The sequence below is a fragment of the Kitasatospora sp. NPDC059812 genome, assembly GCF_042732075.1.
In the GTDB taxonomy this organism is placed as follows: domain Bacteria; phylum Actinomycetota; class Actinomycetes; order Streptomycetales; family Streptomycetaceae; genus Kitasatospora.
The window spans coordinates 19065-76077 of sequence record NZ_JBHWIO010000028.1 but is presented as its reverse complement, the minus strand read 5'-3'; the positions used below and the strand labels follow the sequence as shown (position 1 = coordinate 76077).

Genomic DNA, 57013 nt, shown 5'->3' with positions numbered 1-57013 from the left:
CGCGAACGTGCTCGGCGGCGCGGCCGTGGGGCAGGTGCAGGAGCATCACGTAGCGAGTGGCGCGCTCGACCAGGGTCCCGATGGCGGAGGCGCCGTCCTTTCCGATGATCAGGTCGCCCTCCCAGTGGCCGGGCACTGCCCGGTCTTCGGCCTCGGCCGGGCGTTCGCTGATCATGACCATCGGGGTGGCGAACCTGGGCCTGCGTGCGGCGGCCTGGCGGTGGGGGACGCGGCGCGCGCGGCCGGTGCGCAGGGCGCCGGCCAGCTCGCGGCGGAGCTCCCCGCGGCCTTGGACGTAGAGGGCCTGGTAGACAGTCTCGTGGACCACGTGCATCTCCGGCCGCTCGGGAAAGGTGTCCCGCAGAGCCTGGCAGATCTGCTCCGGACTCCACTTCCTGTCCAGACGGTCCTGGATGAAGTCCCGCAGCTCGGGGTTGCGGCCGATCCTGCCAGGCTTGGGGCGGGGCTTTCGGGCATCGGCGCGGGCCTGTGCGGCGTGCGGGCGATAGGCCCCGCTGTCCGGGTGCCGGTTGCGGCGGATCTCCCGGCTGACCGTGGACGGGCTGCGGCCCAGCTCGGCGGCGATCGCGCGGACGGTGGCCTTCTCCCGCAGCCGGTCGGCGATGTGGAGCCGGTCGGCCTCGCTCAGGTAGCGGGACGGAGCGGAAGGCGGCACCACCGCGTTGGCCGGTGGTGCCGCCTTGTTCCTGCCCGACGGGTTGCGGCCGTTGCGCCACCGCTTGCCCGTCCGGTGGTTGATCCCCACACGCCGACACGCTTCGGCGCTACTCAGGCCCTGGTCCATGAGCCGGAAGTATTCCTCCCGCTCACGGACCAGAGGCCTCGTGGTGTGGTTCGCCCGGACCCTGCGGATCTCGAAGTCCATCGCACCCCTTGAACTGGGGTGTTGCAACGACTCCTAGAACCCAAGGAGAAGGCGGGGCCCGACCCATTTTCCTTGGGATCCACGATCCGGATCACCGCCGACGTCTGCGGCCGCCTGTCCCCTGATGCGGGTGAGAGGCTGAGGGCTGTGATGGACGGGGCTCTGTCGGTGGGTCCTGTGATACTCGGTACTGACCAGGCGCCGGCCGCGTGACCGGTGCTGACTCGGTGCTGACTCGGAGGACATGGAAGTGGCAAACATGCAGGTAGGGGCGCTGTAGTGCGACTGCTGCATACCTCCGACTGGCATCTGGGCCGTTCCTTCCACCGGGAGAGCCTGCACGACGCCCAGCGCGCCTTCCTGGACCACCTGGTGGACGTGGTCCGGGCCGAGCGCGTGGACGCCGTGCTCGTCGCCGGGGACGTGTACGACCGGGCGCTGCCGGGCCTGGACGCGGTCGCCCTGTTCGACGACGTGCTGCACCGGCTGGCCGGGCTGGGCGTGCCGACGGTGTTCATCAGCGGCAACCACGACTCGGCCCGCCGCCTCGGCGTCGGCGCCGGGCTGATCGGCCGGGCCGGCATCCACCTGCGCACCGACCCGGGCGAGTGCGCCGCCCCGGTGCTGCTGGCGGACGAGCACGGGCCGGTGGCGGTGTACGGGCTGCCGTACCTGGAGCCGACGCTGGTGCGCGAGCGGTTCGGGCTGGAGCGCGGCGGGCACGCGGCGGTGCTCGGCGCGGCGATGGACCTGGTCCGGGCCGATCTCGCGGCCCGCCCGGCCGGCACCCGCGCGGTGGTGCTGGCGCACGCCTTCGTCACCGGCGGCACGGCGAGCGACAGCGAGCGGGACATCGCGGTAGGCGGCGTCGCCTCGGTGCCCGCCTCCGTCTTCGACGGCGTGCACTACGCCGCGCTCGGCCACCTGCACGGCTGCCAGACCCTGGCCCCGCACCTGCGCTACAGCGGCTCGCCGCTCGCCTACTCCTTCTCCGAGGTGGACCAGCGCAAGACCATGTGGTTGGTCGACCTCGCGGCCGACGGCTCGGTCGCCGCCGAGCGCGTCGACTGCCCGCGCCCGCGCCCGCTCGCCACCCTGCGCGACAGCCTCGACGCGCTGCTCACCAAGGACGAGTACGCGCCGTACGAGCAGGCCTGGGTGCAGGCGACGCTCACCGACGCGGCCCGCCCGAGCGAGCCGATGGAGAAGCTGCGCCGCCGCTTCCCGCACACCCTCCAACTGCTCTTCGACCCCGAGGAGAGCGAGGCCGAACCCTCCCGGTCGTACGCGGCCCGGGTCAGCGGCCGGGCCGACCTGGAGATCGCGGAGGGCTTCCTGCGGCACGTGCGCCCGGGTGCCGAGCCGGAGCCGGACGAGCTGGGCTGGCTGCGCGCCGGGTTCGAGAGCGTCCGGGAGACCACCGACCGGAAGGCGGACCTGCCCCGATGAGGCTGCACCGGCTCACCGTCAGCGCGTTCGGCCCGTTCGCGGGCAGCGAGAGCGTCGACTTCGACGCGCTCGCCGCCGGCGGCCTGTTCCTGCTGCGCGGCGCCACCGGCGCGGGCAAGAGCAGCGTGCTGGACGCGGTCTGCTTCGCCCTCTACGGCGACGTCCCCGGCACCCGGCGGGCCAACCGGCTGCGCAGCGACCACGCCGAGGCGCGCAGGCTGACCGAGGTCCGGCTGGAGCTGACGCTCGGCGGGCGGCGGCTGCAGATCACCCGGCTGCCGGAGCAGCGGCGGCCGAAGAAGGTCGGCACCGGCACCACCGTCGAGCGGCCGCAGACCCTGCTGCGCGAGTGGGCCGCCGACGCGGGGGACGGCACGCCCGGCTGGCGGGCGGTGAGCAAGTCGCACCAGGAGGCCGGGGAGGAGATCCACCGGCTGATCGGCATGAACCGGGAGCAGTTCTGCCAGGTGGTGCTGCTGCCGCAGGGCGACTTCGCCCGCTTCCTCAAGGGCGACTCGGAGGAGCGCGGCAAGCTGCTGCGGCGGCTGTTCGACACCGAGCGGTTCCAGCACGTCGAGGGGTGGCTCGCGGAGCAGCGGCGCGTCCAGGAGGCCGCCGTCCAGGCCGGCCGTCGCCGTCTGCGGGATCTCGCCAGCAAGGCCGAGCAGGCGGCCGGCCCGGGCGCCGAGCCCGCCGAGGGCTGGGTGCCGGCCGAGGAGGACGCCGCCGACCTGACCGCCGGGGTGCTCGGCTGGGCGGCGATCCTGCGCAGCGGCGCAGCCGAACAGCGCACCGTCGCCGGGGCCGCGCTGGCAGGCGCCGAGGAGGCGCAACGCACCGCCCAGGGCGAGCGCGCGGCCGCCGAGGAGCTGGCCGGGCGGCAGCGCCGCCACCGGCAGGCGCTGCTCCAGGCCGACCGGCTGGCCGCGTTCGAGCCCGAGGCGGCCCGGGACGGCCGGCGGCTGGCGGCGGCGCAGGCGGCCGTCGGGGTGGAGTCCGCGCTGCGGCTGCACGAGGGCGCGACCGAGGCGCACCGGCGGGCCCGGGAGGCCGAGCGACGGCACCGCGAGGTGCTGGCCGGCGACGGCGGCGCGGGCAGCGCTGCCGCCGGGGGCCCGGCACTCGCCGAAGCGGGGGCCGCCGAGCTGGCCGAGGCCGAACGCGAACTGCGGGCCGGGCTGGTCCGGCTGGAGGCCGCCGGGGCGGAGGAGCGGCGCTGCGCCGAACTCGCCCGCGAGCAGCGGAGCCTGGACGAGGAGCGCCGGCGGGCCGACGAGCTCGCCGAGGAGGCCGAGGACTGGCTGGCCGAGTACGACGCGCGGCTCGGCGGCCTCCAGGAGCAGCAGGACCGGACCCGGGCGGCGGGCGCGCTGGTCGAGCAACTAGACGGCCGACGTGCCGAGTTGAGCACCCGCCTGGACGCCGCCCGGGAGCGCGACGGCCTGCGGGCCGAGATCGCCGCCGCCGAGCCGCGCGCTGCCGCCCTGCGCACCGCCGCGCTGGACGCCCGCGAGTACGGCCTCGGCCTGCGCGAGCGGCGGCTGGCTGGCATGGCCGCCGAGCTGGCCGAGCAACTGCGCACGGGCGAAGCGTGCCGGGTCTGCGGCTCACCCGAACACCCGGCACCCGCCGAGACCGCCGACGGCCGGGTCGGCGCCGACGACGAGGAGCGTGCCCGCCGGGCCCAGGCCGCCGCCGAACAGGCCTGGACGGCAGCGGACCAGGCCCTCACCGCGCTGCGGGTCCGCGAGGCCACCGCCACCGGCGCAGCCGGGCCGGAGAGCACCGACGCGCTCGCGCAGGCCCTCGCCGAGCTGGACCGCGAGCACCGCGAGGCACTGCACTCGGCGGAGGTGCTCGGCCGGGTCGAGCAGGAGATCGCCCGCTTGTCGGTCGACCGGGACCGCCGGCTCGCCGAGCTGCGCGAGGCCCGGGAGCGCGCCGCCGTCCGCACCGACCGACTCCAGGCGCTCCGGCACGAACAGCGCGAGCTCGCCGCACGGGTGACCGCGGCCCGGGGCGAGGCGGCCTCCGTCGCCGCGCGGGCGGCCGCGCTGGAGCGGCTGGTCGAGCGGGTCGCCGCCGTGGCCGAGGCCTCGCGGGCCTGCGCGCAGGCGCTGGCCCGGCTCGGGGACGCCGAGGGCGAGCTCGCCGAGGCCGCCGCCGCAGCGGGCTTCCCGAGCCCCGAGGAGGCCCTGGCCGTGCTGCTCCCCCGCGCGGAGCGCGAGCGGCTGGCAGCCCGACTGGAGCGGCACCGGACGGAGTCCGCCGCCGTCCGGCACGAACTCGCGCTGCCCGATCTGGCCGAGGCCGCGGCCCGTCCGCCGGTCGACCTGCCCGCCGCCGCGGCCGCGCTCGGCGCCGCCACCGACCGGCTGGGCCGGGCCCACGCCGACCGCTCGGCGGCCGACGAACGGTGCGCGGCACTGGCCTCGATCGGTCGGCAACTGGCCGACCTCGCGGACGAGCTGGCCCCGGCGCTGGCCCGGTACGGGCGGATCAACCGGCTCGCGGCGCTGGCCGCCGGCACCTCCACCGAGAACCGGCTCCGGATGCGCCTGGAGTCCTACGTCCTGGCGGCCCGGCTGGAGCAGGTCGCGGCGGCGGCCAGCGACCGGCTGGTCCGGATGTCCGGCGGCCGCTACACCCTGGTGCACAGCGACGACCGGGGCACCGGCAACAAGCGCTCGGGCCTGGCCCTGCGGGTGGTCGACGCCTGGACGGGCACCGAGCGGGACACCGCGACGCTCTCCGGGGGCGAGAGCTTCTTCGCCTCCCTCGCCCTGGCCCTGGGCCTGGCCGACGTGGTCACCGACGAGGCTGGCGGCATGCCGCTGGACACCCTGTTCATCGACGAGGGCTTCGGCACGCTCGACGAGCAGTCCCTGGAGGAGGTGATGGACGTCCTCGACGGCCTGCGTGAACGCGACCGGGCGGTCGGCATCGTCAGTCACGTCGCCGACCTGCGCACCCGCATCCCCGCCCAGCTCCTGGTCCGCAAGGGGCGACGCGGCTCGACCCTGGCCCTGGCCGGGAGGGAGGACGCCTAGGGGCCGCTCAGGGACACTGCCAGCGGCTTTGAGGCGGCCTTCCCGGGCCTTCTCGCCCCATCATCACCGCAGGTCAGCGACTTGCGGGCGCTGTCAAGCCGGTGGCATCGCGGCTAGGGGCTCTCTTTCGGATCAGCCCGAACAGGCCACCCGCTGGGCCTGCTGCCAGGCGCAGACCGGGCACAGCGTGCTGCCCGGGTGGTCGGCGGGCAGTTCGGTCGGCTCCCCGCACAGGACGCAGTCGGCCCGCGGCCCGGTCGACGCCGGATCGCGCACCAGCGCCGCCTGCGCCCCGCCGTCGGGGGCGAACTCGCAGACCGCCGTGTCCTCGTTCCTCGCGCTGTCGCTCATGCCGCCTTCCTACTCCGCCCCCGGCCCCCGCCGCAAGGCGCCGCCGACCCGAGCCCGAACCGAGCGCCGGCCCGCCCTGACCCAGCCTGACCCGGTCCCCGCACTCCTCGATCAGGGCGGCGGCGCCGTCCAGGAGCGGGCGCAGCCCGAACCGGCCCGCCCCCGCCCGACCCGACCCAGCTCCCCCCGGACGACCCGCCGACGGCGGGCCCACGACGCCCGGCTACGGTGACCGCATGGCCACCGACCTCCAGCGGCGCCTGCTCGCCGCCCGCGCCAGCGCGCCCTCCTACCCCGAGGTCGGCGCCACCCGCGGAGGCCCGCTGCCGGACGGCTACGCACACCTGCGGCGGCGCGTGCACCTGGGCCGCGGGCCTCAGGTGCTGGCCCGGGCCGGGCGGTACGTACTCGGCTGGGGCAGCCAGCTGGGCACCGGTTTCGCCGTGTACCCGCACGCGCCGGCCGAGCCGGGGTCGACGGTGCTGCTGCGGCTGAGCCTGCCGGGCAGCCGGTGGCCCCGGCTGGTGATCCCGTGCCGGGTGGTGTGGACGGTCGAGGAGCCGGACCGGATCGGCTTCGCGTACGGCACGCTCCCCGGGCACCCGGAGTGCGGCGAGGAGGCGTTCCTGGTGTCCATGGACGCCGCCGGCGAGGTGTGGTTCGAGGTGTCGGCGTTCTCCCGGCTGACCGCCTGGTACGCGCGGCTGGGCCGGCCGGTCGCGCTGCTCTGCCAGTACCTGGCGATCGAGCGCTACCTGGCCGCGGTGGCCGCCGCCATGGCCGTGGCCGAGCCGGCCGGGCCCGCGGGCCCGGCCGATCCCGCCGTCGAGTAGCGCGTCGAGTCGGCCTAAGGAATGTCGGCCGAAGGAGTCCCGCCCGAGCGAGTCCCGGCCGCAGAAGTCGGGTCAGCCGAAGAAGGAGAGCCGCACCGTCCGGCGCGGATTGTCGCCGTTGGTGTCGATCAGCACCACGGACTGCCAGATGCCGAGCGCCAGCTGGCCGCCGATCACCGGCAGGGTGGCGTGCGGGGCGACCAGGCCGGGCACCACGTGGTCCCGCCCGTGGCCGGGGCTGCCGTGCCGGTGGCGCCAGCGGTCGTCGGCGGGGAGCAGTTCGCGCAGGGTGGCGAGGAAGTCGTCGTCGCTGCCGGAGCCGGTCTCCAGCACCGCGATTCCGGCGGTGGCGTGCGGGACGAAGACGTTGAGCAGGCCGTCGCGGCCGGCGGCCCGCTCGGTGAGGAACGCGGCACAGCGGTCGGTGATGTCGAGCGCGACCTCTCGGCTGCCGGTGGTGATCTCGATGGTGGTGGTCTGGAAGAGGCCCTGGTGGGTGGAGTGGATGTTGTCCGCCATGGCGCCATCCTGACCCACCTCGACGGGCCTCGCGCAGCACCTCGCCGACTCCGCCTGTGGGGGCGGCGAGGTGCACTAGGCTGAAAGGTTTAGACCACATCGGCCCGGCCGGGGCATGCCCGGATCCGAGCACGCCGAAGACCCGACGGTCCGTGTGGTCCGCCGGGTCGGGGTCCCGATCCGCACCGGGTGGCCCGGGAGGCCCGGGCCGCGGAGCCGTAGGCCCCGGGCCGACGGGCGCTAGCCGCGCCCGCCGAAGAGGCTTCGCCGCAGCCGGCGCAGTGGCGTCAGCAGCGAGATCCGCGCGTGACGACGCTTGGCCGTCGGGGCGTCCGCGCCGCGCGGCGTCAGCTCCCTTATCAACCCGAGCGCCTCGGCGGTGTCCACCGCCGGGAGCGCGGGCGCGCCGAGCACGGCCAGGTGTCGGTCGATCCGACGGCCGGTCGTGCCGACACCGCACTGGATCGCCGGCACGCGGGGCCGAGTCCGCACTTGCATGTGTTCCATCAGTTTTCCCACCCCTACGAGGCGCCAGGGCCGTGAGGCGAAGACTATCCGCGATGGACGGCCTTCGCGCAACCGTCCTTGGTGTTGTGCCACCGTACCGTGCGGCGTCAACTGACGATGCACCAGGGGCCACCAGGGCGATCACGACTAGGCATCAATGATGGTGCACGACCGGCCATCTGTCAGCAGTACCCGGGGCACAGGTCCGGCGCCCGGCCGCACGGCGCACGCCGGGCGCACGCGACCCCGCACGCGTCCCTGCGGGCGGCCCGGCGGCCATGAGGGATGCCGCGGCGGATGCGGCGGTGGACACGACGCGGATACCGCAGTGGATATAGGGGACAGCCGGGGCCGTCGACAAAGCGACCGGTCGACACCTCCAGGCTTCATGAAGTGAACACATTCGAGGGATTGACTCCGGGGAATCCTCCAAGCAATATCTGTGAGAACGCGTCCGCGCCCGCATCGCACCCGGGTGCGTGTTCGAGTGATGAAGAACTCCGGCTCCCGCGAGCCACTGCCCGGCCGCCTCGACGCTGCGGTGGCCAGGCTCGCGAGGTGCCCGGAAAGGCGGTCGGCCGTAGAGGGTCGGCCGGGCCGCCGCCAGGCTGCCGGTGCCGCCCCGTTCAGGGCCCGGCACCGGCGGTTCCGGGCCCAGCGGCGATCGTGGCCACGGTTCCACCGCGGCCGGTCAGCCCGGCCGGTCACCTCGGCCGATCACCCCGGTCGGACGTCCCCGCAGGTCGCACCCGGTCGATCGGTAGACTCGGCCAGCGTGCCCCTCCTCCTCAGCATCGTGCTCCCGGTCCACGGCGTGGAGCGGTTCCTGCCGCGCTGCCTCGACTCGATCCTCGGCGACACCCCCGCCACGGAGTCCCGTTTCGAGGTGATCGCGGTCGACGACCTCTCCCCCGACGGCTCCGGCGCGATCCTGGACGCCTACGCGGCCCGCGACCCCCGACTGCGGGTCCTGCACCTCACCGAGAACCAGGGCCTCGGCGGCGCCCGCACCGCCGCCCTGGCGCAGGTGCGCGGCGAGTACGTCTGGTTCGTGGACAGCGACGACTGGCTGCCCGAGCGAACGGTGGGCGCGATCCTGGACGAACTGGAGCTGGAGCAGGAGCGGGAGCGCGGGCCCGGGACGCCCGCCGACGTCCTGCTCACCGGCTTCACCCACGTCTACCCGGACGGCGAGACCGAGCCGAACCCCTGGCGCCACGTACTGGCCGACTCCCCGCTGGTCGAGGGGTGCACGCTGGCCGAACACCCGGCGCTGTTCCAGACCGTGATGTCGGTCTGGAACAAGGTGTTCCGCCGCGCCTTCCTGGAGGGCCTCGGCGTCTCCTTCGGCCGCGGCTACTACGAGGACATCTCGGTCACCTACCCCGCGCTGCTGGCCGCCGGGCGGCTGCGCTACCTCGACCGCCCCTGCTACTTCTACCGGCGCGGCCGGGACGGCGCGATCACCGCCACCGCCTCCCCCAAGCACGCCGACGTGTTCGCCCAGTACGACGCGATCTTCGCCTTCCTGGACCGCCCGGACCGCCCCGGCCGACCCGTCCCCGACGCACTGCGCACCCTGGTCTTCGACCGGACCGTCCGGCAGGCGCTGAACGTCTACGACACCCCCGGGCTGGTCCCCGCCGACCGGCGCAAGGACTTCTTCCGCCAGATCGCCCGGCACTTCGCCCGGCACCGCCCGACCGGCTACCGCTACCCCGGCGGCGTGCGCGGCGTGCAGTACCGGCTGGCCGCGCGCGGCGCCCGGATCGCGTACGCGGAGCTGCGCCGCACCGGGCAGCTGCCGCGCGAACTCAAGCGCGGGGCAAGGGCGGTGGCCCCGGCCGTGAAGAAGGGCGTGCGCAGCGGCGCGCGGTTCACCGCGTACAACGCCTTCCGCCGGCTGCCGCTGGACGAGCACCTGGCGGTCTACGCGGCGTACTGGCACCGGGGTTACGCGTGCAGCCCGGCGGCGATCTACGAGAAGGCCAGGGAACTGGCGCCGCAGATCCGGGGCGTGTGGGTGGTGGAGAACCGCAGGCAGGCCGCGGCCATGCCGCCCGGCGTGCCGTACGTGATCGTCAACACCCCCGCCTACCTCAAGGCGATGGCGACCGCCAAGTACTTCGTCAACAACGTCAACTTCCCGCGCACGATGGCGAAGCGGGCGGGCACCGTGCATGTGCAGACCCAACACGGCACCCCGCTCAAGGCGATGGGCATGGACCTGCGCGAACGCCCCGAGGCCGCGGAGGGGATGGACTTCGAGCGGCTCCAGGAGGCCGTCGACCGCTGGGACTTCCTGGTCTCCTCCAACCCGCACACCAGCGAGCACTTCACCCGCGCCTTCCCCGGCCGGTACGAGATGCTGGACACCGGCTACCCGCGCAACGACCGGCTGGCCAACACCACACCGGACGAAGTGCGGGCCATGCGCGAGCGGTTCGGGCTGCGGCCGGACACCACGGCCGTGCTGTACGCCCCGACCCACCGCGGCGACCAGGGCGGCTACGTGCCGCTGCTGGACGTCCGGGAGCTGGCCCGGCGGCTGGGCCCTGACTTCACCCTGCTGGTGCGCACGCACTACTTCCACACTGGCGGCCCGGGCGACTTGGCGGCGGGCGAGGGTTCGGCCGCGATCGTCGACGTCTCGGCCCACCCGACCGTGGAGGACCTCTACCTCGCGGCGGACGCGCTGGTGACGGACTACTCGTCGATGATGTTCGACTACGCGGTGCTGGACCGGCCGGTCGTGATCTTCGCGCCGGACTGGGAGGAGTACCAGCGGGTGCGCGGCGTCTACTTCGACCTGTTCGAGCAGCCGCCGGGGGCCGTCACGGTGGACCCGGACGGGCTGGCGAAGGCGCTGCTGGCGGGCGATCCGGAGCCGGCCGCGCGGGCCCGCTTCCGGGCGCGGTTCTGCCCGTGGGACGACGGCGGTGCGGCGGAGCGGGTGGTGCGCCGGGTGTTCCCGGTGGAGTCCTGAGGCGCCCCGCGGCGCTCCCGGAGCCTTGAGGATCCGTGAGGAGCCCTGAGGAGCCTTAAGGAGCCGTGAGTAGCCGTGCGGCACCGGGCCCGGCGCCGCCGGTACGGCGACCGGACCCGTCGGCACGATCAGCGCTGGCGGGCGGCCAGGAACTCGTCGAAGGTCAGGAAGCCCTGGTGACGGGTGTCCATGGCGTGGATCAGGGCCTCGGCCATCGACAGCGTCACGGCGTGGTCGCCCATCTCGTTCGCGACCAGCGCGTATTCGGCCGGAGTGATCTTGCCATCGCCGTTCTTGTCGAAACGGTCGAACATGGCCTTGATCGCCTCGGTGGTCTCCATCGTGCCCTCCTGGTACTGCGGGGTTGCGCTCTGTTCGGACGGGCGTACCCTACCCGGCCGTGGTGCGCGCCACGGTCGCCGGGAGTGGACGGCCGCGGGGGTGGTTGTCGTAGTCTGCGGATCTGATTGCAGGCCCGGGCTCCTCCCGGGCGATCGTTCGTCCAGGGAGGGACCATGCTCGATCTCGCCACCAGGCTGGTGCTGAAACCCGTCTCACGCGGCATCTGGCGGCCGACCATCGAGGGCATCGAGAACGTGCCGCGCAAGGGCGGGGTCATCCTGGCCAGCAACCACCTGTCCTTCATCGACAGCGTGGTGATCCCGCTCACCGCCCCGCGCCGGGTCCACTTCCTCGCCAAGGCCGAGTACTTCACCGGGACGGGGCTCAAGGGCCGGCTCTCCAAGGACTTCTTCGAGGCGATCGGCGCGGTGCCGGTCGAGCGCGGCACCTACCGTTCCGCTCAGGCCTCGCTGGAGTCGGCGCTGGAGATCCTGGAGGACGGCAAGGCCTTCGGCATCTACCCCGAGGGCACCCGGTCGCTGGACGGCCGGCTCTACCGGGGCAAGACGGGCGTCGCCTGGCTGGCGCTGACCGCGGGCGTGCCGGTGGTGCCGGTGGCGCTGGAGGGACCGGAGCAGATCCTGCCGGTGGGCAAGCGGGTGCCGCGGATCAAGAAGGTGACCGTCCGGTTCGGCGAGCCGCTGCACTTCGACGAGCTGCACGGGCAGGCCCGCTCGCTGAAGGCCCGTCGGCAGGTGACCGACGAGGTGATGGCGGCGATCCAGCGGCTCTCCGGCCAGGAGGTCGCGGAGCGCTACAACGAGGCGCCGAAGGCCGCGTAGGCCCCGGCCGCGCACCGCGCCACACCTCGCCGCGCCACATCACACCCGCCGCATCACGCCTCGCCGCGCCGCACCGGGGCGAGCCGTTCACACGTGTCCGAGCGCGGCCGCCTCCGGTACGACGGCGGCCGGCTCCGGCGCCTCCTGGCGCAGCAGTGCCGCGTAGCGGCCGTCCAGCTCCACCAGTTCCTCGTGGGTGCCGAGTTCGACCACCTCGCCGTGGTCGAGGACGGCGATCTGGTCGGCGGCCCGGACGGTGGAGAGCCGGTGCGCGATGGTGATGGTGGTGCGGCCGGCGGCCAGGGTGTCCACGGCCTGCTGGACGGCCTGTTCGGTGCGGTTGTCGAGCGCGCTGGTGGCCTCGTCGAGGATCAGCACCGGCGGGTTGCGCAGGATCGTCCGGGCGAGCGCGAGGCGCTGTTTCTCGCCGCCGGAGAAGCGGTAGCCGCGCTCGCCGACCAGGGTGTCGTAGCCGTCCGGCAGGGCGGCGATGGTCTCGTGGACCTGCGCGGCCCGGGCGGCTTCGACCAGTTCGGCGTCGGTGGCCTCCGGCTTGGCGAAGCGCAGGTTCTCGGCGACCGAGGCGTGGAAGAGGTAGGTCTCCTGGGAGACCACGCCGACCGCGCGGGCCAGCGTGTCGAAGGACAGCTCGCGCACGTCCACGCCGTCGATGGTGACCCGGCCGCCGGTGACGTCGTACAGCCGCGGGACGAGGTAGCTGAGCGTGGTCTTGCCGGAGCCCGTCTCACCGACCACGGCCAGTGAGCTCCCGGCCGGGACCTTGAGTTCGATCCCGGAGAGCGTCGGCCGTTCCTGCGCGGAGTCGTAGCGGAAGTCGACGTCCTCGAAGCGGACCTCGCCGCGGATGTCGGTCAGGTTCCGCGGCTTCGGCGGCTCGGCGATCTCCACCGGCAGGTCGAGGTACTCGAAGATGCGCTGGAAGAGCGCGAGCGAGGTCTGCACGTCCACGCCGGTGGAGAGCAGGCTGACAGTCGGGCGGAACAGGCCCTGCTGGAGGGTGACGAAGGCGACCAGGGTGCCGACCGAGACGATCGGTGCGCCGCCCGCCGCGGACAGCCCCGCCGCCCAGTAGATGACCGCGGGCATCGCGGCCATGACGATCTGGATGGTGTTCATCCGCCAGCGCCCGGCCATGCTGGCCCGCACTTCGAGGTCGGCCAGCTGGTCGGACTGCCCGGTGAACTCACGGGCGAGCGAGTCGGAGCGGCCCATCGTGCGGCCGAGCAGGATGCCGCTGACCGACAGCGACTCCTGGACCGCCGAACTCATCGCGGCCAGCTGCTTCTGCCGCTCGGTGGTGATCTTCTTGCGCTCGTTGCCGACCCGCCGGCTGATCCAGACGAACAGCGGGAGCAGCAGCAGCGAGACGACGGTGAGCCGCCAGTCGAGCGCGACCATGGCGACCACGGAGGCGATCACCGCGGTGAAGTTGGAGACCAGGCTGGTCGCGGTGGACGTCACGGTGGACTGCATGCCGCCGATGTCGTTGGCGATCCGGGACTGCACCTCGCCGGTGCGGGTGCGGGTGAAGAAGGCCAGCGACTGCCGTTGCAGGTGGCTGTAGACGGCGGTGCGCAGGTCGTGCATGACGCGCTGGCCGACGGTGGTGGAGATCAGCGTCTGCAGGACGTTGAAGATGCTGTTCACCACGGCCGCGAGAACCATGCCGAGCGCGAGCAGGCTGAGCAGCCCGGTGCGGCCTTGCGGGATCGCGGTGTCCAGGACGGCCTTGAGCAGGAACGGCGAGGCCACCGACACCACGGCGGAGGCGGCCACCAGCAGCCCGACGACCGTGAGGCGGCCCGTGTACGGGCGGAAGAGGGCGAGGATGCGCCGCCACTGGGCCGGCGGGCGGGGCTCGCCCTGGGCGCGTTCGGGCGGGGTCCAGTTGATGGTGGTGGGTCTCAAGGGCAAACCTCCGTGGGTGGGGCGGTCGGACGGCCGCCAGCATAGCGAGAATAGCTCATAGTTAGACTAGCTAATAGTGAGGCTGGATCTATTCCCATGGCGACCGCCCCTCCGGCCGCCCGACCGCTCGGCCACTCCGGCCGCCCCGACCGCCCCGACCGCGTCAGTTCGTCCGGTAGCTGCGCGCCGCCTTCGAGGACAGGCCGCCCAGCCGACCGGAGGGCAACAGGCGGGCGAGGGCCACCACCGCCTTGTAGCGCTTGCCCGGCACGGACACCGACCGACCCCGGGCCAGGTCGCGCATCGCCTCCGCCACCACCCGCTCGGCCGAGAGCCAGGACCAGGCCGGGATGTTGCCGGTGCCCATGCCCGCCCGCTGGTGGAACTCGGTACGGGTGAAGCCCGGGCAGAGCGCCATCATCCGCACCCCGGTGCCGCCGAGGTCGCGCAGCACGCCCTGGGTGAAACTCACCACCCACGCCTTGCTCGCCCCGTACGTGCCGCGCGGCAGGAACGCCGCCACCGAGGCCACGTTCACGACCGCGCCGCGACCGCGCTCGCGCATCCCCGGCAGGGCCGCCGTGGTCAGCCGCAGGATCGCCTCGATGTGCACCTTCAGCATGTCCAGCTCGTCCTGGAGCGGGACGGTCCCGAACGCGCCCTTGTTGCCGAAACCGGCGTTGTTGACGAGCAGGTCCACCGGGCGGGCGGAGTCGGCGAGCCGGGCCTCGACGGCCGCGATCCCCTCGTCGGTGGCGAGGTCGGCGGTCAGCACCTCCACCTCGACTCCGTACTCGGCGTGCAGGTCGGCGCTCGCGCGCTCCAGGCGCTCGGTGTCCCGGGCCACCAGGACGAGCCGGTAGCCGCTGCGGGCGAGCCGGCGGGCGAACGCGGCTCCGATGCCGGCGGTCGCGCCGGTGATCAAGGCTGTGGTCATGCCCCCGACGGTACCGACTCACCGCGGCCGCGCCCACTCCGAACGGACTATCCCGGCCCGGCCGTCTGCGGATGCAGGTACCGGACCGCGCCCTTACCGTTCGGACGGGGGCATCGCCCGACCGGGTGGTGACGCTCGACTGAGGAGGCACTTCTGATGCTTACTCACTGCCGGACCCACCAGACCACGACCACGCCGACCGCGACGCGCGTCGAGACGGACACACTCGCGAGCCTGATGGTGGAGGACGAGGCCGTCGTGTCCGACGCGCCCACGTACTCGCCCGAAGCCCTCGGACTCCTGCTGCTGGCGCTGTTGCTGTCGCCGAAGCCGCCGAAGGAGAAGTCGACCCGCTAGCAGCCGGGCGACCCGATCACCGACCCGGTAGCCGGGCGGCCCGATCGCGGGGCCGGTGCCGGGCGGCCCGATCGCGGGGCCGGTGCCGGGCGGCCCGATCGCGGGGCCGGTGCCGGGCGGCCCGATCGCGGGGCCGGTCCGCCGACGTGGACCGGCCCACCCCTTCCCCGGCGCCTCGGCGGGCCTGACGAGGGCTCGTGAGCCCGTTCTCGTGAACCCGCGCCCGCGAGCCCACTCCCGCGAGGCCGCCCGCCGGGGGCTCCCCGACCAGGAGGAACACCACCGATGCCCTTCGCCGAGACGCCACTGCGCGACGAGTACGCCGCAGCCGTCGACGGGTGGCGCGCCGGACCCTTGACGCCCTCCGGGGTGACGGGGGCGCAGCCGCGCTCGCGGACCCGGACGGCGCCGTACCGCGCCCGACCCTGGCCGCACTGCGGGTGCTCGGCGCAGACCTCTTCGCCCCGCAACTACTCACCGGGGCCGCGCCCGACGGGCCCACCGCCGTACTGCTGGCCGAGGCCCGGCAGGCCTTTCCGGCACCGGACCCGGCACCGGACTCGGCACTGGACTCGGCAGCGGTCTCGGCCGACGCCGCGCCGGTGATCGCATGGCAGGACTGGGCGGCCGGGCAGGTGCTCGCCCGCACGCCGTACGGAACCGGTGCCCCACCGCCCGTGCCGCCTCCGGGCCCGGAGGCCGTCGGCTGGCAAACCTGGTCGGTACGAATGGCGCAGCTGTCCGTCCTGGCACTGCCCGGGCTCGACGGCCCGGTGCACGACACCGCCCGCGCGCACACCCTGGCCCTTGCCCGCGGCACCGTCCGCTCCATGCTGCGTCGCGACCTCCCCACCGCCGCCCGGCTCGCCCGCTGGCTCGCCTGGGCCGGTGCCGAAGGCCGGCCGCTGCGGCTGGGGGTCGAGCCCGTCCTGGAACGCATCCGGCTGGCCGGTAACGGCAGCGCCCGCACCGGACTTGAGCTGGCCGTCGCCCGTCGGATGCTCGACCGTTCCTCCCGTCCGCCGACCGACCGACGGAGCCGGGTCCGATGACCGACACCCACGTCCTCGCCACCGCGCAGCGGCTCGCCTCCCGCGCGCTGGCCTGGCTGCACGCCTCCCACGCCGACGGCCTCGGCCGGATCCCGGACAACACCGTGGTCGACCTCTCCGACCCCGACGACGCCTACAAGCCGCTCGGCGAGATCGCGCTGGCCGCTTCGCTGATCCTGCGCGACGGCGTCACCGGGCCCACCGAGGCCCGCACCGCACGCGCGCTGCTCGACCACGCCTGGGGGCAACTGCGCGAGGGCGACCTGCTGTACGAGCGGCAGCTGCGCCACTTCACCATGACCGACCCGCTGGAGACCTACGCCCACTTCGCCCGGGCCGGCTACCGCCACCCCGCGCTGGAGGAACTGCTCGATTCGCTCAGCCGGCTGCGGGCCGCGCACGCCGAGGAGATCCACCCCAACCGACGCCTGGGGGTCGCCAACGCCCGACGGGTCGTCGGGCTCGCCCACCAACCGGACTGGGCCGCACTCGCCGCCGGCACCTGGCTGGGCGCCACGCCCGAACCGTGGGCCGTCAACTGGATGACCGGCTACGACATCACCCACACCGTCTTCCACCTCACGGACTGGGGCGCCCGCCCGGACGGCCTGCCGGAGCCGATGCGCGACCACGTGCGCGACTGGCTGCCGGCCTGGCTCGACATCTGGCTGGAGATCGGCCAGTGGGACCTCGCCGCCGAACTCCTCGTGGTCGACGCCTGCATCGGCGAACCGGCCACCGGACGGCAGGGCTGGGACGCGCTGGCCGCCGCCCAGCACGAGGACGGCCTGCTGCCGCGCGACACCGACCCGGTCGACGAGGACCGCGAGCGGGCGTTCCAGGACCACCAGCACACCGCCGTCGTCGCGGTGGTGGCCGGTGGCATCACGCTCGCCCGGGCACTCGGGGCCACCGCGGCGGTCGCGTGAACGGGCTGGGTCCGGCGGTCGCGGAGGCGGTGCGCGCGGCCGGACCGTACGCCACCGCCGTCACCGTGGCCGTCACGCGCGGGGACGCGGAGGAGGTGCGCTGCCACGGGCGGCTCGGGCACGGGCGGACGGCCGCGTGCTCGCCGGACACCGTCTTCGAACTCGGTTCGGTCAGCAAGACCTTCACCGCGCTGCTGCTGGCACAGATGGCCGCGCGCGGAGACGTCTCCCTGCACGACACGGTCGAACACCGCCTGCCGGACTGCTGGCGCCCGGTGACCGTCCGCTCCCCCGAGCCGATCCGGCTGCTGCACCTGGCCACCCACACCTCGGGCCTGCCCCGGCTGCCGCCCGGACTGGCCGCGCGCGCCGTGCCGACCTGGTTCAGCAATCCTTACGCCGCGTTCGGGGACGAGCAGTTGAGGGCCGGAGTGGCCCGAACCACCGTACGGTGCAGGCCCGGCAGCCGGTACCGGTACTCCAACTACGGTGTCGCGCTGCTCGGGCGGGCACTCGCCGAGACGGGCGGGTTGCCCTACGGGGAACTGCTCTCCGAACGAGTCCTCCGACCGCTGGGCCTCGGTGCCACCACCTGTACGGCGGACTCGCCGGGGCGGGCGGTCGGGTACCGGCGCGGACAGGAACTTCCGCCCTGGCGCATCCCCGGACTGCCGGGGGCCGGCGCGCTCCGGGCGAGCGGGGCCGACCTGCTGCGCTACCTGAGGGCGCATCTCGACGGCGGCCACGGCGAGTTGGCGGCCGCGCTGCGCGAGGTCCAGCGGCCGCGGCTGCGGCTGCCGCGCTCGACGGACGAGCTGTGCCTGGTGTGGAACCATCGCCGCCCGGGCGGGCGCGACCTGTACTTCCACGCCGGGGCGACCCGGGGGTTCACCGCCTTCGTCGGCTTCTCGCCCCAGGCGTCGGCCGCGGTGGCGGCCCTGGCCAACACCGGGCCGTCGTTGGACGGGCGGTTCCTACAGGCGGCGTACGAGGTGCTGCGGACGGCTTAGGAGCCGACCTGGGGGGTGCGGCGCTGCGGCCCAGGCGGCGGGCGGCGGGCGGCGGGCGGCCCTAGGCTGCCACGGCTTTGGCGCGGTCGGCGGCGATGTGGACGGCGAGGCCGCCGAGGACCGTCCCCATCGCATAGCGCTGGAACCGCAGCCAGGCGGGACGGCGGTTGAGGAAGGACGCGATGCCGCCCGCGCTCACCGCGATCAGCCCGTTGACGGTGACCGCCACCACGATCTGGGTCAGCCCCAGCACCAGGCTCTGCACCGCGACGTGACCGCGCTCGGGCGCCACGAACTGGGGCAGCAGCGAGATGTACATGATGGCGATCTTGGGGTTGAGCAGGCAGGTCAGGAAGCCCATGGCGAACAGCCGGCGCGGCGGGTCCGGCGGCAGCTGCTGCGGGGCGAACACCGCCGTACCACCCGGCCGGACGGCCTTCCAGGCCAGCCACAGCAGGTAGCCGGCGCCGGCCAGCTTGATCGCGGTGTAGAGGGCGGGCACCACCGAGAACACGGCGGCCACGCCCGCCGTCACCGCGGCCAGGTAGACCAGGAAGCCGGCCGCGACCCCGATCAGCGACAGCAGCCCGGCGCGGCGGCCCTGGGCGATCGACCGGGAGACCAGGTAGATCATGTTGGGCCCCGGTGTCAGCACCATCCCGAGCGCCACGGCGGCGATCCCGAGCACGGCATGCCCGCCCACGGCGGACAGGGCGGATGCGGCGGGCAGGTCGAACGAGGCGGATGCGACGGGAGCGGCGGGGGTCAGTGCTTCCATGCGAGGAGGCTAGGCCCGGCGTCGATCTCAATGCAATGATGACTTTGCACTCGGTGCAATGCCGATGCGATGCCGTGCAATGCCATCACCTTGCGTGGAGGGGTCCCGCCGATGGACGACTACCGCCTGATCGCCGACGAGATCGCCGACGCCATCACCGGCGGGCGGCTGCGACCCGGCCAGCAACTGCCCACCCAGCGCGCCTTCGCCCGCAGCCGGGGCATCGCCAACTCCACGGCGGGGCGCGTCTACCGGGAACTGACCCGGCGCGGACTGACCACCGGGGAGGTCGGGCGCGGCACCTTCGTCCGGGCCGGACAGGGGGCCGGCGGCGGGGCAACCGGCGGGCAGGTGGCACTCGCCGAACCGGCCGGCGCGCCGGTGGACCTGGAACTCAACTATCCCGCCGTCCCCGAGCAGGCCGGACTGCTGGCCGCCGGACTGGCGCCGCTGCTCCGGGCGGACGCGCTGGGTGCCGCACTCGCGCCGGTGGGCGCGGCCGGGACGGGCGCGGCCCGGCAGGCGTTCGCGGCACTGCTGTCCGACGAACGCCGGACGGGCGGGGACCGGACGGGCGGGGACCCGTCGGCTGGGGATCGGACGGCCGGGGGTCGGACGGGCGGGTCCCGGGAGGTCACCCCGGAGATCGCCGGGGAGGAGCTGCTGTTCGCGGGCAACGGACGGCAGGCCATCGCCGCGGCACTGTCCGCGCTGGTGCCGCCCGGCCACCGGCTGGGGGTGGAGGCGCTGACCTATCCGGTGGTCAAGGCCGTCGCCCAGCGACTGGGCATCACGCTCGTGCCACTGGCCGTCGACGAGCACGGACTGCTGCCCGACGCCGTGGCCGCCGCCCACCGGGCCGCGCCGCTGCGCGCCGTCTACGTCCAGCCGAGGCTGCAGAACCCGCTCGGCGGGAGCCTGCCGTACAAGCGGACGGCCGCCCTCGCCGAGGAGCTGCGCCGCCTCGACCTGCCGGCCGTCGAGGACGCGATCTGGTCCTTCCTCCGCCCGGAGCGGACCGCCCTCGCCAGCCTCGCACCGGAACGCACCGTCCTCGTCGACAGCCTCTCCAAGCGGCTCGCGCCCGGGCTGACCACCGGGTTCGCGGTCGTCCCCGCCGCGCTGCGCGAACGGATCGCGGGCGCACTGCGCTCGGGCGGCTGGACGCCCAGCGGGTTCGCCCTGGAGGCGGCCGTGCGCTGGATCGGGGACGGCACCGTGGCCGAGGTCGCGGCGGCCAAGCGCGCCGACGCCGTCGCGCGTCAGCTGCTGGCGCGCGAGGCGCTGGCGGGGCAGCGCGTCCGGGCCGACCCCTGCTCGTACTACCTGTGGTGGGAGCTGCCGGCGGCCTGGCGGGCGGAGACCTTCGTCGCGGTGGCGGCGCGGGCGAGCATCGCCGTCACACCCGCGGCGGCGTTCGCCGCCGACCCCCGGCGTTCCCCGTCCGCCGTCCGGGTCGCCCTGGCCTCGCCGCCGCTGCCCGTGCTGGCGCAAGCACTGGAGACGCTGGCGCGGATCGCGCGGGGGACGGCGGAGGAGTGGATGGAGTGACGGGCGGGCGGACGGACGGCCAGGCGGACGAACAACTGACAGATAACAGCTGTTGAAATCTGCTATCTGTTATCTGTCAGTTGAAATCTGTCAGCTGTCAGTCGACGGCCGTCAGTCGACGGCGCCGCTCCGACCGCCTCGCACCGCCGTGTCCGCAGCCCCGCCGGCACCGACTGCGCGCAACCGGGAGGCGGCGGTGGCGGCGAGCTGGGGCGCGATCCGGGCGACGTCGCGCGAACCAACAGCCGCGATCAGGCTCGGCAGCAGCCAGCGGACCGGCTGCATGCCGCGCAGCCAGGCCTGCGCGTAGACGTGGGCGGACCGCCGGGCAATGCCGGCGGTGATCCGCTCCACCGCGGGCTCCAGCGGGTAGGTCTTGTTGGCCGGCCACGGCAGCCTGGTCCGCATCTGCTTGAGCACGGTGTCCTCGTCGGCGCCGCGCACCATGTCGGTGTCGGTCCAACTCAGGTACCCCACACCGACCTTGACCCCCTGGTAGGCGACCTCGGCGCGGAGCGAGTGGGCGAAGGCCTCCACCCCGGACTTGCTGGCGCAGTACGCGCTCATCAGCGGCGCGGGAGTGAGCGCGGCGAGCGAGGCGATCTGCAGCAGGTAGCCCCGGCTCTCGACGAGGGCGGGCAGGAAGGCCCTGGCCGTGGCGACGCTGCCGAGCAGGTTGACCTCGATCACCCGGCTGAACGCCCGGTGATCGCTGTCCGCCACCGGCCCGCCGATGGCGATGCCGGCGTTGGCGACCACGGTGTCGATCCGGCCGTAGTGCTCCTTGATCCGGCGGGCGGCGTCGCCGAGCGCGTCGAGGTCGGTGACGTCCACCTCCCAACTGGTCGCGGCCGCGCCGCACTGCGCCGCGACGGCCTTGAGCTCGTCCGGCTCCAGCCCCAGGAGGGCGACCTTGGCCCCGCGCCGGGCGAGCGTGCGAGCGAGCGAAGCCCCGACCCCGCGGGCGGCCCCGGTGACGACGACGACCTGCGCGGACAACGGCGGGATGGCGTTCATGCGGCGGCGGTCCTCTCGGAAACGGGCGCAGAGGTGGAGGAGGCAGAGGTGGAGGAGGCAGGAGCGGAGACGGAAGCGGGCGCGGCGGACAGGTACGCGGCGGCCAAGCGGTGGATCTCGGCCGCGACCTCCACCGGCCGCTCCAGCGGCGCCATGTGCCCAACCCCAGGAAGCAGCAACAGCCCCTGCGGGTCGGCGAGTTCGGCAACGATCCGGTGTGCGTGCACCGGCGGGGTCAGCCGGTCCGCGGTGCCGACCACGACGGCGGTCGGTGCGGCGAGCCGGGCGAGCCCGGCGTGGACGTCCAGACGGTCGAGGACGCCCGCCCAGTTGGCGCGGACGGCGGTCGGGCAGGCGTGCACGATCCGGGCCGTCGCCTCCACCTGCCCGGCGGACGAACCCGGGCCCATGGTCGCGTACTTGAGCGCGACACGGCTGACCGGCGAAACCGGTCCGAGCGGCAGCCGGGAGCGCAGCAGTTGGCGGTTCAGGAAGCGGCGCAGCCCCGGGGAGCGCACCCCCTCGGGCAGCACGGCGAGTTCGGCCACCAGCTCCCCCGGCCCGGTGGAGACCAGGACGGCGGCGGCGGTCCGATCGGCGATCTCGGGGCGACCGCCGGCGGCCATGATGGTCATCCCGCCCATGCTGTGCCCGGCGAGCACGGCCTTCTCCCCCGCCGGGACGGTCCGGGCGAGGACGGCGGAGAGGTCCTCGGCCAGCGCCCTGGTGGAGTAGCGGACCCGGCTCGGCGGGATCTCGCTGTGCCCGTGGCCGCGCTGGTCGTACGCCACCACTCGGTAGCGGTCGGCGAGTTGGCGGATCACCGGAGCCCAGAAGGCGGTTGAGCAGGTCCAGCCGTGGGCGAGCACGACGGTCGGCGCCCCGGGCTGGCCGTGCACCTCGGCGTGCAGCCGGATCCCGTCCGCCGATCGGATGCTCAACTCCTCGACAGGCGTCGGCGGGACGTACTCGGCGGGCAGCTCGGCGGCGCTCATGCGGACACCTCCTGCACGGCAGGGGCGGCGTCCTGGCCGGCGCGCATGATCAGTTCGTACTCGCCGAGATCGACCTTGCGGGTGGCGCGGCGGAACGCGGTGGTGGAGCCGGGCCAGAGCACGGTGTTCTTGCCGTTCGGATCCAGGTACCAGCTGCGGCAGCCGCCGGTGGTCCAGACGGTGCGGTCCATCCGGTGCTGGAGTTCGAGGTTCCACTGCCGCTGGGCCCGGGCGGTGGGCTGCATCGCGGTGGCACCGATCGACCCGAGTGTGGTCAACGCGTCGATCAGGTAGTTAAGTTGGGACTCGATCATCAGGATCATCGAGCTGTTGCCGAGGCCGGTGTTGGGGCCGATCACGAAGAACAGGTTCGGGAAGCCGTGCACGGCCGAGCCGCGCAGCGCCTCCATTCCGTCCTTCCACTCCTCCGCCAGGCTGGTGCCGTTGGCGCCGAACACCCGGGCCCCGATGGGCATGTCGGTGACGTGGAAGCCGGTGCCGAAGACGATGGCGTCGACCTCGTGCTCACTGCCGTCGGCGGCGAGCAGAGTGGAGCCGCGCAGCTCGCGCAGGCCGGAGGCGACGACCTCGGTGTTGGCCGCGGCGAGCGCCGGGTAGTAGGTGTTGCTGAGCAGGATGCGCTTGCAGCCGATCCGGTAGTCCGGGGTGAGCTTGGCGCGCAGGGCCGGGTCGGGAACGCCCTGGGCGAGGTGGCGTTCGGCGAGTTGCTGGACCACGCGCAGCATTCCCGGGCGGCGCACGAAGGCGTCCACCTGGAGCTCCCGGAGGGCGAACAGGGTGCCGCGGCGGATCTTCCCGGTGACCGGTACGCGGTCGTGCAGCCACTTCTCCAGCTGGCTGATCTCGCGGTCCCGGCGCGGCAGGACCCAGGCGGGCGTGCGCTGGAAGACCGTCAACTTGCCGACCTTCGGCTGGATCGACGGGATGATCTGGGCAGCGGAGGCTCCGGTGCCGACGATCGCGACCCGCTTGCCGGTCAGGTCGTAGTCGTGGTCCCAGCGGGAGGAGTGGAACACCTTGCCGGGGAAGGCGCCGAGCCCCGGCAGGTCGGGGATCTGCGGGTCGGCCAGCGGTCCGGCGGCGGAGACCACGGCGTCCGCGGTCCACTGGCCGGCCGAGGTGGTGATCCGCCAGCGGACCTGCTCGACCTCCCAACGTGCCTCCAGAACTTCGGTGTTGAACCGAAGGTGCGGACGGAGGCCGAAGACGGTGGCGACCTTCTCCAGGTAGGCGCGGATGTCCGGCTGGCCGGAGAAGCTGCGCGGCCACGCGGGGTTGGGCGCGAAGGAGAAGGAGTAGAGGTGCGAGGGCACGTCGCAGGCGCAGCCGGGGTAGCTGTTGTCGCGCCAGGTGCCGCCGACCGAGTCCGCGCGCTCCAGGACGACGAAGTCGGTGATCCCGGCGCGGCGCAGCCGGACCGCGGCGCCGAGACCGCCGAAGCCGGAGCCGATCACCGCCACCCGCACGTGCGGGACGGCCTCGTCCGCCGCGGGGGCACCGGACGTGCCGGGGCGGGGGCGCTTGCTGCTGGATGCCATGCGGCCTCCTCCTGAGGGTGGGGCGATGATCTTCGCGCTGCCGTACTGTGCTCGACTGCTCTCGTACTGCCCTGGCGTTGCCCTGATGCGCCCGGGCGACGCCGCGGTATCGCTCTGGTGCTGCCCTGCATGATGCTCTGCGCACTGCCCTGCGTACTGCCTTGCCGTACTGCCGAGAGGGCTCCCCCGACGACTGGCATCGGAGCCTCGCCAATCGCGCCAGTAATCACTGGCATGATTGGCAGGGTAGCCCTTGCTGACACCGGATGGAAGAAGCGCGGCCACCCGGATTCCGGGAGCCTTCGGAGGTGGCGGACCTATGCTGATCGCCGTGGACAAGGTCAGAGCTGCTGCGGGTGACGGAAAACGCGAGTACCGGGTGGAGGAACTGGCCGAAGCGGCCGGCATCACCAGCCGGACACTGCGCTTCTACCGCGAGCGCAAACTGCTCCAGCCGCCGCGCAAGGAGGGCCGGATCGCCTGGTACGGCGAGGAGCACCTGGCCCGGCTGCGGATGATCGGCGAACTGCTGGACCGCGGCCACACCCTGGGCGGCATCGCCGAACTGATCGGCGCCGGCGAGAGCGGGCGGGACGTCGCCGAGCTGATCGGGCTGGAGGCCGCGATCGTCGCCCCCTGGTCGGACGAGACCCCGGTGCGCCTGGACTGGGACGAACTCAAGACCGTCTTCAACGACCAGCTCACCGAGGAGAACACCGCCGAGTCGATCGCCCAGGGCTACATCACGATCGACGACGACGGGATCACCCACATCAGCCGCCGCCTGATGGACGCCACCACCGCACTCGTCGCCGAGGGCGTACCGCTCTCCGTGGTGCTGGACGCCAGCCGGCGCACCCAGGAGCACGTGGAAGCCATCGCCGAGATCTTCATCGACGTGGTCGGCGAGCACCTGCTCGGCGCCCTCGCCGCCGACGCCCCGCTGCCGCCCGGCGAGGCGGCCCGGCTCACCGAACGCATCCTGCGGGTGCGGCCGCTGGCCCGTACGGTCATCGACGCGCAGTTCGCCCTCGCGATGGACCGGCGGGTGCCCGCCGAGTACGACGAACTGCTGCGCCAGCGACGGGAGAACGACACCGAGGCGTAACCCCTCCAACGGGAGGGCAGGGATTCCCGCGCCCTGCACGCCCGTTGGAGGAACCGCCGATGCCCAGACCGCTCAGTCGCCGCGCCGCGCTCGGCCTCGCCGCCGGGCTCGCCCCTGGCCTCGCACTCGCCGCCTGCGGCCCGAACTCGCCAGCACCGTCCGCCGGTTCGACCGGCGGGTCCGGCGAGCCAGGCAGTTCCGGCAGATCCAGCGGGGCCGGCCCACGGACCGTCCGGCACGCTCGCGGCGAGAGCACCGTACCGGCCCGGGCCACCCGGGTGGTGGCGCTGGACACCGACGCGTTGGACTCGGTGGTCACTCTCGGGCTCACGCCGGTCGGCGCGACCACCGTCACCGAGGGTGCGCCCTTCCCCGCCTACCTGCCCGCCGAACGGCTGGCCGCGACGAAGGCCGTCGGCACCATCGGGCAGCCCAACCTGGAGGCGATCGCGGCGCTGCGGCCGGACCTCATCCTGAGCAACCAGGTGCGCGACGACAAACGGTACGACGAACTGGCGAAGATCGCGCCGACCGTGCTGTCCAAGACCACCGGGCCCACCTGGAAGGAGAACGTCCGGCTGCACGCCGAGGCGATGGGCCGGCAGGCCGAAGCCGAAGCGGCCGACGCGGCGTACCGGACGAAGGCTCGGGACCTCGTCACCGCACTCGGCGGCCCGGCCAAGGCCGCCGCCACCCGGGTCGAGATGGCTCGTTTCCTCGCGGGCGCGCCGACCAGGCTGTACCTCAACGGCACCTTCGTCGGCTCGCTGTTCAAAGACCTCGGGCTCGGCCGGCCCGCCAACCAGGACAAGCCCGGGTTCTCGGTCGAGATCAGCCCCGAGCAGGTGGACCAGGCGGCGGCCGACGTCATCTTCTACTCGGTCTACGGGGACGCGGCCAAGTCCGACCAGGGCAGGATCACCGATGGCGCGCTGTGGAAGAACCTGGACGCCGTCCGCACCGGCCGGGTGTTCCGGGTCGACGACAACCTGTGGATGCTCGGGATCGGCTACACCGGGGCCGGCTTGATCCTGGACCAGATCCGGAAGGACCTCGCGACCTGAGCGCGCTCGGCGGCGCACGGACCGACGGCGGCGCACGAACCGATGGCGGCGGACACCCGACAGACGACGGCGAACAGATGACGGCCAACAGAAAACAGATAACAGATGTTGAAATCTGTTATCTGTCATCTGTTCGCCGCGGCCTCTCACGCCTCGCCCGCTGTCCACTCCTCCAACCCCGCCCCGCCCCCGCCCCCGCCGCCACTGGTCGATCGACCGATTACCCACCCCCCGGACGCGCCCCTACCGTCGAGGCTCACCCGCAGGTCGCTGTCGCCTGGTCGGGCCGGTGGCGGGAGGCGGGCGCCCGCACCGGCTCCGTGTGGGGGCGTACCGATGTCCGTGGTCGTGAAGTTCCGTACAGCAGCGCAACTGACCGGCGGCCGGGTGCTGCTGTGGTCGCTGCTCGGTCGGCTGCCGAACGCGATGAGCCCGATCGGCACCCTGCTGCTGGTGAGCCGGAACACCGACAGCGTGTGGCGCGGCTCCCTGGTCGCCGGTGCGCTGGCGGTCGGCCAAGCGGTCGGCGGTCCGCTGGTGGGTCGACTGGCGGACCGCCGCGGGCAGCGGACGGTCGGGCTGGTCGCCGCGCTGGTCAACGCGACGGCACTGGTGGCGCTGGTGGCCGCCTCGCAACGCGGGTCGGCCCTCGGCTGGCAGCTCGCGCCTGCCGCCGTGGTCGGCCTGTCCGTCCCGCTGGTCGGCCCGCTGTCGCGCAGCCGGTGGGTCCGATTGGCCGCTGGTGAAACGGAGTTGACCTCCGTCATGCTGTCGCTGGACGGGATCGTCGACGAGGTCGGTTTCACCGCCGGGCCCGCACTGGTCGGAGTCCTCGCCACCGTCTCCTCCCCCGCCGTCGGCCTGCTCGTGGCGGCCGTGCTGTCCGGCGTCTGCGCGACCCTGTTCGCGCTGCACCCGACGGCCTCCCCCGGCATCCCGAAGTCCCCGGCCCGCTCCGCCGAGCGGCTGCTCACCGTGCCCTACGTCCTGCTGCTGGCCGGGATGGCGCTGCTGGGCGCGTGTTTCGGCTCGGTGCAGGTCGGGGTGACCGCCACCACGGAGGCCCTGGGCCGGCCGGGCGCCGCCGGACTGCTGTACGGCTTCATCGGGTTCACCAGTTCCCTGGCCGGGATCGCCGCCGCGGGCCTGCCCGCCCGGTGGGAGTTGGCGTCCCGGTTGCGGGCGGGCACGGTGCTGCTGTTCGCCGCCACCTGCGTCCTGCTCGTCTCCGCCGGGAGCCTGTGGAGCCTGACCGCCGCCGTGGGCCTCCTCGGGGTGGCGGTCGCACCGCAGATGATCACGATGTTCGGCCTGGTCGAGCGGACGGTGCCGGCCGTCCGGCTGGGCGAGGCGATGGCGGCGCTGGTCAGCGCGCTGATCCTGGCTCAGTCGGCCGGCACCTTCCTGGGCGGCTGGGCGACCACGCACTTCGCGGCCGCCGCGCCGTTCGCGATCACCGCGGCCGCGGCGGCGGCCGCCCTGCTGCTCGCCGCGTGCACCGCGACCGAACAGCGCTACCGCCGCCGTATTCCGACCGCTCCAACCGCTCCGACCGCTCCGACCGCTCCGACCGCTCCAACCGCTCCAACCGCTCCAACCGCTCCAACCGCTCCAACCGCTCCAACCGCTCCAACCGCTCCAACCGCTCCAACCAAAGGTCGGTCCGACGGTCGGCCTGGCGGTTCCGGCGCCCAACCCCGCATCGCCGCGCCCGTGCGCCGCGCCCCGCGCACATGACGGCGGGGGCGACGGTGGTCCGCACACCGTCGCCTCCGCCGTGCGGCCCTGCCGGCCGGCACCCACGATTCGGCAGGGCCCACTCAGGCGGTTGTCAGTTGACGTTGACCGCCGTCCAGGTGGCCGCGACCGCGTTGTACTCGGCGCTGCCGTTGCCGTACAGGTCCGCCGCCGCGCTGAGGGTGCCCGCCCGGGCGCCCGCGTAGTCGGTGGTGGAGGTGAAGTAGACGGTCAGCGCGCGGTACCAGATCTGCGCGGCCTTGTCCCGGCCGATGCCCGCGAGCGAGGAGCCGTCGGCCGTCGGGCTGTTGTAGTCGAACCCGTTGATGCTCTTCGCGCCGCTGCCCTCCGACAGCAGGTAGAAGAAGTGGTTCGCCACGCCCGACGAGTAGTGCACGTCGAGGTTGCCCACGTCGGCGGACCAGGAGTCGGCGGACTGGCCGTCCTTGCTGGGCTGGTCCATGTAGCGCAGCGGGGTGCCGTTGCCGTTCAGGTTGATCAGCTCGCCGATCCAGTAGTTCGGCGGGTTGGAGGGCAGGTTGGCGTACCACTCGACCATCGTGCCCATGATGTCGGAGGTGGCCTCGTTGAGGCCGCCGGACTCGCCCGCGTAGTTGAGGTTCGCCGTGGCGGCGGTGACGCCGTGGCTCATCTCGTGGCCGGCCACGTCGATCTCGGTGAGCGGGGCGGCGTCGCCGTTGCCGTCGCCGTAGGACATGCAGAAGCAGCTGTCGTCCCAGAAGGCGTTGACGTAGTTGGAGCCGTAGTGGACGCGGCTCGCGGCGCCGACACCGTCGTTGCGGATGCCGTTGCGGCCGAAGGTGTTCTTGTAGAAGTCCCACGTGGTGGCCGCGCCGAACTGGGCGTCCACCGCGGCGGATTCGCGGTTACTGGCAGTGCCGTCGCCGAAGTTGTTGGAGGTGTTGGCGAACAGCGAGCCGTTGCCGGCGGTTCCGTTGCTCATGTCGGTGGTGGACTGGCCGCCGCGGCTGTCGTCCTTCAGCGAGTAGCTGGAGCCGCTCTGCGCGGTGGTGAGCGGCACCTGGCCGACGAAGACGCCCTTGCCGGTGCCGGCGGCGGTCTGGATCTTCTCGTGGGTGGACAGCACCTTGCCGGTGGCGGCGTCGGTGACGAGCACCTGGTTGCTCGGAGTGCCGTCGGCGCGCACGCCCTCGACGGTGGTCCGGTAGGCCAGGCGCGGGTTGCCGTCGGTCGCCCAGACGACCAGTTCGGCCTTGCCGGTCTGGTGCACGTCGGCCAGCGGGGACTCGTCGGCGTCGAGGGTGACCCCGACGGTGGCCTTGACCGCGCCGGTGGCCTGCGTGGCGGCCTGGTCGGCCGGGATCTGCGGGGTCAGGCTCGGCAGCGCGAGCTTGGCGGAGACCGCCTTGTCGACCGACTTGACCGAGCCGTTGGCCTTCTGGTGGACGACCAGGTCACCGCCGAGCACCGGCAGGCCGGCGTAGGTGCGCTCGAAGCGCAGGTGCCGGGTGCCGTCCTTGTCGACCACGGCGTCCTTGGCGACGAGCCGCTCCTTCTCGCCGAGGGCGAGGGCCTTGGCGAGCGGGCCGGACTGGCCGCCGGCCAGCGCGAGCACGGCCGCGTGCTGGTGGTCGGCCTGGGCCTGGAGGCCGGCGACGGGGCTGGCCTGGGCGGCGGTGCTCACCTGGATCACACCGGTCAGCAGGGCGGTGGCCGACAGTACGGCGACAGCTGCGAGCTTTCGCTTCACGTGCGAGTCCTTCCGGGAAACCGCGTGTGGACGCGGTCGCGCCGCGTTCCGGGGGCCGGGGTCGGCACCTGTGGGGCGGAATGGGCGCTGACGTGCTGAAACCCCGGGCGGTCGAGCGGCGAGCCACCAAGGGGTGGGGGTGGGGGCTACCGCCGGGGCTGTCCAAAAGCATGACAATCCAGCAGGTGAATTGACAGGTCTACTTCAGCGATTGGCCAGGTCCCGCCAGCTCGCCGGGGCTCTCAAGTGGTGGGCAAAACGGGGTAATTCACCGCGCCTTGCAGTGGGTTCCCACCCGAACCACGGCCGACCGCCTGCGCCGATGTCCGATCGACCGTCGAACGTCGATTCGGTGCGCGGAGCCGAGCGGGCCGGAATCGACTTTTACATCCCTGTAGAACTTCCCATACGGAATCTTGACATCCGCTTGGCGAGGTCCCGCCACCTGCCACCCTTGCCCGCCGCCGGGCCATCTGCTAGCGCCACCGAACCTTGTGTTCGCCCGACTCCTCAGTGCAGTCGGTGAGTTGAGCGCGATGCCCGGGGGTGCACCGGAGCCGACAAGGCCCCGTGTCCCACAACTGCCCCTGCTCCACCGGCGGCTGCGATGGCGCCCGGCTCCCGCGGCGCCCCGCTCGCCCGCCCCGACTCCCGGGCGACCTGCCCGTACGGACACCCGGGCCGGGTCGGCACACGCGCTCAACCGCCGCCGGCGCCGGGCCCGTCCGGTCGCAGAAGCGGCAGCGGCAGCGGCAACGGCAACGGCAACGAGGTCGGGGTTGGGAGGGCGCAGGGGTGCCGCTCCTCGCCCGGACCGGTCAGCGAGGCCTCCCCGGGAGCACGTCCGGCGCGTACTCCCGGACCGCCGCGAGCAGTTGGCGGATCGACGGGTTCACCATCGGTCGCCCGGCCACGGTGACGGTCGGCACGGTCTCGTTGCCGTCCGCGACCGAGCGGACGAAGGCGGCGGCGTCCGGGTCCTTCCAAATGTTCACCATGGTGAACCGCCGGCTGTAGCGCAGGCGCGTGAAGAGCAGCGCCAGGCGCAGGTTCATGCAGAACGTGCACAGCGGACGCCAGTAGAGGACCACGCCGTCGTCGGCTCCGTCGGTCGCTGTCACTGGAACCGCCATTCCTGGGCCGTGTTGCCAGGGGTGCAGGTCACCATGGTGACCGCGTTCCCCGGGCCGTTGTCGGTCATGCAGCTGTGGTTCTGGTAGTCGGCCAGCGTGTAGGAGCCCTGGGCGGACCCGCTGCGCACCGTCCAGTTGGTCAGGAAGCTGAAGCCTCCGCTCAGGGTGACCTTGCCGTCCATGGTCTGGACGAGCAGCGGCCCGCCGCTGTTGCAGGCGTTGAAACTGATCCAGGAGCCGGGGTTGGTCGCCCGCACCCAGCCGTACTGGGACGCGCCGCCGACCACGATCGGGTTGTCGCCGCTCAGTTCGTCGCGGGCCATCCCGATCGGGCGGCCGTCCTTCACGTTGACGATGGTGGTCCAGGAGGTGCCGCCGCACGACGGCGGCCGGGTGGGGGTCTGCGGGGCCGGCGGGTTGCCGCCGCCCGAGGGAGAACCGCCGCCTGACGGGGAGCCGCCCCCGGCGGGGGAGCCACCGGCCGCGTTCTGGGCCGGGGGCTGCGGGTTGGGATTGGGGTTGGCGGGCTGGTTTGCCGCGCCGCCCCCACCCCCGCCCCCGCCGCCGGACTGGTTGGACTGACCGCCCGAAGCCCCGCCGGCGGAACCGCCCGAGACACCTCCCGCAGAACCGCCGGCGGAACCGCCTGAGGCACCGCCCGAAGCCCCGCCGCCACCAGCCGCGTTGCCGCCGCCTGCCGCGCCCGCGCCGGTGCCCCGGCTCGCCGCGCCTCCGTTGCCGCCCGGCGCGGGGGCCTGGACGGGCGCGCCCGGCTGGTTCTGGGTGCTCGGCTGCTGGTCGGCGGCCGGGGCCGCGACCGGGGTGTCGGAAGGTGTCGGCGTGGCGGGCGGCGTCGTGGCCGGGGCCGCCGGGGTGCCCGTGCCCGGGGTCACCGGGGCCGTCACGACGACGGTCGGCTGGGCGGCGGGCGGCTCGGCCGCGTCCGACCGGCCGGGGCCGCGGTCCACCAGCAGGACGGTCGCCGTGCCCATCGAGATGACCACGGGGACGATCACCGGCACCAGCAGTGCGCGACGTGACCGGCGCTTGCCCGGCTCGGTCACCGGCTGCGGCCCCACCTTCGCGACCTCGTCCGACACGGGGCCGTCACCCGACGCCGGGCGCTCGCCCGACGCGGGCTGGTCGGCGCCGTCAGCGACCGGCACCACGGCACCGGCCTTCGCCCCGCCGGCACCCCCGGGCGCTCCGCCCCCGGCCTCTTCACCCGCAGCCGCTCCCCCGGCCGCCGCAGCTCTGAGGTCGACCGTCCCGGTGTCGGCCGGGGCTCCGGCCGCACCCGCCGCAGCGCCCGCGTCCTCCGCGCCGATCGCCGCCCGGGCCGCGGCCGCCATCTCGGCGGCGTCGGCGAACCGGTCCTCCGGCTTCTTCTCCAGCGCCTTCGCGACCAGCTCTCGAACCGCCGCCGGGAAGGCCCCCGGCAGCTCCGGCGCCGGCTGGCGGACGTGCTTGAGCGCGACCTCCAACACGCTCTCGCCGACGAACGGCGGCTTCCCGGTGAGCAGTTCGAAGCAGACCACGCCGATCGAGTAGAGGTCGGAGGCCGGCCCGGTGCCCGTCCCCTCGGCCTGCTCGGGGGCCATGTAGAGGGCGGTGCCTACGATCGCGTGCGAGGCGGTGATCTTGGTGCTGGCGATCGCCCGGGCGATGCCGAAGTCGGTGATGGTCACCCGGCCGTCCATACGCACCATCAGGTTGGACGGCTTGAGGTCCCGGTGCACGATCTCCCGGCGGTGGGCGGCGTGCAGGCCGTCCAGCGCGGCGGCGACCAGACCGAGGGCGCGCTCGGGAGGCATCGGGCCCTCCTCGGCGAGCACCCGGTCCAACGGCCGGCCGTCGACCAGTTCCATGACGATGTAGGCGCAGCGGTCCCCGGCACCACCGCCTTCGCTGCCCTCGGCACCGCCGCCGCTCTCACCGTAGTCGTGGACGTCCACGACGGCCGGGTGGTCGATCGCGGCGACCAGTTGGGCCTCCCGGCGGAAGCGCTGGATGAAGGTGTCGTCCTCGAACAGCGCCGAGTGCAGGATCTTGACGGCCACCGGCCGCGCCAGCACCGTGTCGTCGGCCCGCCAGACCGTACCCATCCCCCCGCCGCCGATCCGCTCGACCAGCGTGTACCGCCCGCCGAGCACGGCGCCCGGACCCCTCATACTCCCGCCCCCATGTGTGTCATGACCCTCCCCAGCGGGCCGTTCGGCCCCCCAGTGTGCCAGAGGGGGTCGAACGGTCAGCAGGCACTGTCCGGCCAGGGGTTGAGGGCCCCGCCGTCAGCTGTCCCGGCCCTGCCGGGCGTGCTCGACCACCTCCAGGACGGCGGCGGCGACGGCCTGCGGGTGGTCGGCGTGGACGTGGTGGCCGGCGCCACGCACGACGATGTGCGACCCTTGGCGGCGCTGGCGACGACGTGTGACTGGAGGACGGTCCAGCGGGCACGCATCGCCCCCGGCAGGCCGTCGGTCGCGCTCAGCACGGTCACCGGCACGTCGGGCAGCCGCGCGGCCGCGCGCCGCTGCCGGAGCTCGGAGACCGCGAGGGCCGTCAGCCGGTTCTCGTCGAGGACGGTCAGCCGCTGGTGGCGGTGTGCCTCGACGGCGGCCTCGGCCCTCGCGACAGTTCCCCCGGCACGGCGGGCGGCGGGCGTCAAGGCCGCCCGGAGTAGCCCCACCCGCAACAGGACGGCCTCGGCGGCGCGGATGGCCGGTGGCTGGAACTCCTCGTGCGCCGGGTCCACCAGGACCAGGCCTGCCACCAGTTCCGGGCGCCGCCAGGCGAGGAGTTGGGCCAGCTGGCCGCCCCAGCTGTGCCCGACCAGGACGGCCGGGCCGGCGCCGAGGTGCTCCACCAGGGCCGCCAGGTCCCCGGTCGGGGACTCCAGCGACGGGCCGGAGACGCGATCGGGGTCACTGGCACCGAGCCCGGCCCGGTCGTACGCCACGACCCGGCTGTGCGCGGCCAGTTCGGGCAACACCGGCGCCCAGGTCAGCGACGAGGTGCCGCAGCCCGCGAGCAGGACCACCGGCGGACCGCCGCGCCCCGCCTCCACCCAGCGCAATGCCCGCCCGCCACGGTCGAGTTCGCCCTGCCGGACCCCGCCGGGGACGCGCTCGGCCAGCGCCTGCCCGATGGCGTCCTGCACGTCCCGCATGGCCCGCGTGTCCTGCGTGTCCTGCGTGCCCCACGGTTCCTGCGCGTTCTGCTTGTTCTCTGTCTTCTGCACGTTCGGCTCCCCCCTGGATCCGTCCGCCCGGTCCCGGCCTGTGGTGCCGGGTGACGCGGGTTCGTTACTCACCACTGCCACGAGTCCCGGGCGCCTCCCCGACGCCCGGCGGCCTAGCCGACGGCCGGGCCCGGACTCGCTGTCAGGCACCAGACCCTGACCGCCCGGCTCCACGCCGACCCGAACACCTCGCGTCCGTTGCGCGACCGGAGGACGAAGAGGAGGTGCTGTGGCGCAAGGCCGTCACCGGCCCGCGCCTGCACGGACCAGGCCGGGGCGGACCGGGCCACGCCGCGCCCGCCGCCCCGGCCCTCCGGTGGCTCAGGCCGACAGGGTCCGCTTGAACAGGTCGAGCACCGCCTCCCAGTGGCGCGCGTCGGCGACGGCGTCGTAGCGGGTGGTGTCGGCCTGGGTGTAGCCGTGCGCGGCGCCCGGGTAGACCTCCTCCCGGTGGCGGACACCGGCGGCGGTGAAGGCCTCGGCGAGCCGTTCGATCTGCTCGGCGGGCATGGACGGATCCTCGTCGGCGTGGCCGAAGTACACCTCGGCGGTGATCCGGGAGGCGCCCAGGTGCGGGCTGTCCGGCGCATCGGTGGCGAGGTTGCCGCCGTGGAACCCGGCGATGGCGGCGATCCGGTCGGGGTGGCTGGCGGCCGTCCACAGGGCGAGCAACGCACCGCGGCAGTAGCCGGTGAGGCCGACCGGGCCGTCCGAGACGAGCGGGGAGTCGGCGAGCCAACGCAGATAGGCGTCCGCGTCGCGGGCGGTCACCTCGGGGGTGAGGCTGAGGAGCAGCGGGCCGATCTGTTGGAAGATCGTCGGGTCCTTCTCCAGGTCGATCAGCGGCGGCAGTTCGACGACCGGCGCGCGGCCGTTCCGGTAGTAGGCGTTGGGGACCAGCACGGCGTACCCGGCCTGGGCGAGCCGGTCGGCCATGTCCTTCAGCTGGGGTCGGAGCCCGAAGGCGTCCATGTAGAGGATGACTCCGGGGTGGGCCCGCCCGTCGTCGGGATGGGCGAGGTAGGCGTCGGCGGTGCCGTCCGCCGTCGGGATGTCCACGGTGGTTCCGCGCACGGTCATGGTGAGGGGTCTCCTTCGGTTCGCGCGGCAGGTAGCCGGTGGACGCCGCCGCCGACGCGGCGCCCGCGGGGAACGCGGGTGCGACCGCCCGGCGTTGGGCGTACATGGGTGTGATCGTAGATGTGGCGTGCGTGGCGGCGGCGGTGATCGGGCTGGTGCTCCTGATCACGTGGCAGATCCGGGGCGAGTCGTCGGGGCGTTGGCGGCGGGGCGGCGGGAGCACCGGGGTGGGCCTGGGCGGTGGGCTGGAGGAGTTGCAGGCGCTGTTCAGCCCGGGCAAGCGGGTGCAGGTCGAACAGCGGCGGGAACAGCTGACGCTGCGGGACGAAGCCCAGGTCGGAGCGCCGCCGCAGTTCGGCGTGGACCTGGACCGGGGCGTGGCGGTGCTGCACGGCAAGGGCGGGACGGGCGGTGAGACCGGACGGGGCCGGACAGGCGCTCAGGCCCCCCAGCCACGGGAGCAGAGCACCAGCCGGTAGCCGTCCGGGTCGGATATCGTCACGCCGAACTCCTCCCAGTAGGGGTTGTGGGCCCGGACCGGGGTGCCGCCGGCGGCCTCCAGCCGGGCGACCAGGGCGTCGTCCACCGGCGCACCGAGGTAGACGACGAACAGGTCGTCGACCGTCGGGGTGGGCTCCAGCGGGTTCTCCGGGTCGTGGGTGAGTTCGAAGTGCCAGGCTCCGCCGGGCGGACCGACCATCAGCAGGTCGTGCTCGCCGGACACCCGCTCGGTGGTGCGCCAGAGCACGTCGAGGCCGAGGCCGCCGACGTAGAAGCGCTCGGCCGCCGCGAGGTCGCGCGAGGGCCGGGCGATACGGACCCGCGTCGTCGAATCGATCATGGCCGCGACCCTAGCCGGTACCACCGACAACGAACCGCCCCCGACGATCCCCTCAACGCCCCCAACCACCCCCCGACAATCCCCCCGCCGACGATCCGCGGACGGACCTCTCAGAACCGGCGCAGCCGTTCCTCGTCGCTGGTGCGCGGGCAGGTCAGGCAGGCGGCGGCCTCGGGCTTGACGGCGTAGTAGAGGCAGCAGCCGAGCCGGGTACGGGTGTGGTGGCCGCGCCCGTCGGGGGTGTGCAGGCGGCGGAAGTCGGCGGCGCCGGGCAGCGGGAGGGTACCGCCGGGCAGCACCGCCTCGGCGGCGACGACCGCGGTGTCCTCCTCGCCGAGCATCCGGCCGAGGTACCAGACGGCGGAGGCGAGGTCGTCCGTCACCATGCCCCAGAGCGCCCGGTCGCGGCGTCGGCTGGGGGCGGCGAAGGCGGCGAGCACCGGCTCGACGTGGGCGACCACGGCGGCCCGCAGTTCGGCGCGGAGTTCGTCGTCGCCGGGGAGGGTGACGTGGCCGCGCGGGCGCAGCGCGAGGTCACCGGTGGGGGCGTGCAGCCAGAGGTCGGCGGGGTCGACGAGGGGGACTTTCCGGGCGAGGTGCCAGGGACCCGCGATGAGCAGGCACGCGGACCAGACGTAGTGGTGCAGCAGTCTGGAGGCGGTGACGTGCGGGCGGGGGGCGCGGCCGTGTTCGGCGGCGATGCGCTCCTCCTCGCCGGCCAGGGCGGCGGCCAGGGCCCGTTCGTCGGCGGCGAGTTCGGCCCCCGAGTACCAGCCGTCGGCGGCTCGGGGGTCGGGTTCGTCGGCGTCGAGCAGGCGCAGTTCCAGCACCGGGCAGAGCTCGCGCAGGCGCCGGTAGTCGCCGGGCAGGGTGGACGTCGGTGCGACGGGCAGGGGTGTTCCGGGGATCATCGGCGCTCCGTGGATCGACTCCGCATGATCGAATAAGGTGAGGCTCACCTTACAATGCCTCAGGAAGTGCATCACCCGGGGCCGGGCCGGGCGGTGCGGCACCCACGACACCCGGACGGGTCGACGCCGCGGCGAACGGCCCGACATCGGACCAGGCAACCCGAGATTGACGAACTTAGGCAAACCTAACCTAAGATGTCGACTCGTGTTGAGAACCGACCCGCCGGCCACCACAGCCCCGGCGACGCCTCGATCCTCGGCGGTCCAGCGGCCCCTGCTGCTGGTCGCCGGTGTGGGCGCGCTCGTGCTGTGTGCCGCGCTGAGCCTCGCGCTCGGCTCCCGATCCATCCCGCTGTCCACCGTGGCCGACGCCCTCACCGGGGCCGCCCACGGCGGCGACGCCGATGTGGTGACGGGCCTTCGCCTGCCGCGAACGGTGATCGGGCTGGCCGTCGGGGCCGCGCTCGGCGTCGCCGGGGCGGTCGCCCAGGGCGTCACCCGCAACCCGCTCGCCTCCCCGGTCACCCTCGGCGTCAACGCCGGCGCGAGCCTCGCCGTGGTCGCCGCGATCTACGCGCTGGGCCTCACCCGGCCCGTCGAGTACGTCTGGTTCGCCTTCGCCGGGGCGGCCGTCGCCGCGGTCGCCGCGTACGCGATGTCCCGGCGCGGCGGCGACCTCGACCCGGTCCGGCTCGCGCTCGGCGGCACCGTGCTCACCGTGGTGCTCACCTCCTGGACCTCCGCGCTGATGCTGGCCAGTCACCGCACCCTGGACGAGGCCCGGTTCTGGCTGGCCGGATCGATCGGCGGGCGGCAGTTGGACACCCTCACCCCCGTGCTGCCGTTCCTGCTGCTCGGCCTGCTGGGCGCGTTCGCGATCTCACCCGCCCTCAACGCGCTCGCCCTCGGCGACGAGACCGCCCAGTCGCTCGGCGTGCCGGTGGCCCGGATCCGACTGGCCGGCGGGCTGGCCGTCGTCCTGCTCGCGGGCAGCGCGGTGGCCGTCGCCGGGCCGGTGGCGTTCATCGGACTGGCCGCGCCGCACCTGGTCCGCCCGCTGCTCGGCAACGACCACCGCTGGCTGCTGCCGGGCTGCCTGATCGCCGGTCCGCTGCTGCTGCTCGCCGCCGACGTGCTCGGACGGCTCGTGGTGCGCCCCTCCGAGATCGAGGTCGGCATCGTGACCGCCTTCCTCGGCGCGCCGCTGCTCGCCGTACTGGCCCGGAAGGTGGCCCGGTGACCGCGCTCGCCGTGCCCGTCGGCACACTCGCCCGCCGCCGGGCCCGCACCGCCGCGTGGTCGGCGCTGGCCGCCGTCGTCCTGGTGGTGCTGACCGGCGTCGCGCTCGGCACCGGACAGGTGAGCCTGTCCGGATGGGACGCGCTGCGCGCCCTGGTCGGGCAGGGCGAACCCGGAAACGTCCTGGTGGTGCAGCAGTTCCGGGCGCCCCGGGTGGTGTCGGCGCTGATCGCCGGGGCCGGGCTGGCGATGGCCGGCTCGATGCTCCAGCGACTCTTCCGCAACCCGCTGGCCTCCCCCGACACCATCGGTGTCACCGGCGGCGCGTCCTTCGGCGCGGTGCTGATGCTCGCCACCGGCGCCTCCCAGCAGCTGATCCCGCTGGCCGCGCTCGGCGGCGGACTGCTGGCGGCGCTGCTGCTCGGCGGCCTCGCCTGGCGGTCGAAGATGGCCGTCACCCGGCTGGTGCTGGTCGGCCTGGCGGTGCAACAGGGCCTCGCCGCCGCCGTGAACCTGATGATCGTACGGTTCCCGGCCGAGCTGGCCTCCTCCGCGATGCAGTGGACCACCGGCTCGCTCTACGGCCGCAACTGGACCGAGGTCTGGATCGGCGGCACCGCCATCGCGCTGACCGCCCTGGCCGTGCTGCTCTGCCAGCGGCGGATCTCGGTCCTCGACCTCGGCGACGACTCGGCCGGCGGCCTCGGCCTCAACCCCGGCCGGGACCGGCTCTGGCTGCTGCTGCTCGGCATCACCCTCGCCTCGCTGGCCGCCGCCCTCACCGGCCCGGTCGCGTTCGTCGCGCTCGCCGTGCCGCACCTGGTCCGGCTGCTCGCCGGGCCGCCCACCCTCGGCACGCTCGGACTCACCGCGCTCACCGGCGCCGTCCTGCTGCTGTCCGCCGACCTCCTCGTGCTCCACGTGATCCCCGTCCACGGCCTGCCGGTCGGTGCCGTCACCGCCACGCTCGGCGCGCCCTGGCTCCTGGCGCTGATGATCCGCCAGGGCCGGCCTCCCCAGAGGAGCAACTGATGACGCCCACGACGACCGTCGAGTCCGTCACCACCACCGCCAACCGGCTCGCCGCGCACGGCCTCGACCTGCGCTACGGCGACCGCACGATCGTCGACGGGCTCGACCTCGAACTGCCCGGCGGCGCCGTCACCGCCATCGTCGGGCCCAACGCCTGCGGCAAGTCCACCCTGCTGCGCGGACTGGTCAGGCTGCTCGACCCCGCCGCCGGCACCGTCACCCTGGACGGCTCCGACATCCACCGGATGTCAGCCCGGGCCCTCGCCAAGCGGATGGGCCTGCTGCCGCAGCAGCCGGTCACCCCCGAGGCGATCACCGTCGAGGCGCTGGTACGGCTCGGCCGGTACCCGCACCAGCGGATGCTCAGCCCGTGGTCCAAGACCGACCAGGCCGCCGTCGAGGACGCCCTCGCCCGGACCGGCACCGCCGAACTGCGCGACCAGCAGGTCGACCGGCTCTCCGGCGGGCAGCGCCAACGCGCCTGGATCGCGCTCGCGCTGGCCCAGGACACCGAACTGCTGCTGCTCGACGAGCCGACCACCTTCCTCGACCTGCGCCACCAGCTCGACGTCCTCGACCTGGTCGCCGACCTGCACGCCGAGGCCGGACGCACCGTCGTCATGGTGCTGCACGACCTCGGGCAGGCCGCCCGGTACGCCGACCACCTGGTGGTGCTCAAGGACGGGCGGCTCGCCGCCGCCGGACCGCCCGCCGAGGTCCTCACCGCCGACCTGGTCGAGGCCGTGTTCCAGGTGCCGTGCCGGGTGGTGCCCGACCCGGAGACCGGCACGCCGTGGGTCGTCCCCCGGGCGCGGACCCGGCCGCGCGCCGCCGACCGCTGACCGCTGACGCCCCCCCCCCCCCGGGCTCCTCACCCCCGACGCTCCTCACCCCCGACACCCGCTCGACCCGATCCAAGGAACCCCATGAACCGCCGCCTCCCCGTCGCCGTCCTCGCCGTCGCCCTGTCCACCACGCTGCTCGCCGCCTGCGGCAGCGACGGCGGGACCAAGCAGAGCGGGGACGCCGCTTCCGCGAGCGCCGGCGCCTCCGCCGGCTTCCCGCGCACCGTCACCCACGCCGCCGGAACGGCCCAGATCAAGGCCCAGCCCAAGCGCGTCGTGGTGCTGGACAGCGGCGAGCTGGACGACGTCACGCTGCTCGGCATCACGCCGGTCGGCGCGGTGTCGCCGCACATGAAGACCGAGGGCGGGTTCCCGAACTACCTCAAGGACAAGATCAAGGACACCAAGGACGTCGGCCCGATGAACGAGCCGAACCTGGAGCTGATCGCCTCCCTCAAGCCCGACCTGATCCTCTCCTCCAAGGTCCGCCACGCCAAGGTCTACGACCAGCTGAACGCGATCGCGCCGACCGTGCTCGCCGAGACCACCGGGTTCCCGTGGAAGGAGAACCTCGCCCTCTACGCGCAGGCGCTCGGCAAGGAGGACGAGGCCAAGAAGGCGCTCGCCGACTACCAGGCGCGGGCCGCAAAGCTCGGCGAGGCGATCAAGGCGAAGAACGGCGGCGCCATGCCGACCGCCTCGGTGGTCCGCTTCGTGGCCGGACCGACCCGCCTCTACGCCAAGGCCTCCTACAGCGGCGTGGTGCTCAAGGACGTCGGCCTGGCCCGCCCGGCCGCCCAGGACGTCGACAAGAACATCGTCGAGGTGAGCGCCGAGCAGATCAACCAGGCCGACGCCGACCTGGTGTTCGTCACCACCGCCGACGACCCGTCCAAGACCAAGGAGAGCGAGGTCCAGCAGACCCCGGTCTGGCAGGGCCTGAACGCCGTCAAGAACAGCAAGGTCTTCAACGTCCCGGACGAGACCTGGATGTCCGGCATCGGCGTCCAGGCCGCCGACGCCATGCTCGGCGACATCGCCAAGGCCGCGGGCGTGGACGCACCCAAGTAACCGCCGACGGACGACGGCGGGCGGACGAGGTAGCGGTGGCGGTGGCGGTGGCGGTGGCGGCCACAGCAGCAGCCGCCACCGAACAGCCGACAACGAACAGATGACAGATGACAGATGACAACAAACAGATAACAGATTTCGAAATCTGTTATCTGTCAGCTGTCGCCTGTCATCTGTTCGCCGCCCTCCCGACGTGCCCCGTGATCCGCCCGCCGTCGCTCTCGTCCGTCACCACCCTCAAGGACCACCACCCCATGCGGCTCTACCTGCTCGCCCTGAACCCCACCGGCTCGGTCACCGCCGGCTTCCTGCCCGCCGCCGCCCGGCTCGGGCTCGACGTCACCGTCCTGACCGACCACGCCGGACCCCACCGGAAGGCCTACGCCGACCTCCCGTTCACCGCACCCGAGGTGCTGGAGTGCGACGTCCGGGACTTCCGCGCCGTGATCAGCCTGGTCTCCCGCCATCACGCGCCCGACGCGGTGTTCAGCAACAGCGACCACTTGCAGACCCAGACCGCCCTGGCCGCCGAGTACTTCGGCCTCCCCGCAAAGGACTGGAAGGCCGCGCTGCGGGCCAAGGACAAGGGCCAGCTGCGCCGCCACCTCGCCCTGACCGGCCAGGACGCCGTCTGGTCCGCCGAGTTGGCCCCCGGGCAGGACCCGGCCGAGCTGGAGCCGCCGTTCCCCTGCGTGGTCAAACCCCGTGAGGGAGTGGCCAGCGAGGACGTCACACTGGTCGCCGACGCCGCCGAACTCGCCCTCCGCTGCCGGGAGATCCAGCACCGCCGGGCCAGCGCGACGCTGGTCGTCGAGGAGTTCCTGGACGGCCGGCTGTGCACCCTGGAGACCCTCGGCGACGGCCGCCGCCGGCACGTCCTCGGCGGCTTCCGCACGCAGCTCTCCCCGCCGCCGGACTTCATCGAGGAGGTACTGGAGTTCGTCCCCGCGCACCCCGCCGAGGTGGTCGCGCAGGTGCTCGCCCAACTCGACGCGCTCGGCATCGGACTCGGCGCCTGCCACACCGAGTTCGTCGTGCAGCCGGACGGCCGCGCCCGGATCATCGAGGTCAACTACCGCGCCATCGGCGACCAGTGCGACCTGATGCTCGCCGAAATCCTCGGCGTCCCGCTCTTCGAGCACATCCTCGCCACCCACCTCGGCCGGGAACTCCCCGCGGACCTCGGCGCGCAGTGCGCCGCGACCCCGCGCCGGGCCCGCAACGAGGTGGTCTGCGCCGACCGGGCCGGCCTCCTCACCGCCGCCCCCGGCCCGTACGACGAGGAGCGCGACGGCGTCCGGCTCGCCTACCGCCCGCTGCGCCCGCTCGGCGAGCGGCACGAGCACTACCGCACCAACCGCGACTACCTGGGCGTGATGTGGGCCATCGGTGCCGATCAGGAGGCCGTGGACGCGGCCGTCGCCCGGTTCCGCGCCGCCAACCGCTGGGAGATCACCCCGTGACCGCCGACGAGCAGCTCACCCTGCGGGTGCTCTCCGCCCTGCTGCGCGAGGATGTCCTCGGCCTGCGCTCCCGCGGCGCCGTGGAGGACCGCGCGGACGGCCCCTGGTTCACCGTCGCGGACGCCGAACTCGCCCTGCCCGTCGCCACCGAGGGCTTCCAGTGCGAGTACGCCGCCCGGCTGCCCCTGCTGGAGCTGGCCGGGCGCCGACTCACCGGTCTGGACGCCATCGTGGCGGCCCTGGCCGGTCTGGCCGAGCCCGAGGACCGGCCCGGCTGGGCCGCCTTCGCCGAGGAGTGCCGCCAGACCCTCGCCACCATGGAACTGCACGAGCGCGCACGGCCCGAGGTGCACGCCCGGCTCACCGACCTGTACGGCGAGGACCCGGCCGACTGGACCGGCCTGGCCGCCGCCCTCGGCCACGACACCCTGGCCGCCTACCTCGACCACCCCGTCTACCCGACCGCGCGCGGGCGCGCCGGCCTCACCGAACCCCAACTGAACTCCTATGCACCGGAGTTCCACCCCGCATTCGAGCTGCGCTGGCTGGCCGTCCCGACCGACGCCCTCACCACCCACGGCCGGCGTCCGCTCCCGAGCTGGTGGCCCACTCCGGCCTGGTTGGGCCTTGCGGACGCCTGCCCCGGCGACGGCTGGACCACCCTGCCGGTCCACCCCCTCACCGTCGGCGCCCCGCTGGACGAGGCGCTGGAGGCGGTCGGCCTGGCCGGCCGCGCGGTGCTCGCCGAGCGGCCGTACCTGACCGTCGTGCCGACGCTCTCCATGCGCACCGTCGCCGTCGCCGACGACCCCGCCTGCCACCTCAAACTCCCGCTCGCCACCGCCACGCTGGGCCGGCTCAACCGCCGCACCATCAAGCCCGGCACGCTGCTCGACGGCGCCGCCGGCCAGCGCCTGATCGAGGCCGTGCTGGCCCGCGAGCCGCGCTTCGCCGGCCGCGTCCTGCACGCCGACGAGCAGACCTGGGCGCACGCCGGCCACGAACTGCTGGCCGTCCTGCTGCGCCGCTACCCCGCCGGGCTGGAGCGGGCCGTCACCGTCCCGCTGGCCGCCCTGCTGGCCCCCGCGCCCGGCGGTCGCCTGGTGCTCGACCACCTCGCCGACCGCTTCCACGACGGCGACCAACTCGCCTTCTACGACTCCTTGCTGGAACTCCTGCTGGACTGGCAGACCACGCTGTTCGACTACGGCATAGCGCTGGAGTCGCACCAGCAGAACACCTCCCTGGTACTCGACGACGACGGACTGCGCCTGCTCTACAAGGACGACGACGGCCCGCGCGTGCACACCGCCCGAATGACCGCCCGCCTCGGCGAACTCGCCCCGACCCGGGCCGACTTCGACGACGCCCGGATCTTCGGCGACGACGACCGGGCGCTCACCGACCTGTTCACCACCATCACCGGACACCTGTGCACCGGCGCGCTCGCGTTCGGCCTCGCCGAGCACCGTCGCGCCGAACTCACTGACGTACTCACACTGTTGCGAAAGCGCCTGGCCGAGGCGGTGGACCGGATCGGGCCGGCCGGCGAGCCGCTGCGGACGGACCTGCTGGAGGCCGAACGCCTGCCGGTCAAGGCCATGGTCAGCGCCGGAACCTTGCTCAGCAAGCAGCGCTCGGGCGCCGCCGACATCAACAAGCACTACACCAGCGGCCCCAACTACCTGCTGGCGAACGGGATCGCCCGGTGAGTGTGGAGACCGTTCCACAGCGCTCCGGCCACGGGACGGACCACTCCGGCGGACTCGGCCGCCGCCAGGTGCACGCCGTCGCCGCCTGCTACTTCGTCGCCTCCTTCGCCGCACTGGGCCTGCCGCCGTACCTGACCGCGATCCTGCCCACGCTCGGCGATCCGCAGGCCCGGTGGGCCGGTGTGCTCTACATCGTCCCGACGGTCTTCAGCGCGCTCGGCGCACCGCTGTGGGGCCGGCTCGCCGACCGCTACGGCCGCAAGCGGCTGCTGCTACGCGCCCAACTCGGGCTCACCGTCTCCTTCCTGCTGGCCGGAGCCGCCGGCAGTCTGCCCGCGTTCACCCTCGCACTGGTCCTCCAGGGCTTCCTCGGCGGCACCTTCGCCGCCACCAACGGCTACCTCGCCGCCGCCCTCGACGGGCCGCGGCTGTCCCGCGCACTCACCCTGATGCAGGGCAGCGCCCGGGCAGCCCTGGTGGCCGCGCCGATCCTGGTCGGTGCGTTGTCCCCGTGGATCGACCCGCACCGCCAGTACCTGGTGATGGCCGTCCTCCCGCTCGCCGCCGCACTGCTGCTGTCCCTGCTGCCCGAGCCGGACCGTCCGGCGGCCGCCCCCGTGTCGGAGGGACGCGTCGAGCGGGCACCCGCCGCCCCGCTTCTCCCGCTCTACGTCTTCGAGTTCGTCTTCGTCTTCGCCACCGTCATCTCCTTCCCCTATCTCATCTCGCTCGCCGAGCAACGGCTGCCCGGCGTCTCCGGCACCACCACCGGCGTGCTGTTCGCCCTACCGCACCTGTGCTACCTGGTGTTCGCCGCGCGCATCCACACGCTGTTCCACGCCCGCCCGCACACCGGCATCGCGCTCGGCTTCGGCTTCGTCGCGCTCGGCCTGGCCGGGCACGCCGTCGCGTACTCGCTCCCGGTCTTCGTCGCCGTCCGGCTGCTGCTCGGCGCCGGGCTCACGCTCGGCCTGGTCTGCCTCGCCGTACTCGCCGCCGGAGCGGCCCAAGGGCGCGCGCCCGGGCGGATGTTCGGCACGCTCGAACTCGTCTCCAAGGGCGGCGCCGTCGCCGCCGGCGCCGTCGCAGCGCTGGCCAACGGGCAGTTCGGCGCCGCCGCGCCCGTGGTGGCCGGCACCGCCGCCGCCCTGCTGGCCGCCGTCGCGGCCACCGCATTCTCCCTCCCGTCCCTCCGCCAGCGCTGGAGTCGCCGATGACCCCCGAGCCGATCACCCACAAGTCGATCACTCACGAGCCGATCACTCACGAGCCGATCAGCCACGAACTGCCCACCGCCGACGACGCGGTGGCCCACACCCTGCTGAACTGCCTGCTGCGCGAAGTCTCCGCCCCCGAGCACCAGACCGCCGTGGCCGACGGCCGCCTGCTGCTGCGCCTGCCCCGGCGCGGCGCCCTGCTGCGGATCGCCCTGCGCCGCACCTCGCTGCTCGGCGCGCACCGCTTCACCGGCCCGGTCGAGATCGAACGAGGCGGCAGCTGGGCGGAGTTGGACTGGCGCGAGCTGGCGGAACACGTACAGGACGAACTGGAGCTGCGCACCGGCACGGTGAACGAGGAGTTCCTGGGCCAGGTCACCTCCAGCCACGACGGCCTCCGGCAGAGCCTGGTCGACCGCCCAGCCTCCGGACCGGACCGCTACCTGGAGTCCGAGCAGGCCCTGCTGTTCGGCCACCGCTTCCACCCGGCACCCAAGTCCCGCTCCGCCGCCCGGGGGGACTGGCGCGGGTACGCCCCGGAGTCCCGTGCGGCGTTCCCGCTGCGCCACCTCGCCGTCCGCACCGAACTGATCGCCGAGCAGTCCCTGGACGAGAGCGCGAGCGCCCTGCTGGACGGCCTCGGCGACGTCCCGGACGGCTACCGTCTGCTGCCCGCCCACCCCTGGCAGTACCAACTCATCGGCGATCACCCGCTGTTGCGCGACGCCCTGGACCGCGGTGACATCCTCGACCTCGGGCCGCGCGGCGAGGAGTTCGCCGCCACCGCCTCGGTGCGCACCCTCCACGGCGCGGACGCCTTCCTCAAGTTCAGCCTCAACGTGCGCATCACCAACTGCCTGCGCAAGAACGCCGCTTACGAACTCACCGGCGCCGTCGCGCTCACCCGGCTGCTCGCCCCCGCCCTCGCCGACCTCGCCCGGCGCTTCCCCGACGCGGCGATGCTGCGCGAGCCCGCGTTCCGCACCCTCGCCCTGCCCGGTGCCGACGGCCGACCCGACCAGGCGCTCTACGAGGGCTTCGGCCTGATCGTCCGCGAGGGCTTCGGCGGCGTACTGCGACCCGGCGTCACCCCGCTGCTGGCCGCCGCCGTCGCCGACGAGCACCCGACCAGCTCCGCCCACATCTCCCGTCTGCTGGAGGGGAGTTCGGACGCCTACCAGGCCCTGGACTGGTGGCGGGCCTATCTGGGGCTGCTCATCCCGCCCGTGCTCGCCGCCTACTTCGACCACGGCGTGGTGCTGGAACCGCACCTGCAGAACGTGCTCATCGGCGTAGACGCCACCGGGCACCCCACCCAGGTGCTCTTCCGCGACCTGGAGGGCACCAAGCTCGCCCCCGAGCACAACGCCGACATCCTGGCCGCCCTCCCGCCCGAGGTCGCCGGGCCGATGACGTACGACGCCGAGCGCGGCTGGGATCGGGTGGTCTACTGCCTGCTGGTCAACCACGTCGCCGAACTGCTCGCCGCCCTCGCCGACCGCCACCCCGAGCTGGAGGGCGCCCTGTGGCAGGTGGTCCGGGACACCCTGGAGCAGTACGCGGCAGGCCACGGCCGGCCGCCCCGGCTGCGGGCACTGCTCGCGGGCGTGCCGCTGCCGGCCAAGGCCAACCTGCTCACCCGCTGGGAGCGCAAGGCCGACCGGCAGGCCGGCTACGTCCGCCTGCCCTCGCCGCTCGCCGGATCCGTCCTCGCCCAGGCCTCCCGCACCTCCGCCCCCCTCTCTCTCGGGAGCGCCGCCCGATGACCGAGATCGTCCGCCGGCACGTCGCCGCCCTCGCACCCGACGCCCTGCCCGCCTACGTCTACGACCTGGCGGCGCTGCGCGCGCACGCCGCCGCCGTCCGGGCCGCGCTGCCCGCGCGGGTCGAGCTGTACTACGCCGCCAAGGCCAACCCCGAGGCGCCGCTGCTGGCCGCGCTGCGCGACGCGGTCGACGGCTACGAGGTCTCCAGCGGAGGCGAGTTGGCGCACGTGCGGGCGGCCGTGCCGGACGCGCCGCTGGCCTTTGGCGGCCCCGGCAAGACGCCCGCCGAGATCGCCGCCGCCGTGGACGCCGGGGTGCACCGCTGGCACATCGAGAGCGAGCAGGAACTGCACCGGCTCGACGCCGTCCTCGCGGACCGGCCGGGCACGGTGGTCGACGTGCTGCTACGGGTCAACCTGCCGGTCGCCACCGGTGCGCTCGACGCGGTGGCACTCGCGATGGGCGGGCGGCCGACGCCGTTCGGGCTCGACCCGGACCGCGCCGAGGAGTGCGTGCGCCGGCTCACCGGCGACGGCCCCGGCCCGCTCGGACGGCAACTGCGCCTGCGCGGCGTGCACGCCCATCTGGCCAGCGGGCTCGCGGCGGCGGAGCAACTGGCCGTCGCCGAGCAGATCGTGGCCTGGTCGGCCGCGCTGGCCGAGCGGCACGGCTTCCCGCTGGCGGAGGTCAACGTCGGCGGCGGGATGGCCGTGGACTACGAGGACCCGGCGAACCACTTCGACTGGACGGCCTTCGGCGAGGGGCTGGCCAAGCTGCTGGACGCCCACCCCGGCCTGACCCTGCGGATCGAACCCGGCCGGGCCCTGACCGCCCACTGCGGCTGGTACGCGACCGAGGTGCTGGATGTGAAGCAGAGCCACGGCGAGGACTTCGCGGTGGTCCGTGGCGGCACCCACCACCTGCGCACCCCCGCCACCCGGGGGCACTCCCAGCCCTTCGAGGTGCTCCCGGTCGACGCCTGGCCGCATCCGTGGCCGCGCCCCGCCGTCGCCACCGGCCGCGCCACCCTGGCCGGCCAGCTCTGCACCCCGAAGGACGTCCTCGCCCGGGCCGCCTCCGACGCTGACGGCCTGCGGGCGGCCGACCGCGTGCTGTTCGCGATGGCGGGCGCGTACGCCTGGAACATCTCGCACCACGAGTTCCTTATGCACCCGCGCCCGGGGTTCCACTACCTGGGCGGCTGAGGGCACCCCGGATGACGGTCGACAGGTAACAGATAACAGCTGACAGATAACAGATTTCGAAATCTGTTATCTGTCAGCTGTTATCTGTTCTCCGCCTCCTGTTCGCGCCCCGCCGCCCGCCCGTCCACGCGCCGGACCCCACCCGTGGGCCCCGCCCGCCCCAGGGGTCGCCGCAGGTCACCTCCGCACACTCGTGCGACAGTGGTAGGCAGCGAAGGGAGCGCGAACGTGCTGATGGACAAGGTCGCGGAGATACTCGCCGAGGCGTCGGCCGAGGTGGTGGAGCCGCGCTTCCGTGCGCTGGCCGCCGGCGAGGTGATGGAGAAGGCGCCCGGCGAGATCGTGACGGTCGCCGACCGCGAGGCCGAGGCGATCATCGCCCGCCGCCTGCGCGAGCTGCTGCCCATCCCCGTGGTCGGCGAGGAGGCCGTCTCCGCCGACCCCGAACTCGCCCAGGCCCTCCACGACGAGCCCGCCGCCTGGCTGGTCGACCCGGTCGACGGCACCTCCAACTTCGTCGCCGGCCGCCCCGAGTACGCCGTGATGTGCTCGCTCGTCCGCGGCGGGGAGACCGTCGCCTCCTGGATCTGGCAGCCCGCCACCGCCACCGCCTACTGTGCCGAACTGGGCTCCGGGGCCTGGCGCGACGGCGTACGCCTGACCCGGCCGCCGGCACCGCGCGACGCCGCGAAGCTGCGCGGATCCGTGAAGAGCCGCTACCTCGACCCGGAACACCGCCGGCGCCTACAGGCCAACGAGTCGGCCTTCGGCGAGGTCTCCCCCGGCCGGCACGCGGCCGGAATCGAGTACCCGGACGTCGTCGAGGGCCGCTTCGACTTCCTCCTCTACTGGCGCACCCTCCCCTGGGACCACGCCCCCGGCTCCCTGCTCGTCACCGAGGCCGGCGGCGTGTCCGCCCGGCTGGACGGCACCCCCTACCGCCCCGAGGCCCCCGGCTGCGAGAACGGCCTGCTGGTCGCCGCCGACCCGGAGACCTGGGAGCTCACCCGCACCCTCCTCCTGAGCGACTGACGGACCGCCACCGCCACCACGGTCATCCGGTCGCGGTCACGAATCGGCGCCCTGGTCCTCGGTCTCGAACGGGGCCTGCCCGGGCGCCGGGCGGCCGACGACAACCGACTCCCCGGCGATGACCGATCCCCCGCAGCACGCGCCTAGCCGGCCCGGTCCCCCTCGGCCTTCCGCCCGGCGCCCACCACCTCGCGCAGCAGTGCACGGACCTCCCCCGCCGTGGCGTGCGGGTTGAGCAGGGTGAGCTTGAGCCGCACCCGGCCGGGCCCCTCGCCCGGAAGTTCGGTCCGCCCGACCACCGCCCGCCCGGTGCGCAGCAGCAACCGGCGCAGGCTGCCGTTGAGTTCGTCGACGGCGGCCTCGTCGGTCAGGCCCGGCGGCCGGTAGCGGAACAGCAGGACGGTCAGCGCGGGTTCGGCGTGGAGTTCGAGCGACGGTTCGGCGCGGACGGCCTCGGCAGCGGACCGGGCGAGTTCGTGGCAGGCGTCGACGAGCCGGCCGAGCCCGTCGCGACCGAGGGTGCGCAAGGTGACGGCGAGCTTGAAGGCGTCGGCCCGCCGGGTGGTGCGCAGAGAGCGGCCGAGCAGGCTGGGGTAGCCGGCCTGCTCGTCGTCGACGGGGTTGAGGTACTCGGCGCGGCGGGCGAGCGAGACGTAGGTCTCGGTGCGGCGGACCAGGAAGACGCCGGCGGCGGCGGGCTGCCAGCCGAGTTTGTGCCAGTCGAGGGAGACGGAGTCGGCGCGGTCGATGCCGTCGAGGAGCGGGGCGAGCCGGTCGGAGAGCAGCGCGCCGCCGCCGTACGCGGCGTCGACGTGCAGCCAGGCGCCGTAGCGGCCGGCCAGGTCGGCGGCGACGTGCAGCGGGTCGATGCCGCCGGTGTCGGTGGTACCGGCGGTGGCGACGATGGCGATCGGGGTGCGTCCGGCCCAGCTGGCCTCGGCCAGGGTCCGCTCCAACTCCTTTGGTTCCATCCGGAGTTGCCGGTCGACGGGGACGGTGGTGACGGCGCGCTCGCCGAGCCCGAGCAGGGCGGCGGCGCGCTGGACGGAGAAGTGCGCGGCCTCGGAGGCGACGATGCACGGCCGGACGCCGGCCGGGATGCCGTCCAACTCGACGATGCCGTCCAGCTTCTGGTCCCGTGCCAGCATCAGGCCCATGAGGTTGGACTCGGTGCCGCCGGAGGTGAGGACGCCGGCAGCGCGGGCCGGGTCGTAGCCGACCAGGGCGGCGAGTTCGGCGAGGAGGGCGGTCTCCAGGGCGGTGGCGGCGGGGGCCTGGTCCCAGGAGTCCTGGGAGGGGTTGAGGGCACTGACCGCGAGGTCGGCGGCGGCGGCCACGGCGAGCGGCGGGCAGTGCAGGTGGGCGGCGCAGGCCGGGTCGGCGGGGTCGGCGGCGCCGTAGGCGAGGAGTTCGGTGAGGCGGGCGAGCGCGCCGGGCCCGTGGGCGCCGGCCAGGCCGTCGGCGACCAGCGCGCCGAGCTCGGCCGGACTGCCTGCGGGCAGCGGCCCGCCGCGCAGGGCGATGCCGTGGTCGAGCGCGTCGAGGACGGTGGCCAGCAGCGGCCCGAGCGCGCCGGGCCCGCCGACGCCGCCCGCGAGGGCGTCCAACGGGACGGGCCCGCCGGGCAGTCCGGCGGCGGCGCCGGAACCACCCCCGGCCCCGGCCCCGCCCGCGGCCCCGGAGTCACCACCGGCCCCTGATCGGGCGCCCGAACCTCCTCCCGAGCCTTCCCCTGAACCGCCACCGCCCCCTCGCCCCGCGCTCATTCGGCGCCCCGGGCCGCGGGAGCCACAGGGCTCGCCACAGGGCTCGCCGCTGCGGCGGAATCGACGGCCGCCGCAGCCGCGATCGCGTCGGCGAGCCGGTCGAGCACCGCAGCGACCTGCTCGTCGGTGATGGTGAGCGGCGGCAGCAGTCGCAGCACCGCGTCGTGGCGCCCGCCGAGTTCGACGATCAGCCCGCGCGCCAGGCAAGCCTCACGGACCCGGCGGGCGAGCCCCGGGTCGGCCGGCCGGGCCCCGCAGGCGTCCGGTTCGGCGGCGGGGTCGACGAGTTCGACGCCGAGCATCAGGCCGCGCCCGCGCACGTCGCCGATCACCGGCAGTTCGGCGGCGAGCCCGCGCAGCCGGGCGGTCATCCGCTCGCCGACGACGGCGGCGCGCTCGGCCAGCCCGTGGGCGGCGACGTAGCGCAGGGTGGCGGCGCCGGCGGCCATGGCGAGGGTGTTGCCGCGGAAGGTTCCGGTGTGGGCGCCGGGGCGCCAGCCGTCGTAGTCCTCCCGGTAGACGACGACGGCGAGCGGCAGGCTGCCGCCGATGGCCTTGGAGAGCACCATGGCGTCCGGGACGATGCCGCTGTGTTCGACGGCCCACATCGCCCCGGTGCGCCCGACGCCGGTCTGCACCTCGTCGACGATCAGCGGGATGCCGCGTTCGGCGGTGATCCGGCGCATCTCGCGCAGCCAGCCGTCGGGCGCGGGGACGACGCCGCCCTCGCCCTGGACGGCTTCCAGGATCATCGCGGCGGGCGGGACGACCCCGCCCGAGGGGTCGTCGAGCAGCCGTTCGACGTAGGTCGCGGCGAGGTCGGCGCCGGCCTCGCCGCCGACGCCGAACGGGCAGCGGTAGCCGTACGGGTAGGGCAGCCGGACGACCTCGCCGCCGCTCGGCAGCGGTTCCTTGACGGCGACGTTGCCGGTGAGCGCGAGGGCTCCGGCGGTCATGCCGTGGTAGGCACCGGTGAAAGCGAGCGCGCCGGACCTGCCGGTGGCGGTCTGCATCAGTTTGAGCGCGGCCTCGACGGCGTCGGTGCCGGCGGGCCCGCAGAAGTGGATCCGGGCGCCGGCGGCGAAGTCGGCGGGCAGGCTCTCGAAGAGGGCGCTGGTGAAGTCGTCCTTCTCGGCGGTGGCGAGGTCGAGCAGGTGCAGCGGGGCGCCGCTGTCGAGGGTGCGGCGGATCGCTTCCAGCACCACAGGGTGGTTGTGCCCGAGGGCGAGCGTCCCGGCGCCGGAGAGGCAGTCCAGGTAGCGCCGCCCGTCGGCGCCCTCGACGGTCATGCCGTGGGCCCGCACCGGGACGATCGGGAAGGACCGGGCGTACGTACGGGCGGCGGACTCGCGTACGCGCTGGCGACGCAGGATGGCCTCGCCGGAGGCCGGGGCACCGGCGGCTGCAGCGACACCAGCGGCTTCGACAGCTCCGGCGGCTCCGGCGGCTCCGACATCTCCGGAGGAGGAGGCCGGGGCCTGGGCGGGAACGGCGGCGAGCGACAAGGCAAACCCCCAGAAGAAGTTAGGTAAGCCTAACTTTACTGCCCCTGGCCTGGCGGGATACCCCAGGGGCCCCCAGAACCACCCGAGTGAGTGAACCGCCCCCGGTCCTTCCAACGAGCGACCGGCGAAAAGGTCACGGCCCTCACCCCCGCCGACCCGGAGCCGCCCCACCGCCCTTCCACCGGTAGCAGAGCTCCGGCCGCCCCACGCTCCCGTACTGCGGCTCCCGCACCGCCCGCCCGGTGTCGACGAGGTGTTCGAGGTAGCGGCGCGCGGTGATCCGCGAGACCCCGGCGGCGGCGCCCGCGGCGGCGGCGGACAGGCCCGTCGCCGTCTCGCGCAGCACGGAGGCGACGGCGTCCAGGGTGGGCGCACTCAGGCCCTTGGGGAGGCTGCTGCGCTCGGGCGTGCGGAGCAGGGCGAACGCCTGGTCGACCTCGTCCTGCCCGGTCGCCTCGCCGGTGCGCCCGAGGCTGTCGCGGTAGCGGGCGTAGCGCTCCAGGCGATCGTGCAGGGCGGCGGCGCTGAACGGTTTCAGCAGGTACTGGACCACGCCCGCCGACACGGCCTGCCGCACCATCGCCAGGTCTCGGGCCGAGGTCACCGCGATGACGTCGGTGGTGTGGCCGGCGGCGCGCAGCGAGCGGCAGAGCTGGAGGCCGTGGCCGTCCGGCAGGTAGAGGTCGAGCAGGGTCAGGTCGACGGGCCTCCCGGCAGCGCGGGCGCGGTCCAGGAAGCGCAGCGCGTCGGCGCAGCTGTGCACCGTCCCGGCGGCGTGGAAGCCGGGTTCGCGCTCGACGTAGAGGGTGTGCGCGGCGGCGGCCACGGGGTCGTCCTCGACGACCAGCACGGAGATCCCCGGAGCGGCGGTCGCCTCGGTCATCGCGACGCCCCTTCCCGCCGGCCCGGTTGCCCCGGTTGCCCTGCCTGGCCAAGTCGCTCCGGCCGCCCCGGTTGCCGCTCACCGGGTCGTGCCGGCAGCCCGGCGAGCGGCAGCCGGACGGTGAGCACCGCACCCCGGTCACGCCCGACCGCGACGCTGCCGCCGTTGCGCCGGGCGGCCTGGGCCACCAGCGCCAGCCCGAGACCATGCCCGCGCCCGTCCTGCTTGGTGCTCCAGCCGCGCCGGAACACGTCCTCGACGGCGGCCGGGTCGATCCCCGCCCCGGTGTCGGCGACGCGCAGCAGCAGGCAACCGCCCCCACCCGGAGCCACGTCGCCGCCCGCCACACCACCGCCCGCCGAACCACCATCGCCCGAACCACCATCGCCCGAACCACCATCGTCCGCACCGCCACCACCCGCGTCGATTCGCACGGTGACGGTGACCTCCGGCGCCACCGTGCTCTGCGCGGCTCCGGCGATGGCGGCGTCCACGGCGTTGTCGATCAGGTTGCCGAGGACGGTGATCAGGTCCCGCGAGGAGAGCCCGGGCGGCAGCAGCCCGTCGTCGATCCGACTGTCGTCGGTGAGGGTCAACTCCACTCCCCGCTCGGCCGCTTGGGCCGCCTTGCCGAGCAGCAACGCGGCCAGCACCGGTTCGCCGACCGCCGCGACCACCCGGTCGGTGAGCTGCTGGGCGAGCGCGAGCTCGGCGGTGGCGAACTCCACCGCCTGTTCGTGGCGGCCGAGTTCGATCAGGGAGACGACGGCGTGCAGCCGGTTGGCCGCCTCGTGCGCCTGCGCCCCCAGGGCCTCGGTGAAGCCCCGTACGGAGTCCAACTCTCCACTGAGCGACTGGAGTTCGGTGTGGTCGCGCAGGGTGACGACCAGGCCGAGGCCGGTGCCGATGGTGGAGGTGTTGAGCACCACCACCCGCTCGGCGGTCAGGTGCACCTCGTCCCGGACCGGCTCGTCGCCGAGCACGGCCGCGACCAGCGCCCGCGGCAGCCCCAGCTCCACGATCAGGCGACCCTCCAAGTTTCCTTCCAGTCCGAGCAGTTCGCGGGCTGCGTCGTTGCAGAGCACCACCCGGTGCGCGCGGTCCAGCAGGACCAGCCCCTCGCGCACCGAGCGCAGGGTCGCCTGGTGGTATTCGTAGAGGTGGCTGAGTTCGGCCGGCCCCATGCCGTGGGTGTGCCGCCGCAGCCGGGAGTTGGCGAGGTAGGTGCCCACGCCGCCGACCCCGAGCGCGGCCACCGCCACCCCGACCAGGGCGAGCAGCGGGCCGCTCAACTGCGCGGAGATGGACTCCACCGTGAGGCCCGCGCTGACCAGCGCGATCACCTGGTGCCGGTCGTCCAGCACCGGCGTGACCACCCGCACGGACGGTCCGAGCGTGCCGGTGTAGGTCTCGCTGCGGGTCTCCCCCGCGAGTGCCCAGTCGATGTGCCCGAGAAAGCGCTTGCCGATCTGCTCGGGCAGCGGGTGGGTCCAGCGCACGCCCTCGGTGTCCATGACGGTGATGAAGGAGACGCCGGTGTCCACCCGCACCTGCTCGACGTACGGCTGGAGCACCGCGGTCGGGTCCGGCGCGGTGACGGCGGCCCGCACGGACGGCGAGTCGGCGACGGCGTGGGCGACGGCGGTGACCTGGCGGCGGGCCGCGTCCTCGGCCCGGTCGGCGGTGAAGAGGTACGCGAGCACCGCGCCGCCCGCCACCACGGCGGCGACGATGACCACCTGAACGACGAAGAGCTGCCCGGCCAAGCTGCGGACCAGCCCGCGGGGTGCCGGGAGCCGTCGGCGCGGGGGCGTGGGGGCGGTGCGCACGGACATGCCTGCCAGTGTGCACCACGCCCCCGGGGTCCCCCAGGGGCCCGCGATCGGTCGGCGGCCTGTCGACTGCCCGTCGACGAACGTCCCGCAGCCCAGTCGCACCCCCGCGGCCCAGCTGCGCCCGGCCGTGAACTCTATGAACGCAAACGTGACCTCCGTCACGCCCAGGCCCGATAGTCAGAGCGGCCCACCACCCGGGGCCGCCAGGACCGCACGGCGAAGGAGCCGCAGATGTCGATCGTTGGAGCCGCACCGGCGGGGGGATCCAGACGCAGGGACCGGACCCACTACCTCTACCTCTCCGTCATCGCCGCCGTGGTCGCGGGCATCGTGGTCGGGCTGGCCGCCCCCGGCTTCGCCGTGGAGTTGAAGCCGGTCGGCACCGGCTTCGTCAACCTGATCAAGATGATGATCAGCCCGGTGATCTTCTGCACCATCGTGCTGGGCATCGGCTCGGTGACCAAGGCCGCCAAGGTCGGCAAGGTCGGCGGCCTCGCCCTCGGCTACTTCCTCGTCATGTCGACCGTCGCGCTGGCCATCGGTCTGGCCGTCGGCAACCTGCTGGAGCCCGGCGGCGGCCTGCACCTGACCGCCGCGCTCGCGAAGTCCGGCCACGCCCAGGCCGTCGCCGGCGGCGCCCAGTCGACGACCGACTTCCTGCTCGGGATGATCCCCACCACCACGTTCTCGGCCCTCACCGAGGGCAAGGTACTGCAGACCCTGCTGGTCGCACTGCTCGCCGGCTTCGCCCTCCAGGCGATGGGCCCGGCCGGTGCCCCGGTGCTGCGCGGGATCGAACACGTGCAGCGACTGGTCTTCCGGGTCATGTCGATGATCATGTGGGTCGCGCCGATCGGCGCCTTCGGGGCGATGGCCGCCGTCGTCGGAGCGACCGGCACGGCCGCGCTGAAGAGCCTCGCGGTCATCATGATCGGCTTCTACGCGACCTGCGTGCTGTTCGTCGTCGTCGTCCTGGGCGCGCTGCTGCGACTGGTCGCCGGGGTCAACGTGTTCGCGCTGCTGCGCTACCTGGGCCGCGAGTTCCTGCTGATCCTCTCCACCTCCTCCTCCGAGAGCGCGCTGCCCCGCCTGATCGCCAAGATGGAGCACCTCGGCGTGAGCCGCCCGGTCGTCGGCATCACCGTGCCGACCGGCTACAGCTTCAACCTCGACGGCACCGCGATCTACCTCACTATGTCGTCGATCTTCATCTCCGAGGCGATGGACAAGCCGATGTCGATCGGCGAGCAGCTCTCGCTGCTGGTGTTCATGGTGATCGCGAGCAAGGGCGCGGCCGGGGTCACCGGCGCCGGGCTGGCCACCCTGGCCGGCGGACTGCAGTCGCACAAGCCCGCCCTGGTGGACGGGGTCGGCCTGATCGTCGGCATCGACCGCTTCATGTCCGAGGCCCGCGCGCTCACCAACTTCGCGGGCAACGCCGTCGCCACCGTCCTGATCGGGCACTGGACCGGCGAACTCGACGCGGACCGCGCCCAGCGGGTGCTGGCCGGCGAGGAGCCGTTCGACGAGCGGACCCTGGTCGACACGCACGGCGGGCCGATCGCGGCCCCCGAGGCCGTCCCGGCGGCTCCGGAAGCCGACCCCGTCCGGAGCGGCACGGCCGCGGCCGCCTGAGCGGCCCCCTCATACGCCCCCGGTCCGGCGCCACCACCCCCCCCCGGAAACGCGCCCGCCCGGGGGGTGCGCCAGGGCCGCGGG

The 57013-nt window shown here is 74.0% G+C and carries 47 protein-coding genes (1 of these 47 running past the window's edge); 25 read left to right on the top strand and 22 right to left on the bottom strand.

Annotated features, from left to right (window positions below):
• A protein-coding gene (locus tag ACFV6D_RS16765; protein ID WP_380560331.1) for an IS30 family transposase crosses the window boundary here: on the bottom strand, positions 1-805 show its 5' portion. The gene continues 329 nt to the left of window position 1, outside the view; only the first 805 of its 1134 coding nucleotides appear in the window; the start codon lies at positions 803-805; its stop codon lies beyond the left edge, outside the window.
• 360 nt (positions 806-1165) lie between these two features.
• Here ACFV6D_RS16765 and ACFV6D_RS16760 point away from each other — a divergent pair, with 360 nt between their 5' ends.
• Complete coding sequence (locus tag ACFV6D_RS16760) at positions 1166-2335, top strand: exonuclease SbcCD subunit D (protein WP_063349975.1); 1170 nt, start codon at positions 1166-1168, stop codon at positions 2333-2335.
• Complete coding sequence (locus tag ACFV6D_RS16755; protein ID WP_380560317.1) at positions 2332-5385, top strand: AAA family ATPase; 3054 nt, start codon at positions 2332-2334, stop codon at positions 5383-5385. Before ACFV6D_RS16760 ends, ACFV6D_RS16755 begins: the two co-directional genes overlap by 4 nt.
• 132 nt (positions 5386-5517) lie before the next feature.
• On the opposite strand, the gene ACFV6D_RS16750 is transcribed toward ACFV6D_RS16755, so the two are convergent.
• A complete protein-coding gene (locus tag ACFV6D_RS16750; RefSeq protein ID WP_363367075.1) occupies positions 5518-5736 on the bottom strand; it encodes a hypothetical protein in 219 nt (72 codons plus the stop codon).
• A 236-nt stretch (positions 5737-5972) separates the two neighbouring features.
• On the opposite strand from ACFV6D_RS16750, the gene ACFV6D_RS16745 reads away from it, so the two are divergent.
• Entirely contained in the window at positions 5973-6569 is a 597-nt protein-coding gene (locus ACFV6D_RS16745) for a DUF1990 family protein (protein WP_380346237.1), read from the top strand.
• A 72-nt stretch (positions 6570-6641) separates the two neighbouring features.
• On the opposite strand, the gene ACFV6D_RS16740 is transcribed toward ACFV6D_RS16745, so the two are convergent.
• Both ACFV6D_RS16740 and ACFV6D_RS16735 read right to left on the bottom strand, forming a co-directional pair.
• Positions 6642-7088 (bottom strand): YjbQ family protein, encoded by a 447-nt coding sequence (locus ACFV6D_RS16740; protein ID WP_363367071.1) that lies wholly within the window; start codon positions 7086-7088, stop codon positions 6642-6644.
• A gap of 240 nt (positions 7089-7328) precedes the next feature.
• On the bottom strand, positions 7329-7595 hold the full coding sequence (locus tag ACFV6D_RS16735; protein WP_063349971.1) for a hypothetical protein: 267 nt from the start codon (positions 7593-7595) through the stop codon (positions 7329-7331).
• A 775-nt stretch (positions 7596-8370) separates the two neighbouring features.
• On the opposite strand from ACFV6D_RS16735, the gene ACFV6D_RS16730 reads away from it, so the two are divergent.
• Complete coding sequence (locus ACFV6D_RS16730; protein WP_380490894.1) at positions 8371-10581, top strand: CDP-glycerol glycerophosphotransferase family protein; 2211 nt, start codon at positions 8371-8373, stop codon at positions 10579-10581.
• A gap of 128 nt (positions 10582-10709) precedes the next feature.
• Here the strand turns inward: ACFV6D_RS16730 and ACFV6D_RS16725 are convergent, their stop codons facing one another.
• The gene (locus ACFV6D_RS16725; RefSeq protein ID WP_063349969.1) at positions 10710-10922 is read right to left on the bottom strand and encodes an EF-hand domain-containing protein; all 213 of its coding nucleotides are present in this window, start codon (positions 10920-10922) and stop codon (positions 10710-10712) included.
• 174 nt (positions 10923-11096) lie between these two features.
• Here ACFV6D_RS16725 and ACFV6D_RS16720 point away from each other — a divergent pair, with 174 nt between their 5' ends.
• Entirely contained in the window at positions 11097-11765 is a 669-nt protein-coding gene (locus ACFV6D_RS16720) for a 1-acyl-sn-glycerol-3-phosphate acyltransferase (protein WP_063349968.1), read from the top strand.
• 87 nt (positions 11766-11852) lie between these two features.
• Here the strand turns inward: ACFV6D_RS16720 and ACFV6D_RS16715 are convergent, their stop codons facing one another.
• On the bottom strand, positions 11853-13694 hold the full coding sequence (locus ACFV6D_RS16715; protein ID WP_380560315.1) for an ABC transporter ATP-binding protein: 1842 nt from the start codon (positions 13692-13694) through the stop codon (positions 11853-11855).
• A gap of 163 nt (positions 13695-13857) precedes the next feature.
• Entirely contained in the window at positions 13858-14631 is a 774-nt protein-coding gene (locus tag ACFV6D_RS16710) for an SDR family oxidoreductase (protein WP_363367066.1), read from the bottom strand.
• Between the two features lie 156 nt (positions 14632-14787).
• Here ACFV6D_RS16710 and ACFV6D_RS16705 point away from each other — a divergent pair, with 156 nt between their 5' ends.
• The 4 genes from ACFV6D_RS16705 to ACFV6D_RS16690 all read left to right on the top strand — a co-directional run bounded on the left by ACFV6D_RS16705 (position 14788) and on the right by ACFV6D_RS16690 (position 17979).
• Positions 14788-14988, top strand: a complete 201-nt coding sequence (locus ACFV6D_RS16705) for a hypothetical protein (protein WP_380346242.1) — start codon at positions 14788-14790, stop codon at positions 14986-14988.
• 338 nt (positions 14989-15326) lie between these two features.
• Complete coding sequence (locus ACFV6D_RS16700) at positions 15327-16040, top strand: hypothetical protein (protein ID WP_380560313.1); 714 nt, start codon at positions 15327-15329, stop codon at positions 16038-16040.
• Complete coding sequence (locus ACFV6D_RS16695) at positions 16037-16969, top strand: DUF6895 family protein (protein ID WP_380560312.1); 933 nt, start codon at positions 16037-16039, stop codon at positions 16967-16969. Before ACFV6D_RS16700 ends, ACFV6D_RS16695 begins: the two co-directional genes overlap by 4 nt.
• Positions 16966-17979, top strand: a complete 1014-nt coding sequence (locus ACFV6D_RS16690; RefSeq protein WP_380560310.1) for a serine hydrolase domain-containing protein — start codon at positions 16966-16968, stop codon at positions 17977-17979. The genes ACFV6D_RS16695 and ACFV6D_RS16690 overlap by 4 nt, the downstream gene beginning before the upstream one ends.
• Before the next feature lie 61 nt (positions 17980-18040).
• On the opposite strand, the gene ACFV6D_RS16685 is transcribed toward ACFV6D_RS16690, so the two are convergent.
• Positions 18041-18637 carry a LysE family translocator gene (locus ACFV6D_RS16685; protein ID WP_363367350.1) on the bottom strand — a complete coding sequence of 199 codons (597 nt, stop codon included), beginning with the start codon at positions 18635-18637 and terminating at the stop codon, positions 18041-18043.
• 231 nt (positions 18638-18868) lie between these two features.
• Here ACFV6D_RS16685 and ACFV6D_RS16680 point away from each other — a divergent pair, with 231 nt between their 5' ends.
• A complete protein-coding gene (locus tag ACFV6D_RS16680; protein WP_380425467.1) occupies positions 18869-20308 on the top strand; it encodes a PLP-dependent aminotransferase family protein in 1440 nt (479 codons plus the stop codon).
• A 111-nt stretch (positions 20309-20419) separates the two neighbouring features.
• On the opposite strand, the gene ACFV6D_RS16675 is transcribed toward ACFV6D_RS16680, so the two are convergent.
• The 3 genes from ACFV6D_RS16675 to ACFV6D_RS16665 are packed head-to-tail and all read right to left on the bottom strand — an operon-like array spanning position 20420 to position 23879.
• On the bottom strand, positions 20420-21325 hold the full coding sequence (locus tag ACFV6D_RS16675; RefSeq protein ID WP_380425469.1) for an SDR family oxidoreductase: 906 nt from the start codon (positions 21323-21325) through the stop codon (positions 20420-20422).
• Positions 21322-22320 (bottom strand): alpha/beta fold hydrolase, encoded by a 999-nt coding sequence (locus tag ACFV6D_RS16670; protein WP_380560308.1) that lies wholly within the window; start codon positions 22318-22320, stop codon positions 21322-21324. The genes ACFV6D_RS16675 and ACFV6D_RS16670 overlap by 4 nt, the downstream gene beginning before the upstream one ends.
• A complete protein-coding gene (locus tag ACFV6D_RS16665; RefSeq protein ID WP_380560306.1) occupies positions 22317-23879 on the bottom strand; it encodes a flavin-containing monooxygenase in 1563 nt (520 codons plus the stop codon). The genes ACFV6D_RS16670 and ACFV6D_RS16665 overlap by 4 nt, the downstream gene beginning before the upstream one ends.
• Positions 23880-24198: 319 nt before the next feature.
• Between ACFV6D_RS16665 and ACFV6D_RS16660 the strand changes: the two genes are divergently transcribed.
• From ACFV6D_RS16660 to ACFV6D_RS16650, 3 genes are all read left to right on the top strand, one after another.
• Positions 24199-24987, top strand: a complete 789-nt coding sequence (locus tag ACFV6D_RS16660) for a MerR family transcriptional regulator (RefSeq protein ID WP_063349958.1) — start codon at positions 24199-24201, stop codon at positions 24985-24987.
• 59 nt (positions 24988-25046) lie between these two features.
• Positions 25047-26051: an ABC transporter substrate-binding protein gene (locus ACFV6D_RS16655; RefSeq protein WP_380560304.1), complete on the top strand. Its 1005-nt coding sequence runs from the start codon at positions 25047-25049 to the stop codon at positions 26049-26051.
• A gap of 336 nt (positions 26052-26387) precedes the next feature.
• Complete coding sequence (locus ACFV6D_RS16650) at positions 26388-27788, top strand: MFS transporter (protein ID WP_380560302.1); 1401 nt, start codon at positions 26388-26390, stop codon at positions 27786-27788.
• 94 nt (positions 27789-27882) lie between these two features.
• Here the strand turns inward: ACFV6D_RS16650 and ACFV6D_RS16645 are convergent, their stop codons facing one another.
• The 5 genes from ACFV6D_RS16645 to ACFV6D_RS16625 form a co-directional block, all read right to left on the bottom strand.
• Entirely contained in the window at positions 27883-29520 is a 1638-nt protein-coding gene (locus ACFV6D_RS16645; protein WP_380490913.1) for a M4 family metallopeptidase, read from the bottom strand.
• Between the two features lie 818 nt (positions 29521-30338).
• Complete coding sequence (locus tag ACFV6D_RS16640; protein WP_279634944.1) at positions 30339-30641, bottom strand: glutaredoxin domain-containing protein; 303 nt, start codon at positions 30639-30641, stop codon at positions 30339-30341.
• Positions 30638-32824 carry a serine/threonine-protein kinase gene (locus ACFV6D_RS16635; protein WP_380560300.1) on the bottom strand — a complete coding sequence of 729 codons (2187 nt, stop codon included), beginning with the start codon at positions 32822-32824 and terminating at the stop codon, positions 30638-30640. The genes ACFV6D_RS16640 and ACFV6D_RS16635 overlap by 4 nt, the downstream gene beginning before the upstream one ends.
• Positions 32825-32901: 77 nt before the next feature.
• The gene (locus ACFV6D_RS16630; protein ID WP_380560298.1) at positions 32902-33891 is read right to left on the bottom strand and encodes an alpha/beta fold hydrolase; all 990 of its coding nucleotides are present in this window, start codon (positions 33889-33891) and stop codon (positions 32902-32904) included.
• A 321-nt stretch (positions 33892-34212) separates the two neighbouring features.
• Complete coding sequence (locus ACFV6D_RS16625; RefSeq protein ID WP_380337019.1) at positions 34213-34971, bottom strand: dienelactone hydrolase family protein; 759 nt, start codon at positions 34969-34971, stop codon at positions 34213-34215.
• Positions 34972-35075: 104 nt separating this feature from the next.
• Between ACFV6D_RS16625 and ACFV6D_RS16620 the strand changes: the two genes are divergently transcribed.
• Positions 35076-35450, top strand: coding sequence for a DUF6191 domain-containing protein (locus ACFV6D_RS16620; RefSeq protein ID WP_380560296.1), 375 nt, complete (start codon positions 35076-35078; stop codon positions 35448-35450).
• Here ACFV6D_RS16620 and ACFV6D_RS16615 read toward each other — a convergent pair.
• Together ACFV6D_RS16615 and ACFV6D_RS16610 are read right to left on the bottom strand one after the other, a co-directional pair.
• Positions 35411-35812, bottom strand: a complete 402-nt coding sequence (locus ACFV6D_RS16615) for a VOC family protein (RefSeq protein WP_363579370.1) — start codon at positions 35810-35812, stop codon at positions 35411-35413. The genes ACFV6D_RS16620 and ACFV6D_RS16615 overlap by 40 nt on opposite strands.
• Before the next feature lie 110 nt (positions 35813-35922).
• On the bottom strand, positions 35923-36723 hold the full coding sequence (locus tag ACFV6D_RS16610; RefSeq protein ID WP_063349948.1) for a (2Fe-2S)-binding protein: 801 nt from the start codon (positions 36721-36723) through the stop codon (positions 35923-35925).
• 274 nt (positions 36724-36997) lie between these two features.
• Between ACFV6D_RS16610 and ACFV6D_RS16605 the strand changes: the two genes are divergently transcribed.
• The 10 genes from ACFV6D_RS16605 to ACFV6D_RS16560 all read left to right on the top strand — a co-directional run bounded on the left by ACFV6D_RS16605 (position 36998) and on the right by ACFV6D_RS16560 (position 49305).
• Positions 36998-37963, top strand: coding sequence for a FecCD family ABC transporter permease (locus ACFV6D_RS16605; RefSeq protein WP_380560329.1), 966 nt, complete (start codon positions 36998-37000; stop codon positions 37961-37963).
• A complete protein-coding gene (locus ACFV6D_RS16600; protein ID WP_063349946.1) occupies positions 37960-38994 on the top strand; it encodes an iron ABC transporter permease in 1035 nt (344 codons plus the stop codon). The genes ACFV6D_RS16605 and ACFV6D_RS16600 overlap by 4 nt, the downstream gene beginning before the upstream one ends.
• On the top strand, positions 38994-39836 hold the full coding sequence (locus ACFV6D_RS16595; protein WP_380560294.1) for an ABC transporter ATP-binding protein: 843 nt from the start codon (positions 38994-38996) through the stop codon (positions 39834-39836). The genes ACFV6D_RS16600 and ACFV6D_RS16595 overlap by 1 nt, the downstream gene beginning before the upstream one ends.
• Before the next feature lie 84 nt (positions 39837-39920).
• Positions 39921-40910: an ABC transporter substrate-binding protein gene (locus ACFV6D_RS16590; protein ID WP_380490434.1), complete on the top strand. Its 990-nt coding sequence runs from the start codon at positions 39921-39923 to the stop codon at positions 40908-40910.
• Positions 40911-41164: 254 nt separating this feature from the next.
• Entirely contained in the window at positions 41165-42373 is a 1209-nt protein-coding gene (locus tag ACFV6D_RS16585) for an acetyl-CoA carboxylase biotin carboxylase subunit family protein (protein WP_380560327.1), read from the top strand.
• Entirely contained in the window at positions 42370-44085 is a 1716-nt protein-coding gene (locus ACFV6D_RS16580; RefSeq protein ID WP_380560292.1) for an IucA/IucC family protein, read from the top strand. The genes ACFV6D_RS16585 and ACFV6D_RS16580 overlap by 4 nt, the downstream gene beginning before the upstream one ends.
• Positions 44082-45302 carry an MFS transporter gene (locus ACFV6D_RS16575; RefSeq protein ID WP_380490430.1) on the top strand — a complete coding sequence of 407 codons (1221 nt, stop codon included), beginning with the start codon at positions 44082-44084 and terminating at the stop codon, positions 45300-45302. Before ACFV6D_RS16580 ends, ACFV6D_RS16575 begins: the two co-directional genes overlap by 4 nt.
• Positions 45299-47068, top strand: a complete 1770-nt coding sequence (locus ACFV6D_RS16570) for an IucA/IucC family protein (protein ID WP_380560290.1) — start codon at positions 45299-45301, stop codon at positions 47066-47068. The genes ACFV6D_RS16575 and ACFV6D_RS16570 overlap by 4 nt, the downstream gene beginning before the upstream one ends.
• Positions 47065-48273, top strand: a complete 1209-nt coding sequence (locus ACFV6D_RS16565) for a type III PLP-dependent enzyme (protein WP_380560288.1) — start codon at positions 47065-47067, stop codon at positions 48271-48273. The genes ACFV6D_RS16570 and ACFV6D_RS16565 overlap by 4 nt, the downstream gene beginning before the upstream one ends.
• A 234-nt stretch (positions 48274-48507) precedes the next feature.
• On the top strand, positions 48508-49305 hold the full coding sequence (locus ACFV6D_RS16560) for an inositol monophosphatase family protein (RefSeq protein WP_063351525.1): 798 nt from the start codon (positions 48508-48510) through the stop codon (positions 49303-49305).
• 143 nt (positions 49306-49448) lie between these two features.
• Here ACFV6D_RS16560 and ACFV6D_RS16555 read toward each other — a convergent pair whose 3' ends face one another.
• From ACFV6D_RS16555 to ACFV6D_RS16540, 4 genes are all read right to left on the bottom strand, one after another.
• Positions 49449-50912: a pyridoxal phosphate-dependent decarboxylase family protein gene (locus ACFV6D_RS16555; protein ID WP_380560286.1), complete on the bottom strand. Its 1464-nt coding sequence runs from the start codon at positions 50910-50912 to the stop codon at positions 49449-49451.
• 155 nt (positions 50913-51067) lie between these two features.
• Positions 51068-52576: a diaminobutyrate--2-oxoglutarate transaminase gene (locus ACFV6D_RS16550; RefSeq protein ID WP_380560284.1), complete on the bottom strand. Its 1509-nt coding sequence runs from the start codon at positions 52574-52576 to the stop codon at positions 51068-51070.
• A 142-nt stretch (positions 52577-52718) separates the two neighbouring features.
• The gene (locus ACFV6D_RS16545; RefSeq protein ID WP_380490423.1) at positions 52719-53459 is read right to left on the bottom strand and encodes a response regulator; all 741 of its coding nucleotides are present in this window, start codon (positions 53457-53459) and stop codon (positions 52719-52721) included.
• Positions 53456-55294, bottom strand: a complete 1839-nt coding sequence (locus tag ACFV6D_RS16540; protein ID WP_380560282.1) for an ATP-binding protein — start codon at positions 55292-55294, stop codon at positions 53456-53458. The genes ACFV6D_RS16545 and ACFV6D_RS16540 overlap by 4 nt, the downstream gene beginning before the upstream one ends.
• Before the next feature lie 231 nt (positions 55295-55525).
• Between ACFV6D_RS16540 and ACFV6D_RS16535 the strand changes: the two genes are divergently transcribed.
• The gene (locus ACFV6D_RS16535) at positions 55526-56929 is read left to right on the top strand and encodes a cation:dicarboxylate symporter family transporter (protein WP_063349938.1); all 1404 of its coding nucleotides are present in this window, start codon (positions 55526-55528) and stop codon (positions 56927-56929) included.
• Positions 56930-57013 lie beyond the last annotated feature (84 nt).

What these genes read in the sequence shown, in the direction of transcription:
- ACFV6D_RS16755 (WP_380560317.1), top strand. Translation starts at nt 2,332, where the DNA reads ATGAGGCTGCACCGGCTCACCGTCAGCGCGTTCGGCCCGTTCGCGGGC.
- ACFV6D_RS16750 (WP_363367075.1), bottom strand. Translation starts at nt 5,736, where the DNA reads ATGAGCGACAGCGCGAGGAACGAGGACACGGCGGTCTGCGAGTTCGCC.
- ACFV6D_RS16745 (WP_380346237.1), top strand. Translation starts at nt 5,973, where the DNA reads ATGGCCACCGACCTCCAGCGGCGCCTGCTCGCCGCCCGCGCCAGCGCG.
- ACFV6D_RS16740 (WP_363367071.1), bottom strand. Translation starts at nt 7,088, where the DNA reads ATGGCGGACAACATCCACTCCACCCACCAGGGCCTCTTCCAGACCACC.
- ACFV6D_RS16735 (WP_063349971.1), bottom strand. Translation starts at nt 7,595, where the DNA reads ATGGAACACATGCAAGTGCGGACTCGGCCCCGCGTGCCGGCGATCCAG.
- ACFV6D_RS16725 (WP_063349969.1), bottom strand. Translation starts at nt 10,922, where the DNA reads ATGGAGACCACCGAGGCGATCAAGGCCATGTTCGACCGTTTCGACAAG.
- ACFV6D_RS16720 (WP_063349968.1), top strand. Translation starts at nt 11,097, where the DNA reads ATGCTCGATCTCGCCACCAGGCTGGTGCTGAAACCCGTCTCACGCGGC.
- ACFV6D_RS16710 (WP_363367066.1), bottom strand. Translation starts at nt 14,631, where the DNA reads ATGACCACAGCCTTGATCACCGGCGCGACCGCCGGCATCGGAGCCGCG.
- ACFV6D_RS16705 (WP_380346242.1), top strand. Translation starts at nt 14,788, where the DNA reads ATGCTTACTCACTGCCGGACCCACCAGACCACGACCACGCCGACCGCG.
- ACFV6D_RS16695 (WP_380560312.1), top strand. Translation starts at nt 16,037, where the DNA reads ATGACCGACACCCACGTCCTCGCCACCGCGCAGCGGCTCGCCTCCCGC.
- ACFV6D_RS16685 (WP_363367350.1), bottom strand. Translation starts at nt 18,637, where the DNA reads ATGGTGCTGACACCGGGGCCCAACATGATCTACCTGGTCTCCCGGTCG.
- ACFV6D_RS16680 (WP_380425467.1), top strand. Translation starts at nt 18,869, where the DNA reads ATGGACGACTACCGCCTGATCGCCGACGAGATCGCCGACGCCATCACC.
- ACFV6D_RS16675 (WP_380425469.1), bottom strand. Translation starts at nt 21,325, where the DNA reads ATGAACGCCATCCCGCCGTTGTCCGCGCAGGTCGTCGTCGTCACCGGG.
- ACFV6D_RS16670 (WP_380560308.1), bottom strand. Translation starts at nt 22,320, where the DNA reads ATGAGCGCCGCCGAGCTGCCCGCCGAGTACGTCCCGCCGACGCCTGTC.
- ACFV6D_RS16665 (WP_380560306.1), bottom strand. Translation starts at nt 23,879, where the DNA reads ATGGCATCCAGCAGCAAGCGCCCCCGCCCCGGCACGTCCGGTGCCCCC.
- ACFV6D_RS16660 (WP_063349958.1), top strand. Translation starts at nt 24,199, where the DNA reads ATGCTGATCGCCGTGGACAAGGTCAGAGCTGCTGCGGGTGACGGAAAA.
- ACFV6D_RS16655 (WP_380560304.1), top strand. Translation starts at nt 25,047, where the DNA reads ATGCCCAGACCGCTCAGTCGCCGCGCCGCGCTCGGCCTCGCCGCCGGG.
- ACFV6D_RS16650 (WP_380560302.1), top strand. Translation starts at nt 26,388, where the DNA reads ATGTCCGTGGTCGTGAAGTTCCGTACAGCAGCGCAACTGACCGGCGGC.
- ACFV6D_RS16635 (WP_380560300.1), bottom strand. Translation starts at nt 32,824, where the DNA reads ATGAGGGGTCCGGGCGCCGTGCTCGGCGGGCGGTACACGCTGGTCGAG.
- ACFV6D_RS16625 (WP_380337019.1), bottom strand. Translation starts at nt 34,971, where the DNA reads ATGACCGTGCGCGGAACCACCGTGGACATCCCGACGGCGGACGGCACC.
- ACFV6D_RS16620 (WP_380560296.1), top strand. Translation starts at nt 35,076, where the DNA reads ATGGGTGTGATCGTAGATGTGGCGTGCGTGGCGGCGGCGGTGATCGGG.
- ACFV6D_RS16615 (WP_363579370.1), bottom strand. Translation starts at nt 35,812, where the DNA reads ATGATCGATTCGACGACGCGGGTCCGTATCGCCCGGCCCTCGCGCGAC.
- ACFV6D_RS16610 (WP_063349948.1), bottom strand. Translation starts at nt 36,723, where the DNA reads ATGATCCCCGGAACACCCCTGCCCGTCGCACCGACGTCCACCCTGCCC.
- ACFV6D_RS16595 (WP_380560294.1), top strand. Translation starts at nt 38,994, where the DNA reads ATGACGCCCACGACGACCGTCGAGTCCGTCACCACCACCGCCAACCGG.
- ACFV6D_RS16590 (WP_380490434.1), top strand. Translation starts at nt 39,921, where the DNA reads ATGAACCGCCGCCTCCCCGTCGCCGTCCTCGCCGTCGCCCTGTCCACC.
- ACFV6D_RS16585 (WP_380560327.1), top strand. Translation starts at nt 41,165, where the DNA reads ATGCGGCTCTACCTGCTCGCCCTGAACCCCACCGGCTCGGTCACCGCC.
- ACFV6D_RS16570 (WP_380560290.1), top strand. Translation starts at nt 45,299, where the DNA reads ATGACCCCCGAGCCGATCACCCACAAGTCGATCACTCACGAGCCGATC.
- ACFV6D_RS16565 (WP_380560288.1), top strand. Translation starts at nt 47,065, where the DNA reads ATGACCGAGATCGTCCGCCGGCACGTCGCCGCCCTCGCACCCGACGCC.
- ACFV6D_RS16560 (WP_063351525.1), top strand. Translation starts at nt 48,508, where the DNA reads ATGGACAAGGTCGCGGAGATACTCGCCGAGGCGTCGGCCGAGGTGGTG.
- ACFV6D_RS16545 (WP_380490423.1), bottom strand. Translation starts at nt 53,459, where the DNA reads ATGACCGAGGCGACCGCCGCTCCGGGGATCTCCGTGCTGGTCGTCGAG.
- ACFV6D_RS16540 (WP_380560282.1), bottom strand. Translation starts at nt 55,294, where the DNA reads ATGTCCGTGCGCACCGCCCCCACGCCCCCGCGCCGACGGCTCCCGGCA.
- ACFV6D_RS16535 (WP_063349938.1), top strand. Translation starts at nt 55,526, where the DNA reads ATGTCGATCGTTGGAGCCGCACCGGCGGGGGGATCCAGACGCAGGGAC.